Source organism: Ktedonobacterales bacterium, assembly GCA_036557285.1.
Lineage (GTDB): Bacteria > Chloroflexota > Ktedonobacteria > Ktedonobacterales > DATBGS01 > DATBHW01.
Genome location: DATBHW010000022.1, coordinates 1 through 57,671, shown reverse-complemented (window position 1 = coordinate 57,671; position 57,671 = coordinate 1). Strand labels below are relative to the sequence as shown.

The 57,671-nt window shown below is 59.6% G+C and carries 50 protein-coding genes and 1 riboswitch (1 of these 51 running past the window's edge); of the genes, 24 read left to right on the top strand and 26 right to left on the bottom strand.

The window, feature by feature from the left end; translation table 11 throughout:
- From essC to VH599_07730, 4 genes are all read left to right on the top strand, one after another.
- Window positions 1–1,668: the final stretch of a type VII secretion protein EssC gene (gene essC / locus VH599_07745; GenBank protein HEY7348201.1), read on the top strand. Its footprint begins 2,730 nt before the window's first position; the window shows 1,668 of its 4,398 coding nt (coding positions 2,731–4,398); its start codon lies off the left edge, out of view; its stop codon occupies window positions 1,666–1,668.
- Between the two features lie 17 nt (window positions 1,669–1,685).
- Window positions 1,686–3,008 carry a thymidine phosphorylase gene (locus tag VH599_07740; GenBank protein HEY7348200.1) on the top strand — a complete coding sequence of 441 codons (1,323 nt, stop codon included), beginning with the start codon at window positions 1,686–1,688 and terminating at the stop codon, window positions 3,006–3,008.
- A gap of 262 nt (window positions 3,009–3,270) precedes the next feature.
- Window positions 3,271–4,758 carry a sensor domain-containing protein gene (locus VH599_07735; protein HEY7348199.1) on the top strand — a complete coding sequence of 496 codons (1,488 nt, stop codon included), beginning with the start codon at window positions 3,271–3,273 and terminating at the stop codon, window positions 4,756–4,758.
- 29 nt (window positions 4,759–4,787) lie between these two features.
- Complete coding sequence (locus VH599_07730; protein HEY7348198.1) at window positions 4,788–5,510, top strand: response regulator transcription factor; 723 nt, start codon at window positions 4,788–4,790, stop codon at window positions 5,508–5,510.
- Window positions 5,511–5,606: 96 nt separating this feature from the next.
- Here VH599_07730 and rpoN read toward each other — a convergent pair whose 3' ends face one another.
- The 4 genes from rpoN to VH599_07710 all read right to left on the bottom strand — a co-directional run bounded on the left by rpoN (window position 5,607) and on the right by VH599_07710 (window position 10,057).
- Window positions 5,607–7,016, bottom strand: a complete 1,410-nt coding sequence (rpoN, locus tag VH599_07725; protein HEY7348197.1) for an RNA polymerase factor sigma-54 — start codon at window positions 7,014–7,016, stop codon at window positions 5,607–5,609.
- Between the two features lie 309 nt (window positions 7,017–7,325).
- Window positions 7,326–8,117, bottom strand: a complete 792-nt coding sequence (gene rnc, locus VH599_07720; protein HEY7348196.1) for a ribonuclease III — start codon at window positions 8,115–8,117, stop codon at window positions 7,326–7,328.
- A gap of 58 nt (window positions 8,118–8,175) precedes the next feature.
- Complete coding sequence (selD, locus tag VH599_07715; GenBank protein ID HEY7348195.1) at window positions 8,176–9,222, bottom strand: selenide, water dikinase SelD; 1,047 nt, start codon at window positions 9,220–9,222, stop codon at window positions 8,176–8,178.
- Between the two features lie 280 nt (window positions 9,223–9,502).
- Window positions 9,503–10,057, bottom strand: a complete 555-nt coding sequence (locus tag VH599_07710; GenBank protein ID HEY7348194.1) for an HIT family protein — start codon at window positions 10,055–10,057, stop codon at window positions 9,503–9,505.
- Between the two features lie 254 nt (window positions 10,058–10,311).
- Here VH599_07710 and VH599_07705 point away from each other — a divergent pair, with 254 nt between their 5' ends.
- From VH599_07705 to VH599_07685, 5 genes are all read left to right on the top strand, one after another.
- Window positions 10,312–11,373: a DUF1611 domain-containing protein gene (locus VH599_07705; protein ID HEY7348193.1), complete on the top strand. Its 1,062-nt coding sequence runs from the start codon at window positions 10,312–10,314 to the stop codon at window positions 11,371–11,373.
- Entirely contained in the window at window positions 11,370–12,431 is a 1,062-nt protein-coding gene (locus VH599_07700; protein ID HEY7348192.1) for a dipeptide epimerase, read from the top strand. The genes VH599_07705 and VH599_07700 overlap by 4 nt, the downstream gene beginning before the upstream one ends.
- Window positions 12,432–12,617: 186 nt before the next feature.
- Window positions 12,618–13,331 (top strand): phosphatase PAP2 family protein, encoded by a 714-nt coding sequence (locus VH599_07695; GenBank protein ID HEY7348191.1) that lies wholly within the window; start codon window positions 12,618–12,620, stop codon window positions 13,329–13,331.
- Between the two features lie 172 nt (window positions 13,332–13,503).
- Window positions 13,504–15,996, top strand: coding sequence for a mannose-1-phosphate guanyltransferase (locus tag VH599_07690; GenBank protein HEY7348190.1), 2,493 nt, complete (start codon window positions 13,504–13,506; stop codon window positions 15,994–15,996).
- A 251-nt stretch (window positions 15,997–16,247) separates the two neighbouring features.
- The gene (locus tag VH599_07685) at window positions 16,248–17,615 is read left to right on the top strand and encodes a PKD domain-containing protein (GenBank protein ID HEY7348189.1); all 1,368 of its coding nucleotides are present in this window, start codon (window positions 16,248–16,250) and stop codon (window positions 17,613–17,615) included.
- 6 nt (window positions 17,616–17,621) lie between these two features.
- Here the strand turns inward: VH599_07685 and VH599_07680 are convergent, their stop codons facing one another.
- Window positions 17,622–19,499, bottom strand: a complete 1,878-nt coding sequence (locus tag VH599_07680; protein ID HEY7348188.1) for an NFACT RNA binding domain-containing protein — start codon at window positions 19,497–19,499, stop codon at window positions 17,622–17,624.
- Window positions 19,500–19,551: 52 nt separating this feature from the next.
- Between VH599_07680 and gmk the strand changes: the two genes are divergently transcribed.
- The gene (gene gmk, locus VH599_07675; GenBank protein ID HEY7348187.1) at window positions 19,552–20,163 is read left to right on the top strand and encodes a guanylate kinase; all 612 of its coding nucleotides are present in this window, start codon (window positions 19,552–19,554) and stop codon (window positions 20,161–20,163) included.
- Window positions 20,164–20,178: 15 nt separating this feature from the next.
- On the opposite strand, the gene VH599_07670 is transcribed toward gmk, so the two are convergent.
- On the bottom strand, window positions 20,179–21,264 hold the full coding sequence (locus VH599_07670) for an isocitrate/isopropylmalate dehydrogenase family protein (GenBank protein ID HEY7348186.1): 1,086 nt from the start codon (window positions 21,262–21,264) through the stop codon (window positions 20,179–20,181).
- Between the two features lie 305 nt (window positions 21,265–21,569).
- A complete protein-coding gene (locus tag VH599_07665) occupies window positions 21,570–23,270 on the bottom strand; it encodes a hypothetical protein (GenBank protein HEY7348185.1) in 1,701 nt (566 codons plus the stop codon).
- A gap of 295 nt (window positions 23,271–23,565) precedes the next feature.
- Here VH599_07665 and rpsP point away from each other — a divergent pair, with 295 nt between their 5' ends.
- The 3 genes from rpsP to rimM all read left to right on the top strand — a co-directional run bounded on the left by rpsP (window position 23,566) and on the right by rimM (window position 24,752).
- A complete protein-coding gene (rpsP, locus tag VH599_07660) occupies window positions 23,566–23,838 on the top strand; it encodes a 30S ribosomal protein S16 (GenBank protein HEY7348184.1) in 273 nt (90 codons plus the stop codon).
- Window positions 23,839–23,905: 67 nt separating this feature from the next.
- The gene (locus VH599_07655) at window positions 23,906–24,160 is read left to right on the top strand and encodes a KH domain-containing protein (protein HEY7348183.1); all 255 of its coding nucleotides are present in this window, start codon (window positions 23,906–23,908) and stop codon (window positions 24,158–24,160) included.
- The gene (rimM, locus tag VH599_07650; protein HEY7348182.1) at window positions 24,132–24,752 is read left to right on the top strand and encodes a ribosome maturation factor RimM; all 621 of its coding nucleotides are present in this window, start codon (window positions 24,132–24,134) and stop codon (window positions 24,750–24,752) included. The genes VH599_07655 and rimM overlap by 29 nt, the downstream gene beginning before the upstream one ends.
- On the opposite strand, the gene VH599_07645 is transcribed toward rimM, so the two are convergent.
- The 4 genes from VH599_07645 to VH599_07630 all read right to left on the bottom strand — a co-directional run bounded on the left by VH599_07645 (window position 24,749) and on the right by VH599_07630 (window position 28,954).
- Window positions 24,749–26,044, bottom strand: a complete 1,296-nt coding sequence (locus VH599_07645; protein HEY7348181.1) for a DUF790 family protein — start codon at window positions 26,042–26,044, stop codon at window positions 24,749–24,751. The two genes, rimM and VH599_07645, sit on opposite strands and share 4 nt — an antisense overlap.
- A gap of 41 nt (window positions 26,045–26,085) precedes the next feature.
- Window positions 26,086–27,054, bottom strand: a complete 969-nt coding sequence (locus VH599_07640) for an SMP-30/gluconolactonase/LRE family protein (protein ID HEY7348180.1) — start codon at window positions 27,052–27,054, stop codon at window positions 26,086–26,088.
- 35 nt (window positions 27,055–27,089) lie between these two features.
- Window positions 27,090–28,769, bottom strand: a complete 1,680-nt coding sequence (locus VH599_07635) for a DEAD/DEAH box helicase family protein (protein HEY7348179.1) — start codon at window positions 28,767–28,769, stop codon at window positions 27,090–27,092.
- A gap of 62 nt (window positions 28,770–28,831) precedes the next feature.
- Entirely contained in the window at window positions 28,832–28,954 is a 123-nt protein-coding gene (locus tag VH599_07630; protein HEY7348178.1) for a hypothetical protein, read from the bottom strand.
- Between the two features lie 412 nt (window positions 28,955–29,366).
- On the opposite strand from VH599_07630, the gene VH599_07625 reads away from it, so the two are divergent.
- From VH599_07625 to VH599_07615, 3 genes are read left to right on the top strand one after another with little or no spacing between them, the layout of a single operon-like run.
- On the top strand, window positions 29,367–29,663 hold the full coding sequence (locus VH599_07625) for a hypothetical protein (protein ID HEY7348177.1): 297 nt from the start codon (window positions 29,367–29,369) through the stop codon (window positions 29,661–29,663).
- Window positions 29,664–29,685: 22 nt separating this feature from the next.
- Window positions 29,686–30,951 (top strand): radical SAM protein, encoded by a 1,266-nt coding sequence (locus VH599_07620; protein HEY7348176.1) that lies wholly within the window; start codon window positions 29,686–29,688, stop codon window positions 30,949–30,951.
- Between the two features lie 26 nt (window positions 30,952–30,977).
- Window positions 30,978–31,754, top strand: a complete 777-nt coding sequence (locus VH599_07615) for a hypothetical protein (GenBank protein HEY7348175.1) — start codon at window positions 30,978–30,980, stop codon at window positions 31,752–31,754.
- Here the strand turns inward: VH599_07615 and VH599_07610 are convergent.
- The 9 genes from VH599_07610 to ispE form a co-directional block, all read right to left on the bottom strand.
- Window positions 31,741–32,901, bottom strand: a complete 1,161-nt coding sequence (locus VH599_07610) for a glycosyltransferase family 1 protein (GenBank protein ID HEY7348174.1) — start codon at window positions 32,899–32,901, stop codon at window positions 31,741–31,743. The two genes, VH599_07615 and VH599_07610, sit on opposite strands and share 14 nt — an antisense overlap.
- Before the next feature lie 21 nt (window positions 32,902–32,922).
- Window positions 32,923–34,212, bottom strand: a complete 1,290-nt coding sequence (gene waaF, locus VH599_07605) for a lipopolysaccharide heptosyltransferase II (protein HEY7348173.1) — start codon at window positions 34,210–34,212, stop codon at window positions 32,923–32,925.
- A 16-nt stretch (window positions 34,213–34,228) separates the two neighbouring features.
- A complete protein-coding gene (locus VH599_07600) occupies window positions 34,229–35,638 on the bottom strand; it encodes a glycosyltransferase family 9 protein (GenBank protein ID HEY7348172.1) in 1,410 nt (469 codons plus the stop codon).
- A gap of 5 nt (window positions 35,639–35,643) precedes the next feature.
- Window positions 35,644–36,132 (bottom strand): 3-hydroxyacyl-ACP dehydratase FabZ, encoded by a 489-nt coding sequence (fabZ, locus tag VH599_07595; GenBank protein HEY7348171.1) that lies wholly within the window; start codon window positions 36,130–36,132, stop codon window positions 35,644–35,646.
- A 117-nt stretch (window positions 36,133–36,249) separates the two neighbouring features.
- Window positions 36,250–36,945: an ABC transporter ATP-binding protein gene (locus tag VH599_07590; protein ID HEY7348170.1), complete on the bottom strand. Its 696-nt coding sequence runs from the start codon at window positions 36,943–36,945 to the stop codon at window positions 36,250–36,252.
- Window positions 36,946–37,023: 78 nt separating this feature from the next.
- A complete protein-coding gene (locus VH599_07585) occupies window positions 37,024–38,001 on the bottom strand; it encodes an ABC transporter ATP-binding protein (protein ID HEY7348169.1) in 978 nt (325 codons plus the stop codon).
- A gap of 25 nt (window positions 38,002–38,026) precedes the next feature.
- Window positions 38,027–41,047, bottom strand: coding sequence for an FtsX-like permease family protein (locus VH599_07580; protein ID HEY7348168.1), 3,021 nt, complete (start codon window positions 41,045–41,047; stop codon window positions 38,027–38,029).
- A gap of 186 nt (window positions 41,048–41,233) precedes the next feature.
- A complete protein-coding gene (locus VH599_07575; GenBank protein HEY7348167.1) occupies window positions 41,234–41,725 on the bottom strand; it encodes a hypothetical protein in 492 nt (163 codons plus the stop codon).
- Window positions 41,726–41,754: 29 nt separating this feature from the next.
- A complete protein-coding gene (gene ispE / locus VH599_07570; protein HEY7348166.1) occupies window positions 41,755–42,654 on the bottom strand; it encodes a 4-(cytidine 5'-diphospho)-2-C-methyl-D-erythritol kinase in 900 nt (299 codons plus the stop codon).
- Between the two features lie 136 nt (window positions 42,655–42,790).
- Here ispE and VH599_07565 point away from each other — a divergent pair, with 136 nt between their 5' ends.
- Window positions 42,791–43,513, top strand: a complete 723-nt coding sequence (locus tag VH599_07565) for a PIG-L deacetylase family protein (protein HEY7348165.1) — start codon at window positions 42,791–42,793, stop codon at window positions 43,511–43,513.
- A 116-nt stretch (window positions 43,514–43,629) separates the two neighbouring features.
- Here the strand turns inward: VH599_07565 and VH599_07560 are convergent, their stop codons facing one another.
- Window positions 43,630–44,004: a nucleotide pyrophosphohydrolase gene (locus tag VH599_07560; protein ID HEY7348164.1), complete on the bottom strand. Its 375-nt coding sequence runs from the start codon at window positions 44,002–44,004 to the stop codon at window positions 43,630–43,632.
- Window positions 44,005–44,227: 223 nt separating this feature from the next.
- Here VH599_07560 and ffh point away from each other — a divergent pair, with 223 nt between their 5' ends.
- Window positions 44,228–45,598, top strand: coding sequence for a signal recognition particle protein (ffh, locus tag VH599_07555; GenBank protein HEY7348163.1), 1,371 nt, complete (start codon window positions 44,228–44,230; stop codon window positions 45,596–45,598).
- A gap of 29 nt (window positions 45,599–45,627) precedes the next feature.
- Here ffh and VH599_07550 read toward each other — a convergent pair whose 3' ends face one another.
- The gene (locus tag VH599_07550) at window positions 45,628–45,879 is read right to left on the bottom strand and encodes a zinc ribbon domain-containing protein (GenBank protein HEY7348162.1); all 252 of its coding nucleotides are present in this window, start codon (window positions 45,877–45,879) and stop codon (window positions 45,628–45,630) included.
- A gap of 165 nt (window positions 45,880–46,044) precedes the next feature.
- On the opposite strand from VH599_07550, the gene VH599_07545 reads away from it, so the two are divergent.
- Complete coding sequence (locus tag VH599_07545; protein HEY7348161.1) at window positions 46,045–46,956, top strand: hypothetical protein; 912 nt, start codon at window positions 46,045–46,047, stop codon at window positions 46,954–46,956.
- Window positions 46,957–47,098: 142 nt separating this feature from the next.
- On the opposite strand, the gene VH599_07540 is transcribed toward VH599_07545, so the two are convergent.
- Complete coding sequence (locus tag VH599_07540) at window positions 47,099–47,314, bottom strand: hypothetical protein (GenBank protein HEY7348160.1); 216 nt, start codon at window positions 47,312–47,314, stop codon at window positions 47,099–47,101.
- 625 nt (window positions 47,315–47,939) lie between these two features.
- Window positions 47,940–48,332: a plastocyanin/azurin family copper-binding protein gene (locus tag VH599_07535; protein HEY7348159.1), complete on the bottom strand. Its 393-nt coding sequence runs from the start codon at window positions 48,330–48,332 to the stop codon at window positions 47,940–47,942.
- Window positions 48,333–48,664: 332 nt separating this feature from the next.
- On the opposite strand from VH599_07535, the gene VH599_07530 reads away from it, so the two are divergent.
- The 3 genes from VH599_07530 (at window position 48,665) to VH599_07520 (ending at window position 52,884) form a co-directional block, all read left to right on the top strand.
- Window positions 48,665–49,906, top strand: coding sequence for a tetratricopeptide repeat protein (locus VH599_07530; GenBank protein HEY7348158.1), 1,242 nt, complete (start codon window positions 48,665–48,667; stop codon window positions 49,904–49,906).
- A 142-nt stretch (window positions 49,907–50,048) separates the two neighbouring features.
- Window positions 50,049–51,125 carry a hypothetical protein gene (locus tag VH599_07525; protein ID HEY7348157.1) on the top strand — a complete coding sequence of 359 codons (1,077 nt, stop codon included), beginning with the start codon at window positions 50,049–50,051 and terminating at the stop codon, window positions 51,123–51,125.
- 97 nt (window positions 51,126–51,222) lie between these two features.
- On the top strand, window positions 51,223–52,884 hold the full coding sequence (locus VH599_07520; protein ID HEY7348156.1) for a L,D-transpeptidase family protein: 1,662 nt from the start codon (window positions 51,223–51,225) through the stop codon (window positions 52,882–52,884).
- 84 nt (window positions 52,885–52,968) lie between these two features.
- Here the strand turns inward: VH599_07520 and VH599_07515 are convergent, their stop codons facing one another.
- Entirely contained in the window at window positions 52,969–53,589 is a 621-nt protein-coding gene (locus tag VH599_07515; protein HEY7348155.1) for a sulfite oxidase-like oxidoreductase, read from the bottom strand.
- Window positions 53,590–54,221: 632 nt separating this feature from the next.
- Here VH599_07515 and VH599_07510 point away from each other — a divergent pair.
- Window positions 54,222–55,424 (top strand): LysM peptidoglycan-binding domain-containing protein, encoded by a 1,203-nt coding sequence (locus VH599_07510; protein ID HEY7348154.1) that lies wholly within the window; start codon window positions 54,222–54,224, stop codon window positions 55,422–55,424.
- A 111-nt stretch (window positions 55,425–55,535) separates the two neighbouring features.
- Here VH599_07510 and VH599_07505 read toward each other — a convergent pair whose 3' ends face one another.
- Complete coding sequence (locus VH599_07505) at window positions 55,536–55,901, bottom strand: roadblock/LC7 domain-containing protein (GenBank protein ID HEY7348153.1); 366 nt, start codon at window positions 55,899–55,901, stop codon at window positions 55,536–55,538.
- A gap of 325 nt (window positions 55,902–56,226) precedes the next feature.
- Window positions 56,227–56,446: riboswitch (cobalamin riboswitch) on the top strand.
- A gap of 138 nt (window positions 56,447–56,584) precedes the next feature.
- Here VH599_07505 and VH599_07500 point away from each other — a divergent pair.
- Window positions 56,585–57,535, top strand: coding sequence for an ABC transporter substrate-binding protein (locus VH599_07500; protein ID HEY7348152.1), 951 nt, complete (start codon window positions 56,585–56,587; stop codon window positions 57,533–57,535).
- Window positions 57,536–57,671 lie beyond the last annotated feature (136 nt).

Genomic DNA, 57,671 nt, shown 5'->3' with positions numbered 1-57,671 from the left:
GCCCTCAATGGGACGCGCTGGGAGGCGCGCCCGGCGTTTGGCTGGCTGAACGCGCCTATTGGCTTGCTCGACCTGCCCGCTGAGCAGAAACAAGATGTCTTTATGCTGGACCTGCTGCGCTTTGGCGGCCACGCGCTGATTGCCGGTTCGGCTGGAGTTGGCAAGAGTTTCTTGCTGCGCACCATTACTACTGCGCTGGCGATGACGCATTCGCCCACCGATCTCAATCTCTATCTGATTGATTTCGGTGGGCAGACGTTACGGGTCTTCGAGAAACTGCCCCATGTGGGCGGCGTCTTTAATTCCGCTGATTCGGATCGCATCCGTCGGCTCTTCCGCAAGCTGCGCGGCATCATCGAAGAGCGTAAAGTCCTCTTCCGCGAGCAGCGCGTTGACAGCTTCCTGGCATATCACAATCGCCCCAGCGCGGCCAATCAGCCGCAAAAGCCGCTGCCCGCCATTGTCGTGGTTATTGATAGGTTTGCGGAGTTCCGCGCCGTCCACGAGACCGAGATGCCCGATCTGGTTGCCATCGCCCGCGAGGGCCGAGGTTACGGCATCCATCTGGTCATTGCCGTTGATCGCCCTGGCATCGTACCGAACAATCTGGCCGGAAATCTGGAACTGCGCTATAGCTTGCGACTGGCTGACCCCAACGATTCGCTCATCTTACTTGGTAAAGGCGATGCTACCACGCTCGATCCCAATACACCAGGACGCGGCTTGCGGCGCGGGCGTCGCCTGGAAGAATTCCAGACCGCCCTGCCGGTGGTGGGTGATGGTGATGATGAACAAAGCCAGCAGCTTGAGACGCTGTCGGCGCGGGCGGCCCAGGCATGGAAAGGCACAACGGCAGAATCTATTCAACTGTTGCCCGAATACGTTTCGCTGCCCGACCTGCTTACCCAGGCGCCAACGAATGGGCAGACTCCCAAGACCGAAGGATTGCGCGTTCCCCTTGGCCTGGATGATCTGACGCTCCGGCCCGTGTGGGGCGAACTCAACCCGGACGCCCAGCATTTCCTGATTGCCGGGAGCGCGGGCAGTGGCAAGACCGCTCTGCTGCGCACCTGGCTGCTGGGGCTGGCGCAACGCTATTCGCCCGCCGAGGCGCAGATCATTCTGGTTGACTTGCGCCGCACATCGCGCGCGCTGCGATCTCTGCCACATATGAAGGGATATGTGGAGAATGAGGTGAAGCTGAATGAGGTTCTGGAGGGGTTGAAGAAAGAGTTGACCGAGCGCGCCCAGCGGCTGAGTAGCGGGTCATCCTCGAAGACATCGCCGACGCCCATCGTCCTCGTGATTGATGATTTTGAGTTGGTGGCCGCTTTGCCCAAAAATCCTGGCACAGAATTGAAAGATGTCGCCCGCCAGGCGCGCGACCTTGGCCTGCACGTCATTATCGCAGGCAACAACAACGATATTAGCAAGTCCTTTGATCCGCTGACACAGCAGGCCAAAGCCGTTCGATCAGGCATTGTGCTGAGCGCCGACCCCCAGGAGACCCCCCTTCTGGGCGTGCGGCTGGCCGATTTGCCACCAGGACGGGGCGTCTTCGTCCAGCGCAACAGCCGCAACCTGATGCAAACAGCCTTTCTGGAGCCGGAAGCGGTGGGGGTCTGGCTGGCGCAGATTCGCGGCGGCGGTGTCAGTATCAAAGGGTAAGATTGAAACAAGGGACTATGCAAACCGTTGAGCTTATCAAGCGCAAGCGCGATGGTCACGCGCTCAGCGCGGAAGAGATTGAGCGGCTTGTCCGAGGCTTCACTCAGGGCGAGATTCCCGACTATCAATTCTCCGCGCTGCTCATGGCAATTCTCTGGCGCGGCATGAACGCCCAGGAAACCGCCGACCTGACGCTGGCAATGGCGCGGTCCGGCGAACAGTTGGAGGTTCGCCGGACTATCTCGCCAGTGGTTGATAAGCACAGCACCGGCGGCGTGGGCGATAAAGTCACGCTGGCCGTCGCGCCGCTGGTGGCCGCCTGCGGTTTACCTGTTGCCAAGATGACCGGGCGCGGCCTGGGCCATACTGGCGGCACCGTTGATAAGCTGGAGTCGATCAGTGGCTTTCGGGCGGCGCTCTCGCGCGAGGAGTTCTGGTCCATCCTGCGCGCCCATCAGCTGGTCCTTGCCGGACAGTCGAACGACCTGGTGCCTGCCGATGGCAAGATATACGCGCTGCGCGATGTCACCGGAACGGTTGACAGCATCCCTTTAATCGCTTCCAGCATCATGAGCAAGAAGCTCGCTATTGGCGCTTCGCATCTGCTGTTGGATGTCAAGGTTGGTTCGGGCGCGTTTATGAAGACGATCCCAGACGCAGAGGCGCTGGCGCAGACGATGGTAGAGATCGGCACGCGCGCAGGCGTGCAGACGGCTGCGGTGATCTCGGCGATGGACCAGCCCCTGGGGCAAGCCGTCGGCAACGCCCTGGAACTGAGGGAGGCGATCCACATCCTCCAGGGCAAGGGGCCAGCAGATGTAACTGCCCTCTGCCATCACGAGGTGGCGAGCCTGCTGGAGATGACGGGACTCGCTGCCAACCGAGAAGAGGCCGAGGCCAGCGTGCGTCAGGCCATCAGCACTGGCGCCGCGCTTGATAAACTGGCAGCAGTGATAGAGGCGCAAGGTGGCGACGCGCGTCAGGCGCAAGAACCGGCTTTGCTGCCAGCCGCGCCGATACGGATACCGCTGCCAGCCTCGCGCGCAGGCTATATCGCGGGGATTGATGCCGAGCGCGTCGGGCTGGCAGCCATGAAGCTGGGCGCCGGACGTTTCAAGAAGGGCGATCCTATCGATCACGCCACCGGCCTGCTTCTTTTCGCCAGGATTGGCGATCAGGTGGAGGCTGGACAGCCGCTGCTTGAGATTCACGCGCGCACCGAAGCCCAGGCGCAGGCGATTCAGGCCGAACTTCTCAGCGCCTATGGCTGGAGCGATGAGCCGGTTTCGCCTGGCCCATTGATTTACGGCGAAATCTCCAGCGGGGCAGGCGCTTTTTAGCCAGCCGCTTGTTACGCTGCTCTCAGCCACACGTCGGGCATTTCTGCGAGAGAAATGCCCGACGTGCTTTGCTTCTCGGCAGGTGATGCTGACCGGCAAAATGGCGCTATTTTGTTACAGAGCATTGCTGGTTATGACACAATTCTGACATACATAAAGGCTATACTCAAAGCAAGGCTTTACTCAAGGAGCCGCAACGGAAGAGAGAACGGGAGTGAACTCTCACCATTTGATCATCCATATTCGACACAGAGAGGCGCACATGACTTATCCAGGCAGCAATCAGCAGCTTCTGGCGGCGGGGGGATTCTTTAGCGTTGCTCGCCAGAAGCAGACCTATCTCAACATCCTGTATTTGCTGAGCGCCTTTCCGCTTGGCATCGTGTACTTTGTTCTGCTCATTACCGGGCTATCCATTGGTGTTGGCACACTCATCATCTGGATCGGCATCCCCATCCTGCTGCTGACGATCATCTTGTGGCAAGGTCTCGCCAGTTTCGAGCGCCTGCTGGTCAGGGGCTGGCTCCATGTGCCCATCCCATTTATGAAGGACGCGCGCCTGGCTGGCATGCCCTGGACCAGGCAGTTCATGGCCCGCCTGCGATCCCCAGTGACCTGGACGAGCCTCTTCTATCTTTTCGTGGAGTTCCCTTTTGGTATCTGCTCATTCACCCTGGTCGTCGCGCTGCTGACGGCCTCGCTCAGCCTCATGTTCGGTTGGCTCGCCTATCTGATCAATACCATGATTTATAATGCCATTGGCGGCGGTTACAACTCCTACGAGTTCTTTGTGAAGATCAATGGGCAGATAGAGCCGGGGGCCATCGCCCTGTTCCTGTTCCTGGCGGTGCTGGGCGTCTTTGCCACGCTGGCCTCGCTGCATGTGCTGAACGGCATTGCCTACGCCTGGGGGCTATTCGCCCGTTTGATGCTTGGCCTGCGCAATACCGCCATGCAGCTTGCGGAGGCCAGGGCCATCGCCGCGCAGGAACATGCCAAGGCGGAACGCTCGGAGCAGAGCCGCCGCGAATTAATTGTGAACGTCTCGCATGAACTGCGCACGCCTATCGCCAGCATTCGCGGCCATGTCGAGTCTTTGCTGATGGCACATGAAGATCGGTCTGCCAGCGCATCAACCGGGTCTGGACAACAGGGCTACCTTGAAATCGTTCAGCGGGAAACCGAGCGGTTGAGCGCCCTGGTTGATGACTTACTCTCCCTGGCCCGCGCTGAAGCGGGAGAACTGCGCCTGGACATCACACCCGTTGCTATTGATGAGATTGTCGAGGAGACGTATCAAACGATGGCCCCGCTGGCCCGCCGCGAGCGGCAGGTCACGCTGACGCGCAGCATCCCGCCTGGCCTGCCGCTGGCGCTGGCTGATCGCCAGCGGCTGACGCAGGTGCTGCTCAATCTGGTGCGCAATGCTATCATGTACACGCCCGCAGGCGGCATTGTCTCCATCTCGCTCGAACGGGCCGACAACAACCAGCTTGCGCTGACCGTTGCCGATACCGGCATCGGCATCCCGCCGGAAGACCTGGAACGTGTCTTCGAGCGGTTCTATCGGACCGATGCCTCGCGGGCGCGATCAACCGGCGGCTTTGGCCTGGGGCTGGCAATTGTGCGCGATCTGGTCAACGCGATGGGCGGCTCGATCAGCGCGGAAAGCGCGGTTGGCGAAGGCACCCGTTTTCGCCTGCTGCTGCACGGTGTTCCTTCGGCAGCAGCCCCACAAAGCGAGCGGTAGAGCAGCTTGGGAGAAGCGAGGGCCGTAAGATGGCAACGATTCTGGTCGTTGAGGACGAGCACGACCTCTGTAACTTAATTCGCACCCAGCTTGAGGCCGAGGGCCATACTGTCTATCAGGCGTTCGATGGACTGAACGCCCTGAGTCTGGTGGAAAGACACCCGCCCCAACTGGTGATCCTCGATTGGATGCTTCCCGGCCTGGATGGGCTGGCTGTCTGCCGCCAGATTCGCCAGAACCATCTCATGCCGATTCTGATGCTGACCGCTCGTTCCGAGGAGGTTGATCGCGTGCTGGGGCTGGAGGTCGGCGCTGACGATTACGTCGTCAAGCCCTTTGGTATGCGCGAACTGCTGGCGCGCGTGCGCGCCATCCTGCGCCGTGTGGCCCTGGATAGTCGCATTCACAGCCCGGCGTCGGAGGCGCAGCGCGCCGAAGCAGGCGTCTTACCTCCCGCGCCAGAGCCAATTGTGCATGGCCCCCTCTCTATTGATCTCGCCAGGCACAGCGTCATGATCAACGGCGACGAGGTTGATGTGACGCCGAAAGAGTTTGATCTGCTGGTCCTGCTGGCCTCCCACCCAGGCCGGGCCTTCAGCCGCGAATTTTTACTGGAGCAAATCTGGGGCTACGAGTACGATGGCCTGGACCGCACCGTTGATACGCAGATCACCCGGCTGCGCAAAAAGCTGGGGCCGCTGAGCGAGAAGCTTGTCACCGTCTGGGGAGTCGGCTATCGCTTCATGCTGTAATAGCCTATCCTGGCGCATGCCTGCAACTTAGACTTGCAGCGCCGCCGTCCCTTTGGGAAGGGACGGCGGCGCTGCAAGTGGCTGCTTACTGCAAAGCTACATACGCATCCGCGAGGGCGGAATGCGCATTGATTCGCGGTATTTGGCGACGGTACGACGGGCAACGAACATGCCTCGCTCCTCAAGCAGAGCCGCCAGTTCCTCATCGCTCAGCGGGTGTTTGGGGTCTTCAGAGTCAATCAGTTCGCGCAGCGTATCTTTCGCGCGCAACGAGGCATCAAAGAAATCGTCGAAGGGGATGGTGCGCCCTTCAGGCAGCAAGACAAACTTATTGGCTGTGGCGCGGCTGATGGTTGATTCGTGCAGTTCAACATGCTCCGCCAGTTCCCCGCGAGTCAGGGGGCGCAGAGAGCGAACGCCTTTTTCCAGAAACTCGCGCTGATATTCCACGAGCGCATCGGAGATCTTTTTCAGCGTCTCCCAACGCTGATGAATACATTCGATAAAGAACTGCGCGCGCGAGGTGTACTGGCGGATGTGTTGGCGGTCCTCTTCGCTGCTTTGCGATGGGTCCAGTGTCGTGATCAGATGCCGATACGTCGGGTTCACGCGGAACAAATATTTTTTATTTTCCACCACCTCAGCCTCAAAGCCGGTCTCGGTGCGACGAATGACCACATCTGGACGCACCAGCGTTGTGCGCACACGGCCTCCAGAGAAATTAGCAGCCGAGGGATCGAAGGCGTGCGCCGGATAGGGGTTGAGATTGGTGCGGATAAATTGCCACGCCGTGCGGATATGCGAACTGGGCACATGGGCTTCGCGGGCGATCTCCATAAAATGACGGTCGGCGAGTCGTGGAAGATAATGAGTCACCAGTTGTTCCGCCAGCGGATGCGGCTTGCCCTGCTCGCGGAACCAGCACAACTGAATCAAGAGGCATTCACGTACATCACGCGCGCCGATCCCAATCGGCTCCTGCATCTGGAGCAGGCTCAGCACACGTTGTACGCGCTCAACCTCCACCCGCAGGATACGCGCAACCTCCTCAACGGACGCTCGGATATACCCATGACTATCTAAGCTGCCAATCAGGTATTCAGCGATGGGGAGATCGCCTGGTTCAACAATGGCTTGCATCTGCCAGAGCAGCACTTCTGCAAGCGAGGCCGTATCTTCTACACGAGCCAGCGGATCAAACTCATCTTCGTCACCCCCCACCAGCCCAGGATCAGCGTAGTCATCCCATTCGAGCGCCCCATCAGCCTGGAGGGTACTCACCGTGCCGCCGCAGGTAGGGCAGATGCCGTCTTTCATCTGCGCTCCACAACGCTGGCACTGGCTTAATTCTTCCATCTCAAACGCCGGGTCTTCCAGCATCTCTTGCGCAATTGACTGCTCCAATTCCTCAGCAGAAAGCTGCAAGATTTTGATGGAGGCGATCAGTTTGGCAGAGATATTGAGCGTCGGCTGTTGCGAAGGAGTCTGACTCTGTTCTAGATACATCGGATTCTTCTCCCATCTGATTGCCGTCTTCCGAATCGCGGTTGCAGATACTCACAGAAGCATCATGAGAGATTGTCCCCGTTTCCAGAATGAGAGATCGCCCAACTTCGAGTATAGCAAATAAGAGCAGCCCGCGCCAGCCCATCCGAGAAAAGGCGCTGTCTACAATTCTACCATTGCTCCCCATTCAGGCGCACAGGGACAAGCCTGAACACCCCCACTGTTCAGGCATCCTTCCCCATAGAGCAAACAGCGTGCCAAAAAATGGCCGAAGAGAGGAGATTTGAGAGGGCAGATCACTATCTCTGGCTACAGCCAGCCGCTGGCCTGCAACGCGAGCCGGGCGGCTTCCTGTTCGGCGCTTTGTTTGTTGCGGCCCTGCCCTCGACCAGCAACCTCATTGCCAAGCAGTGCTTCAACCGTATATTGGCGGTGATGCGCCGGTCCCTCCTCAGCCACAATGCGATAGCTGGGAGTAATCCCAAGATGCTCCTGCGCCAGTTCTTGCAGCAGCGACTTATCATCTTTCAAGCGTCCGGCAGCAATCACGCGCTCCGCTTCTTGCTCCAGCAGGGGCAGCAAAAACTGACGGACGGCTTCCAGGCCGCCATCCAGATAGAGCGCGCCCAGCAGCGCCTCAAATGCGGCGGCCAGCAGCGGATCGCGGCGGCGGCCTCCGCTGCGCTGCTCGCCCCTGCCCATGCGCAGATGGTCGCCCAGGCGCACGCGGCGGGCGAAATCAGCCAGCGTGGGCGCTTTCACCAGAGCGGCGCGGGCATCGGTGAGTTCGCCTTCGCTGAGGGTCGGATGAGCGCGGAAAAGATACTCCGCGCTGAGAAAGCCCAGGATGGCATCACCCAGAAACTCCAGGCGCTCGTTGGGGGCAAGGCTCTGGTTGGGCGTCTCAAACACATAGGAGCGGTGCGTGAGCGCCTCCAGCAAAAGCTGTCGCTGCTGAAAGCGCCAACCAAGGCTCTGCTCAAGCGGATGCCAATCGGCATGCCCAGGGACAGAGGCACTATCCACAGTGGCCTCAACTGCGGGGCCAGCCTCTGATGCTTCAGGTGTATCAGCAGCTTTGCGCTGCTGGTCGGCAGACATGCAGAGCGTTCCTCTCTCCCAGGTTGATGTCTCTCAGATTGGCAAGCGCCTCCAGCCCTCAGACCACCTCGATACCCGCGCCAGCCGTCACCTCGCCAATCAGCCAGCAGGGCAGGCCAGCTTCCTCAAAGCGTTCGCGCAGCGTCGGCCAGGCGGCTGACTCGATGGCAGCGAGCAAGCCGCCGGAGGTCTGCGGGTCGAAGAGCAGGCTGCGCTCAGGCTCCCCCAGATCATCGGCCAGACGGATATGCTCGTTCAGAAACTCTTCGTTGCGGCCAGTGCCGCCAGGCACACAGCCGGCTTCGGCGCAGCGCCTGGCCCCCGGCAGCCAGGGCAGGCCCGCCCACTCAAAGCGCATGCCACCCTCGCTTTGCAGCGACATTTCCCAGGCGTGGCCCAGCAGCCCAAAGCCGGAAATATCGGTGCAGGCATGGACTTCAGACACACGCAGCAGGCGCGAGGCGTCGCGGTTCAGTCTGGTCATGCTGGCAATGGCCGCCTGAAGGTCGGCGTCATCAACCTGATCGCGCTTGTGAGCCGTCGTAATGACGCCGGTTCCCAGCGGCTTCGTCAAGATCAAGACATCACCAATCCTGGCGTGACCCTTCGTAAGAATATGCTGCGGATGCACTACGCCAGTCACCGCCAGACCATATTTCGGCTCTTTATCCGTGACCGTATGCCCGCCAGCGATGACGCCCCCCGCCTCGGCCACTTTATCACTCCCACCGCGCAATATCTCGCTGAGAATCTCCGGCTCAAGTGTATCGGGAAAAGCCACCAGATTGAGGGCAAACAGCACCTCACCACCCATCGCATAGACATCGCTCATCGCGTTGGCTGCGGCAATCGCGCCAAACGCATAGGGATCATCTACGACGGGTGGGAAAAAGTCAGCCGTACTCACCACCGCCTGCTCATCGTTCAAGCGATAAACCGCCGCATCGTCAATGCTGGCAAGGCCGACGAGCAGATCGGGGTGGTTATGTTCCACCGCCTGGGTGAGTGGACGCAGCACGTGCGCCAGGGCCGAAGGCCCCATCTTAGACGCTCAACCAGCGCAGCTAGCGAGCGACGTAAGGCGAATCTGCCTGCCGGTGCTCATCAAAGCCTCCCAAACTCTTGACCATGCTGAGGGATTCCTCGTATTTCTTCATTGGGCATCTTTGATTGTAGTCTGCACAAACGCGGCGCGTCAACGCAGCGAAAAATAACGGTTCCACCACCTATCGGAGTCACCACTTGTAGCGCCGCCATCTTGGCGGCCACCGCTGCGCCAGAGCCACCGCTTGCCCTTCATGCCAACGTACCGGCAGGCCAGCGTTGAGCCGCCTGGAAGGCGGCGCTACAGGTAGCACGCCTCGCTTGTCAGTATCCCATGTTTACTAGTACCAAAGATCACGGGGCGATAGATAATGATAGACTATGAACTGCTGCTGATCGCCTTTCATCGCCAGCGCCTGACGAATGCGCTCTGCCAGGGCTGCCATCTCTTCATCAGGCAGTTCAAGTATTCCTCTCGAAAGCGTGAGCGCCTCCAATTGCTGCTCCTCATACGGGACACCAGGAGGCAGCGGGGCGATATGCCAGTGAACGTGCCGATTGCCTTGCTGGCTCCCCAACGAAAGCACGTACATCCGCTCGGTTGGGACAACCTGCCTGATCGCTTCGGCAGCGTGGTAGATGACTCGCTGGAGGCCAAGGTACTCATCCAAAGGGAAATCGCCTGTCACCTGCTCTCGATGCGCTTTCGGGGCCACCAGCGTGTAGCCATACAACATAGGGTACTTGTTAAGAAAGGCTACAGCAGCGGCATCCTCGTAAATGATGTGGTGGCGATACTGCGGGTTCCCCGCGAGCATTTCGCAAATAAAACAGGGTCCATTGCGACTACGCTCAACATAGCTGGCTATATCAAAGGGCTGGTAAGGCTGGCGCATCGCATTGCATCTCCTTTACAGAAAACAGCTCAGCAGCTTAGACGGCTTATCCAGGTAGCAGACGGCAAAAAAACGCAGACTCCTCCTCAAGACCAGACCACCTTCCGGGAGAAGACTACCCCATGCTCAAGCAGATCAGCAAACCATGCTATAATGCCAGCGTTGGGGGCAGCGATTGAACGCAGATGCTGCTCCTCTGCAACGCTTCGCTCCTCATCTTTCAGTCCTTTGATACACAGGAGGAATAAGCGGCCATGCGCCGAATCGCAATCCTGGCCGAAGGTCATTTTCACTGGCAGGGCGCTAAAACAGCGGTAGGCATGATTCGTTATGGGCAGGATCAGGTCGTTGCCGTTCTGGACAGCACGAAAGCCGGGCAAGATACCGCGCAGGTGCTGGGTAACGGCGTTGGGGCGGGTATCCCCATCGTGCGGGATGTCGGCGAAGCCCTGAAGTATCGGCCTGATACCCTCTTGATCGGTATCGCCCCCATTGGGGGTCGGCTGCCGGACCCCTGGCGGGGGCAGGTGTTGCAGGCGCTCAACGCTGGCCTGCACATCATCAGCGGCCTGCACGAGTTTCTGGATGACGACCCCGAACTGCACGAAGCAGCCGAGCGGCATCACGCGCATATCTGGGATGTGCGCCGCCCTCCGGCTGATCGCGCCATGCTGATCGCCAGGTACACGCCACACCGCCCAGGGAGCCATACCGTCTATGTGGCCGGAAGCGATTGCAACGTGGGCAAGATGACCACCGCGTTGGAACTGGACCGCGAGGCGCAGCGGCGCGGCCTCTCGTCGGGGTTTGCCGCCACCGGCCAGACGGGTATCATGATTTCTGGCCGGGGCGTGCCGGTGGATCGCTTGATCAGCGACTTCACTGCTGGCGGCGTGGAGGCGCTGACGCTGGAGTTCACCCAGGAATACGAATGGGTCTTCGTCGAGGGCCAGGGTTCTCTGATTCATCCGGCCTATTCGCCGGTCACGCTGGGGCTGCTGCATGGGGCGATGCCCGATATGATGATCCTCTGCTATGAGCCGGGCAGGACGCATATCAAATCTTACAGCGTTCCCATTCCGCCACTGCCGCGCGTGATTGAAATCTACGAACAGGCTATCGGCTGGCTGCGAGCCGCGCCAGTGGTGGGCATCGCGCTGAATACGTATGAACTCGATGAGGCCAGCGCGCTCGACGAGATGCGCCGGGCCGAAGCAGAAACCGGGCTGCCAGCAACCGACTGTGTACGCTTCGGCGCGGGCAAACTGATTGACGCCCTTTTAGAGCGGGCAAAAAACCAGGCAAAAACCTCATGACAAAAAAACTGATGGGGGAAAAGACCATGCTCAAACTCGAAACCGCCCTCATGAGCTTGAAGCTGACCGAGCCGTTTCGCATCTCGCGGGGCGTGCAGCATTTCACGCAGCAGGTCGTCGTACATCTCCATGGTCCGGGCCAGGTCGGGCTTGGCGAAGCCGCCCCTTCGTCTTTCTACGGCGAAAATCAAGAGACCGTTCTTGCCTGTCTGGCTACATATGCGGAGCATCTAGGGGATGATCCATTTGCGCTGGAAGAAATACTCACCGGGCTGGAGAACGTTATCCATCGCAACGCCGCTGCCAGAGCCGCCGTAGATATGGCGCTGTACGATCTGGTCGGCAAGCTGCTGGGCGTGCCGGTCTATAAGCTGCTCGGCGTGAATCCGGCGAAGACACCCTGCACCTCTTTTACGATTGGGCTGGATACACCCGCAGAGATGGCTCGTAAAGCCGAGCAGGCCAAAGATTTCCCGATCCTCAAGGTCAAGCTGGGTTCGCGCCAGGACTTAGATTGCATCAAAGCCATTCGGGATGTCTCAAACGCCACTATTCGCGTTGATGCCAACACAGGCTGGACGTTGAAAGAAGCCATTAAACTGATCGAGGCGTTGGAGCCGTATCAGATTGAGTTCGTTGAACAGCCGTTGCCGCCAAGCGATCTGGAGGGGCTGCGCCTGCTGCGCGAACACAGTCCTCTGCCTATCTTTGCCGATGAAAGCTGCGTGACGCTCGAAGATATTCCGCGCGTGGTGGGCTGCGTTGATGGGATTAACATCAAGCTGATGAAATGCGGCGGCATCAGGCAGGCGCTCAAGATGATTCATGCCGCTCGCGCCCACCATTTGCAGATTATGCTGGGCTGCATGATCGAGAGTTCGCTGGCTATTACCGCTGCTGCGCACCTCAGCCCGCTCGTTGACTACGCCGATCTAGACGGGCATCTCCTGGTTGATAACGACCCCTATCAGGGTGTACAGGTCGAGACGGGCAAGCTGGTATTGCCCGCCGGACCAGGATTGGGAGTCTTACCAACTCCGGCTATACACTCGCTCTAGCGCCGCCCGGAAGGTGGCGCTGCAAGTGGCAACCAGCAACATACCGTTAAAACAATCGGGGCAGTTTCTCGCCTGAGAAGCTGCCCCGGCTTTGTTCAGCAGTGGCATCTGAAGCAGAGACACCTGCTTCCCTCCCATGTTAAAATAAGGTAAACCAATTGTTAAATATTGAGGTAATCGCAATCCATGCAAACCTTCATTCAAGACCTGCTCAGCTTCAACGGCGCTTTGTTCACAACTATCCATGCTCCAGCCGGGCATACCGCGCTGCTGGACACCCTCATGCCGATCCTGGCAAATGATGTGATCTATCTGTTTGGACTCTTGATTATCTTCCTGTGGTGGACTCCCGGCGGCAAAAGTTCCGCCGCCAGGGCTGAGCGCAGCATAAGTCGTGAAGCCGTCGTCTGGACGATAGCAGCCTTCGTGCTGGCGCTCTTGTTGAATATAGCCCTGGGCGCGCTGCTGCCTGAGCCGCGCCCTTTTATCTCCTTTCACTTCACGCCCTTGATTACACACTCGGCAGACGCCTCGTTCCCCAGCGACCACACCGCCGCGAGTTTTGCCATCGCGGGCATCTTGCTCATCCGTTTCTTCATGACCTTTCGTAGAGCCGCGCCGCCAGTTCTGCCACAGTCCATGAACCGCCCACAGGGCGTCGGCGGGCCAGTGGTTTCCGGGCTGCGCTGGAAAACGGGTCTGCTGGCGGCGGTTGGGCTAGCGATGGCAATCGCTATCGGATACGCGCGGGTTTATGTCGGGGTGCATTACCCACTGGACATTATCGGCGGCGCCATTGTCGGGCTGCTGGCTGCTTTGATTGTCACTCTGGCGCGTGGGCTGCTCAGACCAGTGGCGCGAGCAGTAGAGGGCGGAGCGCACCTCGTGCACCTCGCCTGAACACCCCTGGCTTCTCCCTTCTTGCGTCGTCAGGAGAGGCAGTGTACAATACTATTCATAACCTGGCATAGCGCGGCATTGCAGAGTGTGCCGCGCTTACACTTTTCTGCCCTGCTGACGCTCGTAAGTTTACCATGTCCATAGGTTCACTATGTCCAAAGGAGGAAGCGCGATGAAAGCGGTCGTGATGGCCGGCGGCGAGGGATCTCGCCTGCGCCCGTTAACCGTGGCAAGGCCCAAGCCAATGGTGCCGATTGTGGGCAGGCCAGTAATGGAGCATATTCTCCATCTGCTGAAAGCACACGGCATTACGGATGTGGTCGTCACGGTCCAATATCTGGCGAACAATATTGAAGATTATTTTGGGGACGGCTCTCAGTTCGGCATGAATATCGCTTACTCGCGTGAAGAAGTGCCTCTGGGTACAGCGGGCAGCGTCAAAAATGCCGAAGAACTGCTCGACGAGCCGTTCATCGTCATCAGCGGCGATGCGCTGACGGACTTCAACCTCACTGATATTATTGACTACCACCTTGAGAAGAAGGCGCTGGCAACGCTGACCCTGGCGCATGTCTCCAATCCGCTTGAATATGGCGTCATCATCACCAATGATGAAGGACACATCACGCAGTTTCTGGAGAAGCCAAGCTGGGGCGAAGTCTTCAGCGATACCATCAATACGGGCGTCTATGTGCTGGACCCCAAGATTTTCTCGTATTTCGAGAAAGGCAAGCCCTTCGACTTCAGCCAGGAACTTTTCCCTCTGATGCTGAAGAATGGCGATCCCCTCTATGGCTATATTGCACAGGGCTACTGGTGCGATGTTGGCAATCTGGGCGAGTACATGAAAGCCAACGGCGATGTCTTGCAGGGACAGGTGCAGGTCCAGATTCCAGGTAAAGACCTGGGGGGCGGTATCTGGGCCGAAGAAGGCGTCGAAATTGCGCCGGATGCGCAGCTTTATGGCCCGCTTTTCCTGGGCCACGACTGCAAGATCAAAAGCGGCGTCATCATTCACGGCCCCAGCAGCATTGGGCATTACAGCATCATAGATGACCGCGCTCAGGTGGACCGCAGCATCGTCTGGAACAATTCCTATGTTGGCGAGCGGGCTGAATTGCGCGGGGCCATCGTTGGCTCATCCACCAGCGTCAAGAGCAAGGCAGTGATGTTTGAGGGGGCGGTTGTCGGGGATAACTCGGTCATTCAGGAAAGCTCGATCATTCAGCCAGGCGTCAAAATCTGGCCGAACAAAGAGATTGAAACCGGGGCCGTCGTCACGTCGAGCGTGATCTGGGGTTCGCAGGGGCGGCGCGGCCTCTTCGGGCGCTATGGCGTCACCGGCCTGGTGAACGTTGACATTACGCCGGAGTTCGCCGCCAAGCTCGGCGCAGCCTACGGCGCGATTTTGCCCAAGGGTTCCTGGGTCTGCGTGAACCGCGACGCCCATCGCACGCCGCGCATGATCAAGCGTGCGGTCATCTCTGGCTTACCCTCAGCGGGCTGCCACGTAAACGACCTGGAATCAGTGCCGGTGCCAGTCGCGCGCTATTACGTGCGCACCACCAACGCGGCGGGCGGTGTGCATATTCGCCTCTCGCCTTACGACCCGCGTGTACTGGACATCAAATTCTTCGACCAGCATGGGCTGGATATTAACAAGCCCACCGAGCGCAAGATCGAGAATCTCTTTTTCCGCGAGGATTTCCGCCGCGTCTATCTGGATGATATTGGCATCATCCAATACGCGCCAGAGGTCATCAAACGCTACACAACCGGCTTCCTCAATGTCGTCAATGCCGAGACCACCCAAAAGCGTGGCTATCGTATTGTCGTTGATTACGGGCATGGCAGCAGCGTGCTGGTGCTGCCACCCATTTTCAACACGCTGGGCTGCGACGTGATCGCTCTCAACTCCAGCCGCGACGAGGCCAAGTTCTCGCGCACAGCCGAAGAGTTTGAGCGCGATATGACCGTCCTGGCCTCGATCACCTCCACGCTCAATGCCGATCTGGGCGTGCGACTGGATACCGGCGGCGAGCGCATCTATGTCGTTGATAATCGCGGGCGCGTGTTGGACGGCGGCAGGCTGCTGGCCTCCTTTACCGATCTGATGACCCGATCAGAGCAGGGGGGCATCGTCTCTGCCCCGGTGACAGTGCCCAGCGCCATCGAGCAGGTGGCCCAGCGCAACGGCGGGCAGCTATTGCCTACTAAAGTCATGTCGCACGCCCTGATGAGCGCCGCAGCGCGGGATAACGTGGTGCTGGTTGGCGACGGTGATGGCGGCTTTGTCATTCCGGCTCTGCAACCGGCTTTTGACGGCATGCTGGCTGTCGCCAAAATACTGGAACTGCTGGCAACCTATGATGTCAAGCTCTCCGAGGTCGTAGATGACCTGCCGCCCTATTATCTGATTCGCACCAAAGTCGCCTGCCCCTGGGAATACAAGGGCCGGGTGATGCGTATCCTGAGCGAACAATATCGAGAGCGCCGCCAGAAGCCCATTGATGGCATCAAGATCGACCTGGGCGAAGAATGGGTACTGGTCTTGCCCGACGCTGATCGGCCTCTCTTCCACGTTCTGGCCGAGTCGCGCTCGCGCGATTCCGCTCAAGCCCTGGCAGACAAATACGCGCGGGTAGTCAGCGGCTTACAACATTGAGTAATACCATCCGCAAGCCACAGCGCGCCTGACAAACAGGAGGGCGAGCGCGTGCGGCCCTCTTCCCGCACGCGCTCGCCCTCCTGTTTGTTTTCAGGCAGAGAGAGCAGCCCTGAAGTCCTGTGTGTGATGCCAACAGCCGCGCCCTTCGTTATACACAGAGGAGTATTTCGGCGAATCGGTTTCCAGGCTTACTGCGCTGACGGGCGCGGCAGGCGTAGAAACTGTTTATATCAACGGAGGTGGCGCTCATGCCTGAGCAGGTCTATCCGGCATGGCGGCGGCTATTTGCGCCGCTCCTCTCCATAGCTCTCATTCTGAGCATTTCCAGCATCCTGGCCCTGACGCTGGCATTGGGCGCGCCGATGCTTCTCGGAAATACGCCGCTCGCGCGCGCCTGCGGCCTGGCAAACACGCCTACGATGATCGCCAATACTGATCCAGCCATCCCGACACCAATCACCCCAGGCTCCGACCCGAACCAGCCGGTTGGCTTCTTTCCTGGGGCTTATTACCGCGCCCAAAGCATCGCCTTCACCGAAGACCTCTCAAGCGTACCCAACGCTCCAACGAAAAGCAGCATCCAATTCCGCTGGGATTTTGGCGATGGAAGCTCTTTCGCCTCTGGCGCAGAGCCAAAGCATACCTTTCAACGCGCTGGCGCCTTTGCGATTCGCGTCACCACCTATGACAGCGTGACCAAGAGTTGGGTGGATTTCGACAGCGCCACCATCACGGTGCTTGCTCAACCCTTCAGCACGCCACCCATTGCCAAAGCCACCGCAGATAAATCGCTGGTAGCGATCAACGATACCGTCACCTTCGATGCCAGCGGCTCAAAAGCACTGGTCGGCTCAACGCTCTCCTATGAATGGAACTTTGGAGACGCCACGCCAGACGGTCTGGGGCCGCGTGTAACCCACGCCTTCACGATCCCTGGCCGGGCGCTGGTCACGCTGATCGTCACCGACAGCCGCAGCGCGGAAAGCACCGCCGTCGTACCTGTTACCGTCGCGGTCTCGATCCCCCAGGTACACCTTCAAGTCTCAACCACCACAGCCCGGCCTGGGCAGACGATTGCCTTTGACGCATCGCAGGTGCAGGTGAACGCTGGTGATGCGATTACAAAGTATATCTGGGACTTTGGCGACCAGACGCCAAAACAAACAACCACCGCCGGTACCACCACCCACAGTTATGCTAAAGTGGGACAATATCATATGCAGGTCCAGGCCATTGACCTGCAAGACATACCTGGAACGGCAACAGCCGTCCTGACCATTCAGACGGCACAGAGCAACGAAACCGGCAAGGGGTCATCGGTTTCCTTTACCCTCATCGGGTTGGGACTGTTGATCGTGCTGGCGATTGGGGGTCTGTTCATCACGGCGATCTGGCGACGGCGGCCAGCGCCAGCCGTTCAGGGGCGCAGAACTGCCGGGCGAGGCGCGGCCCAGCGGCAAAGGGCCGCCGGAAGAAAGCCCCCAACTGGCCGACGACCACAACCGGGTCGGCCATCGCCAGACCCGCGCCCATCCATGACGGCGCCAGCCCAACGGAGCGAGCGGCCCATGCCTGACCAGGATGGGGACAGCCCCGACCGATTCCTCAGAGACTGAGGGTCATCAGCCATGCGCGTCTGGCGTCTTTTCCTCAACTGGAGGGACGGAGAGGGTGCGTTCGCGCTCATAGATCACCATTCCTGGGCCGCCGCCCTTCATATGGCGGACATAACGCTGCTGGGTATAGTCAACCGGCACAGTGGTGTTCCCGCGCGCCTGGCTATAGTAGGCCGCGAGGCGGGCAGCTTCTTCCAACGTCCGACGAGGCACCTCGCGCCCACCCGATTTAATAATGACATGCGCCCCCGGCACGCCGCGAGCGTGCAGCCACAGGTCATTGCCGCCTGCCTCGCGGAAGGTCACTTCCTCATTCTGGCGGCTGTTCTTGCCCACCAGCAGCAGAAAGCCATCCCCCGATTGCCGCCGCAGCGCCGCGCTCGCGCTATCCTGCCTGCTCCCCTTTTGACCTTTAGCGCCTTTGCCACCCTTGCCCTTGCCCCCCTTCTGATTACCTGTCTGACGCTCGCGTTTGCCGCGCAGATAGCCTGCCGCTGCCACTTCGGCCCGCACTTGGGCAACCTCCGCCGGAGTTTCCGCCAGCAGCAAGTCGGCGCCAAACTGCTCCAACTGCGCCAGTTCCACCCGGTTGCGCACAATCTGCTCAGGAATCTGCTGACCGGCGCGGCGCAGCTTGTGATAGCGAGCAAAACGCTGGTTTGCGTTCTCCACTCCGCTGGCGCGCGGGTCCAGGGCAATCGTCATCATTTCAGGCGTGTCGCTCGGATCGAAGGGATTCTCGATCACCAGGCTGGTCTGCCCTGGTGCAAGCTGCTGCCCAAACGCCAGCAGCGCCTCCCCTTCCAGGCGCAAACGCTCGCCCGCCTGCGTCTCCGCCAGATCATGTTTGAGAAGTTCCGCTTTGCGCAGACAGCGATCTCGATGGGTCTGTAACGCCCGCGCCACATCGGCTTTCGCGCTCTGCAACGCATCGCGCCATTCCGCGCCGCGATACCAGTTATCAAGCAGATCGTTGACGCGCGCAAAAGAACGGCGCGGCCAGCCGCTGTATTGTCGCAAATCATAGACAGCAAACGCCGCTGGCGCGTGGGTATCAGGTCTTTCGACTACTACTGGCTGCCACTGGCGGCTCTCCATCAACGCGGCCAGATCACGGGCCTGCTCGGCAACGCGCTCCCAGGGAATATCGGCCTGCGCAGGCGCTTCGCTCGCTCCCAGCGTTCGATAGACCACCTCGCGCGCCAGCAGCGGGCTGAAGCCCATCACCTGCTCCGTCAAGACCTGCCAGAGACGCGGGGCCGCGTCTCCAGGATTCTTGCTGCCGCCCTCGGCCCCCAGCCGCAGAGCAGCGCCGGTCAATGATCCAGGGTCTAAACGGGGTACGCGCTGGCCGTTGAGCAGACGCTGCTGCGGAGGGGGATACTTATACGGCTCATGCGGCGCAATCACCCGATAGCGATTCACCTCTGGCCCGATCTGTTTCAGGCTGCCCAGGATAACACCGGACGCGTCGCGCAGAAGGATGTTGCTTAATCGTCCCATAACTTCTATAATAAGCCACACTAGAGACGATGGAGCCTCGTGCTGGCCCGCGCTTGAGCGACGACCGAAACCAATCTCAACCAGCCGCTCCCAGCGCGGCTGCTGCACAGCCTCAACGCGACAGCCTTCCAGGTGTTTGCGCAGGAGCATGACAAACGGCGGAGGGTCTGTCACAAGCTTTCTCGGCTTTTCAGAGGTCAGATGCAGCCGGGCAAGCTGGGGATGAGCAGAGAGAGAGAGCCAGGGACTGCGCGAGCCTGTCCAGCATTGAATGGCGATAGAATGGGGTGTCGGCTGAATCACATCTTCAACGCGCGCGCCATTAATAAGCGTCTGAAGCTCATCGGCTATTGCATAGAGCGTCAAAGCATCAACATACATGGTATTCTGACCTCACCGCTGAAGGATAGCACACGCTCACGGAGAAGGATTGATGACCAGCCAGCCTGAAGTTACCCCTGGCCTGCTTTTTGTTCTCTCGGCCCCCTCTGGAACAGGGAAAGATACCGTCATTCGCCGCTTGAGGGAGCAGGGGCTGCCCATCCATGTTATCGTCACCGTGACCACTCGCCCCCCACGACGTGGCGAGATTGACGGCGTTCATTACTCTTTTGTGTCGCGGGATGAATATGACCGCATGCTGGCACATGATGAACTGTTAGAGCATGCGGAGGTGCATGGCAATTGGTACGGCGTGCCGCGCCGACCTGTGCGCAAATGGCTGGCGGCTGGCGAAGATGTTCTCCTCAAGATTGATGTCCAGGGGGCAGCTACGGTGCGCAAGAAAGTCCCCCAGGCTATTTTTATCTTCCTGACCCCCCAAACGATCAGCGAGTTACAGCACCGTTTGCATTCCCGCCGGAGCGAGACAGAAGCCGAGCGCGCCCGGCGTCTGTCCGACGCCTCGTATGAACTGGCCCAGCAGGAATGGTACGATTACCGCGTGGTAAATCGCCAGGGGCATCTCGACGAAGCGGTAGAGAAGGTCAAAGCCATCATCACCGCCGAGCATTGTCGCGTCCATTTGCGCCACACGCAGGTATAGCCCTGCCGATTCAGGTCACTGAGCCTTCATTCGGGCAATAACCGCATCGGCCACCTGCGATGTTCCCACAGCGGTAGAATCATCCGGGCGCGGCTTCAGGTCATAGGTAACAGATTTGCCCTCGGCAATGACCCCGGCCATCGCGGCCTCCAGGCGATTGGCAGCATCCTTCTCGCCCAGATAGCGCAGCATCAGCACACCGGAGAACATCATCGCCATCGGATTGACTTTGTTCTGCCCAGCATACTTGGGTGCGCTGCCATGCACCGGCTCAAAGACCGCGTAATCAATCCCGATATTTGCGCCGGGGGCCACACCCAGGCCGCCAATCAGCCCAGCCGAAAGGTCCGAAAGAATATCACCATAGAGATTGGGCAGCACCACCACATCATAGAGTTCCGGCTTCTGCACAAGCTGCATGCACATATTATCCACGATCCGGTCCTCAAACTGGATGTCGGGATAATCCTTCGCCACCTCCTGCGCAACGGACAGGAAGAGACCATCCGAGAACTTCATAATGTTGGCCTTATGGACTGCCGTCACCTTCCTGCGATTATTGGCGCGGGCATAGTCAAAGGCAAACTTCACAATGCGGCGGCTGGCAGGCACCGAGATGAACTTGATGCTGATGGCCGACTCCTCGCTCAAATGCGCCTTGGTCGTGCGCTCGATAAATGCGAGCAGTTCAGCCATCTCTGGCGAGCCTTTTTGATACTCAATGCCGGCGTACAGATCCTCGGTGTTTTCGCGCACAATGATGAGATCAACGTTCTCATAGCGCGAACGCAGCCCCTGATAGGACTTCGCCGGACGCAGGTTAGCATACAGGTCCAGGCTCTTACGCAGGGCCACATTGGCGCTGCGAAAGCCCTTACCAACTGGCGTGGTGATCGGCCCCTTCAGCCCGACCTTGGTCTTCTTAATTGAAGCGATCACCTCATCTGGCAGCACAGTGCCTTGCTTCTCAAAGACTTCCAGCCCGGCCTGATGCACATGCCAGGTAAACTGAACCCCTGTAGCCTCCAACACGCGCCGGGTGGCCTCGGTAATTTCCGGCCCGGTGCCATCGCCGGGGATGAGCGTTACATCGTACGGCATCCAATCCTCCCTATGAAAATCAAAGCGTTTACTAGGGCGGGCGCTGCTACTGGGCTGATAGGCTCGGTAACGCGATCTCACGCGCCCGTCGTCACACCATTGGGCGACGGCGGAACGGTCAACAAGAACGGAGCCGCCATGCTCAGAGTGTATCACTGAGGGATTATAGCATAATCCTCTTTGCGTTGCGTCTCGCCAATTACGCGCATGCAGCGAGTGATCGCTGGCAAGCCATGCGCCCTCAATGGCGAAAAGCCCTGATCGCCCAGATAGACACAAGGGAAGCGAAAAGATGAAGCGACCATTTACAGCGGATAGACCGTGAAGTCGCTGAAATTCGCCAAATCGAGAACATATCCGTCCCCCACAAAGACCCCAACGTGGCCGACGCCTGGAGTAGTTGCGTGATAGACAGCTACGAACGTGTCATTGACATAGCAGATATACTGGTTGCCTCGCATCAACACCGTCAGGCGATTGGGCGCGCCTGGCCTGGTATCCGGGGTATCGGTGCGTATCAAAATACCTGGATCGGCGTCGTTTGGTCCCAGCGCGCAATAGCCATCCAGATCGATCCTGAATACCACCTGTGCCCTGGCAGAGAAATCTGTATGCAGGATCAGCCCGAAGTCAGCATACCGCTCGCCATTCGGGAAACGCGCGGTGACTTCCACGGCTGCGTCCCCATACACGGCAGGGGTCGTGGCTTCGAGGGGGATGTCGCTCGCAAGCTGACCAGACAGGCCAATCCGCTCATGGAAGCTGTCTGGAGCGATGACAGCGGCATAGTAGAGGGGCCGGTGGGAGCGCGCCTGCGCGAGCAAGGAGGCGTACTGGTGTGAGCGATATGCCTGGACGCCCCAGGCTGCAAAAGGAAGCAGGGCCAGCAGCGCCAGTGGGGGAATGGCGAGAGACCAGCGGCGTAACCATCCAGAGAGGCGCTGAGGTGGCCGTTCGTTGAGATCAGCCAGCGTGGCGCGCGCCGTCTCAGCCGTGATAACTTGCCTGCTGAATTGGTCGGCTATACGCTCGATTGGGTTCCTGGCGCGTTCCTCAGCCGCTGCTGAAAGCGTTCGCAGCGGGAGTCCGGTGCGCGTCACGATCAGGCGCACCAGACGTTCATGGGCGATTTGCTCGGCGGACCTTACCTGTTGTGCAAACCTGGGAGGCACGACCACGCCCCAAGCGAGCGTGGCCTCTGGCGCATCGAGGACAAAGATGCGCCAGTCCTGCCAGAAGAGCGAAGACCGCCGCTCGTAGTCGAAGGTATAAAAGGCGCGAGCGTCCTGCCAGGCCAGATACCTCGTGCGGCGAGGACCGCGCCAGTGCAGCGGCTTCCATTGTAGCCCTTGCTCATCCACCGTGATCGTGATCTTCTTGAGCACCCGCTGCCGTGTCCAGGCAATCAGAAACCCACCAATAGCAAGAGGCACGAGCATAAGAGTGAGAAGGTCCACGAGCAGAAGTTGGTTGAGAGCAGCAAGGGCAAAGATCACCAGAAATACGGTGGGGGCGCCACCGTCGATGGCGATCTCAGCGGAGAGAGGGCTGGCCTGCATCATCTCTTTCAGTCTGCGAAGCGGACCCAGGCGGGTAGGACTGGTGGGGAGGTCTCCGCTTTCCAGGAGCGTTGGCTGCGGCGCTACCAAAGGGGCAATAGCCTCTTCCCCAGCCCGCGCTGCCTGGCGCAAAGCCAGTGCTCTTGTTATCTCCTCCCGCAATGTGGCGCGCTTGTGGAAAGGGGCAAGACCGGAGAGGATAAGCGTTGCGGGGATGAAGCCCAACATCAGGAGGATGAGCAACGACTCAACGTTCCAGTAGCCCTGCCATTGGCCCGTCTCCTTCCACGTCCAAAGGGTAAAGCATCCAACCATGCCCGATACCAGAGAGGCCAGGAGACTATACACGAATAAGCAGCGGCGCATGCCTGTGTTCAGTCTGTTGACCTGCTCCAGATCAGGGAGACCTGGGATGGTCAGCCCCTTGAAGAGAGCGGTATTGTTCATAGTACCCCTTCTATGCAGCGGCTCGCACTGGATTGTCCTGTGCCTGGGAACGGATGGAGTCTCAGGCGCGCATTTGTAACGGCGGGTATGTGATAGTTTAGGGCGCATAGGGCGCCTGCTGGTGCAGATTGTAGCTCATCGAGTAAGAATGTGAAAAGATCAGCCACAGATCAACATTGACAGCGCAGCGGCGGCGTGCTATCCTACCAGGGCATTGCCTGATTCGGGAAAGCAACTCTGAGACCGCGTCTATTTCGATAGATCGCTCAATCTGAGGAGAGGAGGTGAAGGGTATATGGTGAAAATCCGCCTCATGCGCACTGGCATGAAGAAGGCTCCATCGTATCGAGTGGTCGTGGCTGATGCACGCTCGCCGCGCGATGGCCGCATCGTTGAAAATATTGGTTGGTATAATCCGCGCACCGAGCCATCAACGATTGTTATTGATGAAGAGAAAGCACTGAAATGGCTGTCGGTTGGCGCACAGCCGACAGATTCTGTTCGCTCGCTCCTTGAACGCACTGGTATTAACGCCAAGTTCCAGCAGAAAAAGAGCGCCAGGGCATAAATGATGCGCTCCGGTTCTTCAGAGGGCCAGAGCCTCGGCCTGGCCCAGAGCAGAAAGCTTCAAGACCATGCGTAAGCTGATCGAATACATTGCCCGATCATTGGTTGATCACCCCGAAGCCGTCCAGGTGCGCGAAGTTCGCAATGACCGCGCGGTGCTGGCGCTTGAACTGCGCGTCGCGCAAGAAGACTTCGGCAAGGTCATTGGCCGCCAGGGACGTGTCGCCAAAGCCATGCGCAGCCTGCTGCGCTCCGCTGGCGCCAAGCAGGGCAAACATACATCGCTTGAGATTGATGAGCGGCCACCCCTCCACGCCCCCTGAACCCGCGCCTGCTGCCGGACACCGACGCCAGCGCCAGGAGCCAGCAGAGGCAGAGGAAGCAAGCGAAGAATGGGTCACAATCGGGCGCATTGTGGCCCTTTTTGGCCTGCGCGGCGACGTGAAGGTGCTTCCCCAGACCGACATCCCGAATCGCTTCAACCAGCTACGCGAGGTCTACCTCGGCCCTGAGCATCAGCGCCGCCGCATCAGCAAAGCCAGCCCCTACAAGGAAAATATGGTCTTGCTGCGTCTGGCTGGCATTGACAGCGCCAACGCCGCCGAAGCGCTCATCGGCCAGGTGATTAGCATTCCACTCGCGCACCTCCCCACGCTTCCGGCAGACCAATACTATATTCACGACCTGATCGGCCTGCGTGTCGAGTCCCTCAGCGGCCAGCAGTTGGGCGTGATTACTGACATCCTGACAACCGGAGCCAATGATGTCTATGTCGTGCGCGAAGCAGGCACCGGGCGGGAAGTGCTGGTACCTGCGGTCAAGGAAATGGTCAGGCGCGTAGATATTGCGGCAGGGGTCATCGTCATCACCCCCATTCCTGGCCTCTTCGATGATCGCTTCGAGGAAGCCCGCTAATCACCAGAACTATCGTCGGAAACGTCTCCCACAGTGGCTGAAGCGGCGGGAATCTGTTCTAACGCTTCCAGTACCGCCTTGGGGTCCAGCGCCTGCTTAAAGAAGACGACCGGCCCAGGCAGCGCATCCAGCCGCTCACGCTCGCGCGCGCCCACATGCAGTTCTGCGTTCAGCGCCACGATCAGATCGCTGCGCCCTGCCGCCGCCAGTTTGGCAAACTTGCGCCGCAGATACTCTGGCCGCCAGTAGCCGACAATCTCCAGCAGCGCCGTGCGCCTATCCTCTCGATGCCGGAAGCGAAAATCAGGGATCAGCACCATCTGTCCCAGGTGAATAATTTCTGTCTCGCGCTCAAGCCGCCAGGGGCTATCCAACCGCTCAAAACGCTCCGCAAACGTGCGCTCCAGCGCCGAATCATAGAGCGGCTGATCTTTGTAGTGCGAAACCAGCGTCGTCGTGGCGCTGGACAGCGCCAGCCAGCGCGTTTTGCCGCCCGGCTCCTGGAGTTCGGCCTTCATGCGCCACTTCGTACACCACAGCAGCGCGGGCAGAAAGACGGCCATATCCAGGCCGTAGCGCGTGGTGCAGTGCAGCACGCTGGCCGGACCATCCAGTTCGATCTCGTAGCCACGATCAGGGTCGCCGGTAATCTGGTGAATCAGCCGGTGAAACTTGATCAACCGGAAAAGCTGTTGATAGCGCGCCGGGATATTGCGCTCAGCCACCAACTGCATGCGGATGCAGCGATAGAGCGTTCCCTGCGCCTGCGCCAGATTGTAGCGTTCCAGCAGCCAGCGGGGGGTCGGCGCATCGAACGAAAGCAGGCGCTGCTGATCGCGCCGGTCAGCGAAGAGTCCGGCGGCAATCTCCTCTGCCTGCACGTCGCGCTCCAGTTCAGCCGAGAGCGCGGCTGCCACTTCAGCATGAATATCCAGCGCCGTTATTGGCGTCAGCATGCTGGGCGCCAGGCTCAGCGGATGCTGCTCAGCCGCAGCGAGGAAGACGCGCCGCCGCAGTTCCAACGATGGCAGCGGCGTTGGCGGCGGCGCAAACTCGGCGCGCTCATCTCCAAGCAGCTTGACCAATCCGCGTGGGATGCGGAAGGCTGGCGAGACGCCCACAAAATCGGCCAGCGCCGCGTTCAGGACTTCGCGCGGCTGTCCAACGTGCCGGGTGAAAAGTTCGATCAGCGCCTCCGCCAGCCGTACATTGGCCTGGTCTTCCGGGTCCAATCGAAAGGGCGATACATGATCGCCCTCACGCTTTGCCAGCACGAGATCAGAGGTCAGCATACTGCCCGTTCTTTCTACAGGCTACATGAAAGGCCAGCGCCCTACTTCCAGTGACGCATGGGCAACCCCGGAACGGGAGAGCGAAAGGTCGGTAGTTGGCTCAGCGCCAGCGAACCGACATAGACGGTTCGCAGGTCGGGGCCGCCGAAGTTGACGCTCGTCACCAGTTGCAGCGTCTGCCCAACGGTGGCCGCCATATCCGCCGGACTGGCCTCCCCGGCGGCAACTTTGTCCTCGAAGCTGGACAGCAGCGGCTCGTTCGCCTCCTCGAAGACCACATGATAATCGCCGTCGGGCGTGATAATCCCGACGCCATTGCGCAGCACCGTCGTCACCCAGATATTGCCATCCTGGTCAAAGGCGAAGCCATCTACCGCCGCGCCAAGGCCCAGACTCGGCGGGCCAACGATCTCTTTATCCGTCAGGCTGCCATCTGGCTGCACGCGGAAGCGGATGATATGGTTTTTCATCGTCTCGGCCACATAGAGGTATGCTTCGCTGGCATCGAGGCGAATCTCGTTGGTAAAGAAAATATCATCGCGCACGATGCGCGGCCCCTTCTCATCGAGCAGCGCGATGTAGCCATCGGGTCGCGGGCTGGCGGCGGCAGGCCACCAGTGGGATTCGCGCGTGGAGAAAGCCATCCACAGCCGGTTTTTGCTATCGAGGAACACATAGTTGGCGCACGTCACCGGAACGCCATCAATCTCCGTCAAAAACTCTTCGGTCCGGCCATCGGGATACAGTTTTTGGATGGTACCCGTACCAATGTTGGCGATCAAGAGCGAGCCATCATCTGCCATCGCCAACCCATTCGGCTCACCGCCTAGCCCGCCAAAAAACTGCTGCTCTCCGCTGGGAGCGATGCGCGTCACGCCGCCGCGCCCATCCGACACCCAGAGCGTGCCGTTGGGCTGAGCCAGCACTGACTCCGGGCGAACCAGATCATGACCCGTAAAAGTGAGATCACTGAGTTCGACGCGAAATTCCTTGATCGGGACGGTACTCATCGTTTGCCCTTTCTGCGCTGCTAAAGATAGCTCTCTTACTCCGACTCCGGTTCTTTCTGCTGTGGTTCTGGTTCAGGATCTGCTGTTGTCGGCTGTCCGTCCAGACTCCAGATGTCCGTTTCGTAAGACACGCCCGACTCGGCAACCTTTTTTGAGCGGCGGACATCAATGCCAAGCTGGTCCCAGCGTCGGCGGCCCTTGAAGGGCTTCACCTTCCCCTCGTCAGGTGGTTCATGGCCTGTGCGTTTATGCCCGGCCTGATACGCCGGATTACGCCCGCGCCGCCGCGCCGTCCCTTCCTCGCTGGTCTGCCGCGCCACGACTTCATACAACACTGCCTGGCGCTTTTCAGGGCTGCGGCGCAGAATCCGCCCCAACCGCTGCACCGCCTCACGCACCGAGCCGCTCCCCGATAGCAAGATGCCCACAGCAGCGGCAGGCACATCAATCCCCTCATCCAACACATGCGAAGCTACCAGCGCCCGCAGCTTGCCGGTGCGAAACAGCGTCATCCACTCGGTCCGCTCGCGGGCAGGCGTCTCATGAGTGATGACCGGCAAGAGAAAGCGGGCCGAAGCCTCATACGCCGTCGCGGTATCATCGGTGAAAACCAACACCTGCTCGCGCGGATGCTGTTGGAGCAGTTCCGCCAGCACCGCCAGCTTTGTCTCAGCGCCGCGAGCCAGCAAGCGACGCTCGTGATGCGCCAGCAGTGCCCGGCGTCCCTCGGCGCTGCCCGCGCTGGCCCGCAAGAACATCTCCCAGCCGCCCGGAGCGCCCAGCTTGATGCCGCGCCCTCTTAAAAAGGCGTCGCGTTCTACCGTCAGTTCCTCGTAGCGCACACGCTCCTCATCCGTCAGATCAACCGCAATCCGCCGAATCTCATAGGGGGCCAGGGTATCGCCCTGCAATTCATCAGCCGTCCGGCGATAAACAATTGACCCGACCACTTCCGTCAGGCTGGGCGGCAGTTCTCCATCGCTGCCCTCCGGTGTCGCTGACAGGCCCAGGCGCAGGGGCGCCAGCAAAAACTGCGCAGCCTGCGTATAGGTACTGGCCGACAGCCGGTGGCACTCATCAAAAATGACCAGCCCCCAGCGGTTGCCCCAATGGTCGAAGTGACGAAAGGCCGAATCATACGTCGCTACAACCAGATCGTGATCGGCGTCCAGCAGACCATCGCCCATGATCCCGACTGGCAGAGCAAAGGTCGCCGTCAGGACTGAGTGCCACTGGCGCAGGAGTTCGCGTGTATAGACCAGGACGATTGCCGGACGTCCGGCAGCCGCCAGCGCCAGCGCCCCCACATGCGTCTTGCCCGCGCCCGTCGGCAACACTACCACACCGCGCATCCCGCTCTGCTTCCAGGCTTTGAGCGCCTCGGTCTGATGGGCATAGGGACGCTCAGGAGCGGCGACCAGACGAAATGAAGTTGGCGCGTAGAGCGGCGCCTGATCGAACAGCGGTATATCTGCCCGGCGCAGCGCCAGCACGACCTCACGATAGTGGTAGGCAAACGCGCGATACGCGCCAACGCGGCCATCAAAGACGCAGCTTGCCGGAAGCCAGGCTGGTCTCCCGCCAGGATGTTTGTCAGCAGGTGTGGGGAGACCTTCGATCAGCAGCGTGCCACGCTCGAAGCGCAGGCGCACCGGCTGATCGACGGGTGGAGCAGATGGCAGGGAAGCAAGCCGTTCAGATGTTGTCTGGTCCATGCGAACATTCTGCGCTATTCAAGCAAGCCTATTGGTTTCTTGCCCTTACAACATCGGCAAAATCAGGTACCTTCATTGTACCCCTGCCCAAACATTTGTACAAGAGCCAGCATCATCGCGCAATAGAGTCCGGCCAGCACGCGCACCAGATCAAGCACAGGCGCCTCTTCAAGTGGCTCGATCAATCTTCACCTTCCCTCATTTGTGTGACGCTCCCACTCCACATGGTTCTGCCAAAAAGCGGGGCCGCCTGTAGCGCCGCCGTCCCGGCGGCAGGGGGCTGCGAGGCGGTGTACCTGTAGCGCCGCCGTCCCGGCGGCCAGCGTTGGCCTGCTGGCGCCGTGGCCCGGAGGGCAAGCGTTCGCCCTGGCGCAGCGTCCAGCCGCCGGGACGGCGGCGCTACAGGTGGCGAGCCGCCGGGACGGCGGCGCTACAGGTGGCAACCCCCGATAATTGGTGGAACCACTCTACATCACACTCTGGCACGCGCAGAGCAGACGTGATACAATGCCCCTACTATTCTGATTGCGACACCGACGGGAGGCGGCCTGGAGCGGCGCCGACAGCAATCCTCTGGCAAGAGAGGAGCATGGCAGCATGTATCGTTTCAAAACATTCCATAGTGGGGATTGCAATGGCGACTTCCAATTGCTCGAAGCCACGATCAACGCCTGGATCGAGACGGACCACCCACGCATCCGCTTGATGAGTCAGACGCCCATCGGCAATCAGATCCTATTCAGTTTTGTGTTTGAGATCATTTCAGAGGTTGATGATCAGCCGGCCATTGCAATCGCCGCCGTTCCAGAAATCTTTCAGGACCGGCTGGAGGATACGCCGCTTGACCCCAATGACCCACCACCAATCTCAGGCGATCCCCAAAAGGCGAAATAATCACGCTCCCCAGAATCCAACGATGAGTACAGCACACACCGTCTACAGCACTCCCGACGGAGGGATAGCCGAAGAAGCCCGCCTGCGCGCCATTGATTATACTGGCCGCCCGCTGGAACGCAGCGACCTGATCCCCCTGCCCGCTGGCGCGACACTCTCTATGCTGCCACAGCGGCTTGCCTGCGGCCTGACGAGTGACGGTCGGCGAGCGAGCATTCCCGCAAAAAAAGGCTGGGCGCTGGCCGCGCTCCTGCCCATCGGCTATACGCGCACGCATCTTCCTGCCTATACGAAAACCCTCGAAACCGAGCCGCTGCCGTTCTTTGGCTATACCGCCGTCGCCGCCATGAACGGCCAGATGTACGTCGCCGCGCTCGCCACCGATGACCCGCGCAAATGGCATCCCGATGCCTATAACCGCAAAACGCTTCAACGCCTGGTAGGGCAGCGCCTGGCCGCCGATCCTGAAAATCGCGTGCTGGCGCATCACGCGCACTGCGCGCTGGATTACGCCTGCCCCACCGCCAGTAACCTCTTCTTCGGGCGCTGGGAAGGCGCTGTGGCCGTCTCGCCTGGCTGCAACGCACGCTGCATCGGCTGCATCTCCAAACAGGATGAGGAAAATCTCGTTTCGCCACAAGATCGCCTGACCTTCATCCCAACCGTTGAGGAGATCGTCGCTGTGGCCGTCGCCCATCTGGAACACGCGCCGGACGCCATCTTGAGCTTTGGGCAAGGCTGTGAGGGTGAGCCGCTGCTTCAGGCGCGGCGCATCGAGCAGGCCATCCGCGCCATCCGCGCCCGCACCGCGCGCGGCACGCTGAACATCAACACCAACGCCAGCAATCCGCGCGCGCTTGGACGCCTCTACGATGCCGGATTGGACAGCCTGCGCGCCAGCACTATTTCCGCCGTCCCTGAAACCTACGACGCTTATTATCGCCCCATCGGCTATGGCTTGCAGGAGGTCAGGCGCTCGTTGATCCTGGCCCGCGAGGCTGGCGTCTATAGCGCGATCAATTTCCTGCTCTTCCCTGGACTGGCCGATGCTGAAGATGAGGTTGAGGCCATGATCGCCTTCCTGCGCGAGACAGGCGTGCGTCTTGCGCAGCTACGCAACCTGAATATTGACCCGGAGGTCTTGCTGCCACGCCTGCCTGCCCCGCGTGGCCGCCCTCTTGGCATGGCGGCCATGATCGAGACGCTGCGCCGTGAACTCCCCGATCTGCGCATCGGCAACTTCAGCATTCCCATTCAGCGCGCACAAGGGCCAGCGCATTTTGCCTGAGCAGAGGCGCAGGGCAGAGGTGAGACATGCCAGACCCAACGGATCGCAATGGGAACCAGGGAGAAACCGGACCGGATGGGGCGCCGCAGCGGTCAGGCGCACCCAGCCTGGCAAGACTGCTGCGCCCGCTGCAACACCCGATGCGGCGCATCGCTGTGGCCGCCTGCCTCTTGCTTCTGCTCCTGCTCGCGCTGGTGACTGGCGCGCTGCCGCCGTTCCAACGCAGCGCGCGCTCACTCGCCTCCCCTACAGCGCCTGCACGCCCGTCTGAGACGCCGACACAACCGACAGTCACGCCAGGACCGGAGGTGTGGGCCTCTCTGGAGCAGCGCCCGTTCCATCTGCCCACCCTGGCTCCGGGCGCGGCGTGTCCCCTCATACCGGCCCGGCACATCTCACCGCAATACGGTCTGGCGCTTGGCGCTGGACCCATGTATGCGGTGGGCTTTGACCCAGATGGCACGCTGTCGGCAGCGAATGCAGCGCAGTTCGGCGCGGGAACCAGCGCGTGGGGGGGAGCGAACCTATTGTGGGTGATAACTTCTGGGAATAGTGGGCCGGTCGTGATACGTGGCCGCCAGATTGATGGCCCCAACGGGCTGCGCTTCAACGGCGGCCTGGATCAGGACTATGAAGACTGGAACGCCGCGCCCCTCCTGCCCGAACTGCGCCTGCTCTGGTCGGACCAGGCAGGCTCTTGGGGTTCTTATGTCCGTCTACAAGCGCCAGGCTGCTATGCCATGCAGATTGATGGCGTGTCCTTCAGCGAAGTGATCGTGTTTCAAGCGGTTATGGATGCGTGAATGAGCGATCTTGTTTCGCTCGCTGGCCTGCCACCTGCTCATAGACCGCGAGCATCTGCCCCGCGCATACCTCCGGGCGGAACTGCGCCGCCCGCTGGAAGCCACGCGCGACCAACTCTCGCCTCAGCGGCTCATCTTCAACCGCGCGACGCAGCGCCGCCGCGAACGCTTCGGTATCATCGGCATCCACCAGCAGTGCCGCATCTCCGGCGACTTCCGGCAGGCAGCTTGCATTGTTGGCGACCACCGGCGTCCCACAGGCCATCGCCTCGATCATTGTCAGGCCAAAGCCCTCATGTTTGGATGGCAGGGCAAATACCCGCGCCCCGGCATAGAGCGCCGGAAGGTCTTCATCGGCTACTCTTCCCGTCATGCGAATGCGCGCGGCAGCAGGCGATTGCTCGGCGTCACGCACAATTTCCGCAGAGGCTCCGCTGATGCCACCGACTAACACAAGCTGGAAGTCCGGTAGCTCCGACGCCAGCCGCCCAAAAGCGCGGATCAGCGCGCTCACATTCTTGCGCGCGTGCAGCGTACTCACAAAGAGGATGTATTGCTCACTCAGATGATAGCGTTCTCGTGCCTGGACAATCCGCTCAGGCGCAACGGAAGCCTTGAATTGATCGTCAATGCTGTTATAGACCATCTCGATGCGCTCAAGCGGCAGATGCAGTTCTCGAGCAATCTCCTGGCGGGCATGCTGTGAGACGGTCACGATGCGCGCTGCTCGTCGGGCGCTGGGCAAGGCTACATAGCGCCAGTAATAGAGGCTGGCCCGCGACATCTGCTCCGGCAGAGCGAGAAAAGCCACATCATGCAGCGTCAGCACTACCGGCCCACGCCAGAGCAGCGGGCTTGCCAGGCCAGGGCTATGCAGCACATCCGGGCGCAAACGCCGCAGCGTCAGCGGCTCCAACACCTGATGCTCCAGCAAGACCGCGTCGCGCTGTAAGATCGGGATGGGCGCGTGGACGATCTCAAAGCGCTTATCCCTGGCAAAGTGCGCATAGCGCCCCGGACGGCCCGTCAGCAGCAGATAGCGGTGATCGGTAGGCACTTTTTGCAGACCCTGTAAGAGCGCCAGGCTCGCTGTATACATGCCATCATCCAGCCGCTCAACTGCCACCAGATCAAAGGCGATATTCATCGCGTGTCCTCAGTCGAAGGTCTATGTTTGCTGCGTTATAGCAGCCTGATCGTTTGTTCGGGCTGATCGCCCCAGGCGAGCGCGCGCCGCTGCCAGCGCCTGATCGGGCGTAATCGCCTTCATACAGACAGGGTTGAAGAAGCGACACTCCGCCCAATAGCTGGCGTCGTAGCAGGGGCTGCACCAGATGCCCAACCGCAGCACCGTCGCTTCTTTGCCCGCTGGCCCGCTGAGAACGGGGTCCGTCGGGCCATGAATGGCAACTACCGGCGATCCCACCGCTCCAGCCATATGCAAGGGGCCGCTGTCGCCGCTGATCACCAGATCACAGCGCGCCAGCAGCGCGGCAAGCTGCGGGATCGTCGTCTTGCCGGTGAGATCCAGCGGTGCCTGCTGCATGCGCGCCGCTATGGCTGCGGTAATCTCGGCGTCGCTGGCGGCTCCCGTCAGGACCACCTTCGCCCCAAGCTGTGTCATCAGTTGGTCGGCCAGCGTCGCCCAGTGGGGAATCGGCCAGCGTTTCGCCAGCCCATTCGTCGCCCCGGCATGCGCGGCGATGAGCAGATCGCCCTCCTGCACGCCGTTGGCCGCCAGGAGCGCCTTGACATCCGCTCTGGCCTGCTCGCTGACCACCAGCGCGGGCGCGCGCTGCCCTTCCTCAATGACGGCGCCTGCTGCCCGCGCCAGCCCGGCGATATACTCCACCTCATGCTGGCGAACGCGATAGCGCCCCCCCGGCACAGGATCGGTCATGAAGAAGGGGTACGCCTCATCTCGATAGCCCAAGCGCCGCCGCGCCTTGCTGAAAAAGGCGAAGACGCTCGCCCAATCTCCGGCCAGGCTCAGACACAAATCATACTGCGCGGCGCGCAGATCGCGCAGCAAGCCCAGGAACGCGCGATAACTGCCAGCAGTCAGGAATGCGTTGGGGCGACGCCAGATATTAGGATCATAGGTCACGATACGCGCAATGGCCGGATCATACTTGATCACCCCGATATTCGGCGGCAGGATCAGCATATCAATCTGCGCCGCCGGATAAGCGCGGCGCAGCGCGTGCGCCGCTGGCAGCGAGAGAATCACGTCGCCCATCAGGTCTGTGCGAATCAGCAAAATCCGTTTGGGGGCAAACGTCGCAGGCGTCAGCGGCGGCATCACCCGTCCCAGGCGGCCCAGGCGCGAGACCAGGCCAACCGTCCCCAGACCATAATAGATCGCTCGCTGAAGCGCGGGCTTGATGAGACGATGAATCAGCAGTGTCCGTGTTCGCCGCAGAAACGAGGGCCGTATATCATACCCAACCATACCCATAGAGAGCGACTCCAGATCAGGCTTTTTCTTCTTGCTTTGCCATGCGTTGATTCAACAGCGCCTCAGCCGCCGCTAAGACCTCTTCAACAGAGAGAGAACGGACACAGGGATGCGCGGGTAACTCTTCTGGCGACCAATCAAGACGCCCGCAGGGAATAGCCGCGCATCCGGCGCAGGGCTGCTGCGCCTGCACGATCTTATGCAGCCTGGGTTCGCCCCAGGGCGCAAAGACGCGCGGGTCCGTCGGGCCATAGAGGCGCACCGTCGGTGTGCCCTGCGCCGTCGCCAGATGCAGCGGCCCGTTATCCACGCCCAGAGCCAGGTCGGCCCGCGCCAGCAGCGCCGCGAGCCTGCCAACATCGGTCTCGCCGATCAACGTCAGCGCGGGCTGCCTCATCTGCGCCCTGATGCCCTCCACCTGCTCGCGCTCGCCTGCGCTGCCTGTCAGCACAATACGAAGGCCATGCGCGCGGGCCAGGGCATCGGCCACACGCGCCCAGGAAGTTGTCCCCCAGAGCTTTACCGGCGCGCCCGTCCCTGGATGAATGACTACCAACCTGTCGCGCCCGCTCATATCTGCCTGCGCCAGCCGCTTCTGTACCCAGGCGCGCTCCTCATCGGTGGGCGCAAACTCCAGCGGCGGCTGCCCCTGAACGGGGGCCACGTTATCTAATTGATCTAATTGGGCTACCTGCTCAGCCGATAATTTCCTTGTCGTCGTGCTGCTGCCAGACCCATCTTTTGCCAGGAGCGCCGCTGCCCGAACCAGCCGCAGATTTTGCCTGACGGCATGTTCGCCAGCGCGCAGCGGCAGCGCCCAGGTCAGGAAGGGCGTTTGCAAATCAGCGGCATAGCCCAGGCGCAGCGGAATCCCTGCCAGATAGATCAGCCAGACGCCCCACCAGAAATCGGGACGCAGGACTATTGCCAGGTCATAGCGCCCTCTACGCAACTCTCGCGCCAGCCGCCACAGCAGCCGGTATGGCTCCAGCGCGCCCTGCGTCTCGCGGCGAAAGCCCGGAAAAGCGCAGGTCTGTATCTCATCGAGAGAGGGGTTACGCGCCACAATCTCACGAAACCAGGGACCAATCAGATAGGTAATATGCGCGTCCGGCAAAGCGCGCCGCAGTTCGGACAGGGCGGGCGTCGTAAAGAGCATATCGCCCAGGTGATCGGGGCGTATCAACACTACTCGCCGAACCTCGCGCACCCGCGCCTGCGGCGGCGGGCGCTTGCGGTCCCCTGCGGGGGGCAGCCCTTGCGGAAACTGGGTTTCCGCATTCTCGCTCGCTGCGCTCGCTCGCGGGCTGCCACCGGATTCCCGCACTCTCGCTCCCCTTGGTCGCTCGCGCACCCGCGCCGACCTGAACCCGTTGCGCGCGAAGCCGATAGCCAGCGCCAGCAGCAGCAGGCATCTGCGCGCCAATCGCCTCACGCCTCGCGCTCCGTTCCTGCTGCGTCGTCGCTCGCAGCGGCGCTCGCGCTGTCCTGGGTTGGCGCTGGTCCGATAGCGAAGAGCAGGTCTCCCTCGGCGGCAACGTTCCCTTCCACCGACACGCGCGCATGTCCCTTGCCGATGCCGCGTCGGATAGCCGCCAGCGTCACCTCAATGGTGAGGGTATCGCCAGGCGTTACCTGGCGCTTAAAGCGCCAGCCATCCAATCCCGCCAGGAAAGCCAGACGCCCCTGATATGCTGGCTGGCTCAGCACAGCTACCGCGCCCACCTGGGCCGCCGCCTCCGCAATCAGCACGCCCGGCATAACCGCGTACTCAGGAAAATGCCCCTGAAAAAACGGCTCATTGTTGGTCACATGCTTGAGGCCCACAGCGCGGTCTGCGCTGAGTTCAAGCACGCGATCAACCAGCAAAAACGGATAGCGGTGGGGAATAATCCGCCGAATTTCTTCAGAGCTTAGCACAGATGGCTCCTGCTTCGCAGAGATCAAAGCGCCGCCAGAATGCAGCGCGCCAATGGCATCATTATAGCATGCGCTGGCGCTGCATGAGCAATCCATTGTTTACCAGCGCCTGCTCCGCTAGCCCTCGACGATTCGGCCATCCTGAATAACCAGAACGCGATCAACAGCCTCTACAATCGTCACGTCATGAGTGGCGACGAGCAAACCGATCTGCTGCTCGTGGGCGGTGCGGCGCAGGAGGGCGGCGATAGTGCGCCCGGTCATCGAGTCGAGGTTGCCGGTGGGTTCATCGGCGACGATGAAGCTGGGTTTATGCACCAGGGCGCGCGCCAGGGCCACGCGCTGCTGCTCACCTCCCGAAAGCTCCAGGCCGCGATGATGGGCGCGCGGAGTCAATCCGACGAGTTCAAGCGCCTCGCGGGCCTGCTTGTCGCGTTGGTCCGAAGGGACCAACGCCAGGCGCAGCGGTATCTCAACATTTTCTTGCGCTGTCAGCGAGGGAAACAGGTGAGCATTCTGGAACATCATGCCGATCTTGTCGCGGCGCAATTTTGCGCGGGCCACTTCACCCAGCTTACCGAGGTCTTTGTCCAGAACCAGTACCTGCCCCTCTGTCGGATCATCCAATCCGGCCAGAATACTGAGCAGCGTCGTCTTGCCCGATCCAGAGCGTCCGCGCAGCGCCACAAGCTCCCCCGGCTGAATGCGCAGGTCTATGCCCCGCAGGGCGTGGACAAGGCCGCTGCCGGTGCGAAATACACGGGTCACACCGCGCGCCTCGGCAATGGTGGTAGTGATTGCTGCTGCTTCCATAATGGCTGGTTACTCCCCTTCTTGTAGATGATCATTGCGCTGCTGAGTTGGCGCCTACCGCTCTTCTTGCTGATGCAGCTACTGCGAATGGCCCTCGCGCTTTGCCTGGGTAGCCGCTGATGGAATGGAGGGGCTGTCTCTACCCGGCAGTTCCGCGCCGGGCGGCCAGAGTTCCACATGGTCGCCCACAATGCGGACAAGCGCGCGCCCGTTGAAGGGGAGGGTGTCAATCGCTTCTTTGGGAAGCTGAAGCCGACCGACGCGATCAATCAGGATGGATTCCACATGGGTCTCGCCGGGCAGGCCAATAATCGTGCTGCCATTAGCGAAGTGAAAACTCGTGTCAGTGAGCGGAGCCTCGCGGCGAACGGTTTCGGTGCTGGTGCGCCCGTCGCGGATGGCAATGGTGCGATCTGCTGCGGCGGCAATGGCTACGTCATGGGTGACGATGATGATCGTCAGGTCGAGTTCCTGGTTCAGTTTGTGCAGCAGGGTCATCACTTCGCTGGCGGTGACGGAATCGAGTTCGCCGGTTGGCTCATCAGCCAGCAGGAGTGTAGGCTCGTTGGCAAGCGCGACCGCAATGGCGACGCGCTGCTGCTCTCCGCCGGAGAGTTGATCGGGCTTTTTCTTGCCCATGCCGCCCAGACCCACTAACTCCAGTAATTCTTGCGCCCGGAGCGAGCGCCGCGCCTGGCTGACGCCGACCAGCACCTGTGGTAGTTCGATATTGGCGGCGGCAGTCAATTCAGGCAGCAGATTGCGCCCGCTCTGTTGCCAGATGTGGCCCACAACGAACTGGCGGTACTTGACACGCTCTGCTTCGCTCAGGTGTGTGAGCGCGCGTCCGGCAACGACACAGGCTCCGGCGGTGGGGCTGTCCAGCCCGCCTAGAATATTGAGCAGCGTACTTTTGCCAGAGCCGGATGCGCCAACAATTGCCAGCATTTCTCCTGCTGCGACTTCCAGGTCCAGTCCTTGCAACGCCACGACTTCGAGATCGGCCACCTTATAAATCCTGACCAGATTTTCACAGATGACCAGCGGTTTCGACATAGCAGCTTCCTCGTTTACCTTCATGTTAATCCTCATTGAGACGGAGTGTCTGGCTGATCGATGGCTTCGAGACGATGCGCGCCATCATCCCCAGGGCAGTAATGCACAGCAGAACCAGCAAAGCCAGCGCGATGATAAGGGACGGAGGAATCACCATCTGGACGGGCAGTACCCGCTGGATGACGTAAAACTCACCACTGGTGATCCCCAACGCTTGCGTTGCGCTGGTGAAAACCAGCGCGGGGATGGCCGTCACTGCTAGCAAGGCGCCAAAAATGACACCAAGACCTATTGCTATACTATATACGACACTTTGCTCACACAGCAGTACCCTGGCAACCTGGCCCGGCGTGCTTCCCAGCGCGCGGAGCAAGGCAAAGTTCATCAGACGGTTCCTGGCGCTGAGCCAGGAGCTAATCAGATTACCCACCAGAGCCAGCAGCAGAGCGATGGCTGCGCCCAGCGCCAGATCACCGATGAGATTGACATAGAGCGGGTCGCTTTGTGACCGGGCAATCATCGCTCGCCGGTCATAGAACGGAACAAGCGCCAGCGGGCCACTGCTCAAGGCGCGGCGCACGCTGGCAAGCATGGCCGGTTCATCCGAGGTTCGCAGCCAGACCTCGTTCCGCTGAATAGGCGAATCGGTGGCTCTTCCAAAGATGGTAGCAAAGGTCTGGTAATCAATCAAGATACCGCCAGGCGGGCTGTAATCGCCAGTGCCGCCGGAAACCAGGCTATCGTTGACGGTGGGAATGTGCTGCACTTCTTCAATGGCGATAAATGGGAGAAACGCCCCTGAGTTAGAGAGCGCCAGGGAAAACGTAGCCCCTTTGGAAAGATCAAGCGCATTCCAGGCAAGGGCATCAACAATAGCCGGAATCTGTGACCCGCCGGACGCGCTTTGTCTGGCAAGTTCCTGCATAAGGGCGGGAAGCGGTTGGGAAGCGTCCTGATCGGTCCAGATGGCTGTCCGGGCATAGGTACTGGTATCCACCGCGCGGATTTCGAGCGCGATGCTCTGATTGTTGCCTTCGGGGACAGCCTGGGTGCTGTAGCCCAGGGCAGCGGAAAGTACGCCTGGAATACGGCGATACGCGGCTGTTTGCTGCGCCAGGGGAGGTTGCTCAAAGATGCCGGGGGGAATGGTCCCGCTAAAGTCAGCGCCCACCTGATAGGCGCTGACTTTGCGGGCTTGCTGCGCTTGAGTAGCCTGAAAGACCAGCGTGAAAACGCCGAAACCGCTCGCCAGCGCCAGCAGCAAGATCATGCGCGTGGCCTGGCGGGGAGCGCGCGCCATCTGGGCTATCGCCAGCAGCATTGGCGCACCCGGACGCCTGGCGCTAAGCCAGGCTCCTAGCTGTAAGAGCAGGGGAAAGAGGCGCAGGAACAGCAGAATGCCCGCAACTATGAGCAGCATCGGCGCGACCAGCGCCAGCGGAGTAGAGATCAGCAGATTGGTTCGCGCGTCCAGCGCCCCGGTATGGGTAACATAGAGCGAGAGGCCAAAGCCGGTCAGGGCGATAATGACGAAGAACACGTCAAGGTTGAGACGACGCCAGAGCGGGTGTCGCGTGGAGCGGGCAGCTTCGCGGCGCAGGGCCAGCACATCCTGGCTGGTTGAACCACGCACCGAAAGAATCATAGCGATAACGGCACAGGCTGCCGCCGCCAGGGCAAACCAGCGCAGCGTGAGCGCGATCTGCAAGGGGCTGCCATCGATCACATTAAGCGCATTCTGATCGGCTGGAGCCAGCAAGCGCAGCCCAAGAATGCGCGCCAGGGGAATGGCGAGCAGCGGCCCAACAGCCAGGGCAATCAAGCCCAAGCCGATGCTCTGAGTGACAAACGAGCCGAAAATGTGATGGCGGCTGGCCCCCCGGCTCCGCAGAAGCGCGATGACCCCAGCCTGGCGATCAATGATGAGATCAGCAATCATGCTGGCGAAGAAGAGGGTCAGCGCCAGCACTTGAATCAGGAGGATGTCGGCGGGAATGCTGGCAACAGCAGCGCGATCACGATAGCGTTCAAGGGTGCTGGGCGCGCCGTATAACTCCAGCGGCGGGCCAAAGAGCTGCGGATCAGAAAAGTAAGGCGTTTGTCCATAGTCGTGGACGATTTGCGTCTGCGCCGAAAAGAGCCGGGCAATGAGGTCGTCAAGGGTACCCATTGAGATGCGGTTCACATCTAACGTGTAATACCAATCGAGAAATGGCTGCTGGTTCGGGACGAAATACACCACCCCATCATCCTCATGGGCATGTCCAATCGTGGTGAGCAGGGCCAGATACGTATCGGTAGACATCAGGGCTTTATAGCTGATAAATGTCCCCAACGGGGATGGGTCGAAGTCGTATCCCTGCCAGAAAGGGTCATCACGCTCTGGCGCGAAAATACCTACCACGCGCAGCTGGAGCGTCTGGGTGGCTACCTGCAAGTGCGACACCTGGCGCAGATAAAAGGAGAAGGAGAGAGGGATTGTCGCGCCAACGCTGACGCGCAGCGCGTCGGCGGTTTTCTGGGTGATGACGCCCTCAAGTTCAGCGCCTCTCTGCTCAGGCAGCCGCCCCTGGAGCAGTTCGGCGTGAGCCGCAGCCTGCTGCATATCAAAGCCCAGCAGCGCCATTTGATTACCACTCTCGCCTGGGTCGGAAGAAATGATGTCTATCCCCTGAGTCTGAAGAATAAACTCCGGGCGCTTTTTGATCGCGGTTCCCAGGTGTTCTTGCATGAAGGATCGGAGCGGCTGATCGATCTCTTCGGCAAAGACCTGTTGATTGAGGCTAATCGCTTGGGTCGAAAGAATGGCTTCTGAATCCTGGGGAGTGGCGTTGAGGACGGCACGCAATCCGGCAGTCAGCGAGACTCGTGAGAAAAGGGGGACTGCGCAAACAAGCACGACCGCCACCATCACGCCCAGAGTCGCCACCAGGAGCAAGCGCCAGGTTTCACGCACACGCCAGAAGGCTAAAGTCACCATTGGAGGAATAACGGCGCCTCTTTCGCGTCGGGGCAGCGTTACTGTTGGGCGCGGCTTTGTAAGCACGTCTGGCTCAAGCTCCCTTCCAGTTGGCCGGTACAGTAGGGAGATATACAGCGCGTAGCGCCGTTGAAAAGAGGGTGGCTTCGGCTTGTAACCGGTTCCGTAACCGATTTTGACATCGGTTGCTCCTAAGTATACTGCTGAGGCGCTGTTTTGTCAACCTACCATACGAGCGGTGATAATGGAGGATCAGAAATCATCTCGCGCGCCGTCCTGAGCGGCGCGACGCCGCAGGCGCTGCGCTTTGATGTCACCGCGCAGACACCACCGGCAGAGGCAGGGTTTGCGCTGATGCGAGTGAGGAAAATATCGCCAGCCCAGTCCTTGGGGAACCGCGCGCACTCGATGCAACTCCGCCCGCCCAATGGAGCGCGGCACAATCACCTCAAACCCTTCAGGGTCAGGCGACTCGGTAATGACCTTGATAGCTGCGCCAGCACTGATATACTGATGGGGCTGATTATAGCGGCCAACCTCGACTGGCTCATCCGGTGAGAGAGAAAAATAGATCGCCACCATAGTGCGCTGCCCACTCCGCTTGAGTTCGCGCACCCATTGATGGGAGATGTAATAATTGGGCAGGACTGGCATACAGAAGACTCCCCGGCCTTTTTTCTTGATGCCAGAGCGTCTGATGCGATTCACCTGCCCGGCTGAGGTAAGATGCACAAACAGTGACATGATCGTTCGCTCCTGCCCAAGATGAACCCTTAAACGCCAGCTATGCCAGGCGTCGCCAGAGCCGTTGCGCGCGAGACGGTGCGCGTCAGCCAGACCTGTCTGCCTTCACTCCGTAGCGCCTGATAGACTGGCCGGGCCTCCTCCAGCGAGTGAAACAACGCGAAAAGCGTGGGGCCGCTCCCGCTCATCCGCGTCAGGGATGCCCCCGCCTGTATCAAAGCGGCGCGGCCCTCAGATACAGCGGGATATTCCTGGCAGACACGCGCCTCCAACGCATTGACCAACCTGTCCAGCGGCAGCGGAGCGCCTGCACCTAGAGCCTCGACCAGCTTCTTTGTCGCCTGCCCATCGGTATACGCATCGGGTGTCAGCACCCGAAACACCGCCGGAGTCGAGACAGCGACAGGAGGCTTGAGCAGCACGGCCCACATACCGGGGAGATCGGGCAGAGGCGTCACATGCTCGCCGCGACCCTCCACCAGCGCAGTACCCCCCAGCACAAAAAAAGGCACATCCGACCCCAGGCCCGCCGCCAGTTCCAGCAGGCGCGCCTGGCTCAAACCCAACGACCACCAGGCGTTCAGCGCCAGCAAGACGCTGGCGGCATCGCTGCTGCCGCCGCCCAGGCCCCCCTGCGTCGGCGTCTGTTTCTGCAATTCGATGCGCGCCCCGCGCTGGCAGCCCGTCGCCTCGCGCAGCGCCTGAACCGCGCGACACACCAGATTATCTGGCCCATTCAAGGCTGGCGCATCGCAAAAAAACGCTGTCGCGCCATCGGCCAGCGCCCGAAACGCCAGCGTATCCGCCAGCGCGACCGTCTGCATCACCGACGCCAGTTCATGATAGCCATCCGCCCGCCGACCCAGCACATCCAGCGTCAGATTGATTTTGGCATACGCTCGCGCAAAGAACCATCCTTCTGTGCGCATCGCATTCATGGCGCAAAAGCCCTCAGCTAGAAACCCCAATTGTTGAAACGATAGAAACCCCAGGCTTATAATACACAATACCCTACCGGGCCGAATGCGCGTTAATCTCCGCATGCGAAAGGATAACACAGAGCCGATGTCCACATCTCAGCCAACTACTGCTCAGCTACGAGTCATGGTTATTATGGCCCATCCCGACGACGCCGAGTTTACCTGCGGGGGGACCGTTGCCAGCTACACCGCCGCAGGCGCGCGAGCCGAGTACGTGCTGGCAACCAGCGGCAACCGGGGCAGCCACGAGCCGGGCATGACGCCAGAAAAACTGGCCGCCATCCGCGAAGCAGAACAACGCGCCGCTGCCGAAGTCCTGGGAGTCGCCGAAGTCACCTTCCTCCGCTATAACGACGGCGAGGTCGAGCCTTCCATCGCCCTGCGCCGCGAACTGGCGCTCGTGCTGCGCAAGGGCCGACCTGATATTGTGCTGACCTTTGACCCCTGGCAGCACTATCAGGTCCACCCCGATCATCGCGCCATTGGACAATCAACCCTCGACGCCATCGCCGATGCCCGCATGCCTATGTATTATCCCGAACAAATCAGCGGCGACGTGCGCGACCATCGCGTGCTCGACGTGTATTTCTTCGCCACCGATCACCCCAACCACTGGGTAGACATCACCGAAACGATAGACAAAAAAATCGCCGCGCTGCGCTGTCATGTCAGTCAGGTTGGCGACCGTGATATGGACCCATTCATGCGCGCGCGGGGACGCGCTGTTGGTCAGGAACGTGGGATGCTCTATGCCGAGGCGTTCAGACACCTGCCCATGATTCATCCAACCATCCCCGGCCCGCGCTAAGCGGGTTCCGGGCAGCCAGATCAGCAGCAGATATGGGCCTGGAGGGGAAACCTTCTCCTCTCCGGGTCTGCTGGCGCTTTATGTCCTCAAAAACAACGTTCCAACACAGCGAGCAGTCACCCTGCGGGCAATCTACTGAGCTTTCCTGTCTGCCCTCGCGCCAGATAGACTGGCACGCGCTGCTCGGTCTGATCCATCTTTTCTAAGAATGTCTGGCTGATGTCTATACCAAGCTTCGATGAGAGCGCCAGCAGGTAATACAAGACATCAGCAATCTCATAGCCTATCGCGCGTCGTTTCCGCGCGTCGTCTAGCTCACGCTCAATCTCCTCATCATCCTTGAAGTGAAAATGCTCAGCGATTTCCGCAACCTCTATCTCCAACCCCATCGTCAAGTCTTTGGGCTGTAATCGCCCGTTCCATTCGCGTTCTTCTACAAATTGTTCAACCACGCCCTTGAGGTATTGTACCGTTGTGAGTTCATCGGACATACCAGATCCCCCGATCTCAGTGTCGGAAAAAGATTAGAACAGGTGTTCACCGCTCTACTATAAATGATAACATGACTCGCCCGCTTGTGCAAGTGCTTTTTCCACACGATTTTTTACACCGTTTGGGCTTGCTGTTGTCTTTCCCCCACCACTGATGATGGTATAATATGAGCCTGTGCTATCAGATAGCACAATCTGCCGGGCCAGATGGAGGGTATGAGCAATGTTTGAAAGTTTGACCACGCGGCTCGATGCCGTGTTTGAGCGCCTGCGCGGCAAGGGTCGGCTCAGCGAAAATGATGTCAACGAGGCTATGCGCGAGGTGCGCCAGGCGCTCCTCGAAGCCGATGTCAGCTTCAAAGTGGTCAAGCAGTTTGTCGCTCGCGTGCAGGAGCGCGCCATTGGCAGCGAAGTGCTGGAAAGCCTGTCTCCGGCCCAGCAGGTCATTAAAATTGTTCACGAGCAGCTCGTTGAAATGCTCGGCGGCACAGACGGCAAAACGAAACTGAATTATGCGGGTACACCGCCCACCATCATCATGCTGGTGGGTCTTCAGGGTTCCGGCAAAACCACCACCGTCGCCAAGCTCGCCAATTATCTGCGCAAGCAAGGCCAGCATCCCTTGATGGTTGCCGCCGACATGCAGCGTCCCGCTGCTGTGCTGCAACTTCAGCAGCTTGGCAAGCAACTGAATCTACCAGTCTATGCTGAAGAACCCGGCGCCAGGCCGCCCGACATCTGCGTGCGCGCCATCAAATACGCGCGCGAGAACGGTGCTACCACCGCCATTCTCGATACCGCTGGCCGTCTGCACATTGACAGCGAACTCATGCAAGAGGTCGCCACCATCCGCGAGCGCGTTCACCCGCAAGAGGTGCTGCTCATCGCCGACGCCATGACCGGCCAGGATGCAGTGCGCGTCGCCGACGATTTCAACAAGGCTGTTGGGCTGACCGGGCTGATTATGACTAAAATGGACGGTGACGCGCGCGGCGGCGCGTCCTTGTCCATCCGCGAAGTGACTGGCGTCCCGATCAAATTCCTGGCGACCGGCGAAAAAGCGGATGCGCTGGAAGCCTTCTATCCCGACCGGCTGGCCTCGCGTATTCTAGGCATGGGCGATGTTCTGACCCTGATCGAACGCGCGCAGGAGCAGATCGACCAGAAGCAGGCTCAGAAACTCGAAAAGAAACTGCGCGAAGCCTCATTTGATCTGGAAGATTTTCTCCAGCAGATGCGCCATCTACGCAAGATGGGGCCGCTCACCCAGCTTCTGGATATGCTCCCCGGCTTCAACAAGATCGCAGGATCAGAGATCGGCAAAGCACTCCAGAACGAAGACCAGATTAAGCCCATCGAGGCGATGATCCTCTCGATGACCTTGCAGGAGCGTCGGCATCCAGAAATTATCAACGGCAGCCGCAAGCGGCGCATAGCCAGAGGCAGCGGCAAGACGGTTCAGGATGTCAACCAGCTTCTAAAGAGCTTCGAGCAGATTCGCCAGATGATGAAGCAAGTGGCCGCCATGCAGAAAGGCGGCAGGGGCCGCCAGAACCTCTTTGGCGGAGGGCGCGGCTTCCCCTTTAGTTTGTAGCGCGCTAAAGAGCCAGCCCGCGCTGAAGGTTAGTGGCAGCCGCAGTTTCCGCCGCAGCCGCAGTTTCCGCCGCCAGCATCGGCATCGCCCCAATCGCTGTCACTTCCAAAATCATTCCCGGCGCTATCGCCTTTACGTGTTCTGGCGACCACCGAAAGCATCCGGCGCACGCGAGGGCTATGGCACTCCTGGCAGATGATGCCAGCATCAGCATGCTGGTAGCTCGTCAGCAGCTCAAAATGTGCGCTACAATCATGGCAATAATACTCATAGAGAGGCATTGGTCCTCTACCTACCTTTCTTCGCTGTGCTGCGCAGGGCGCCATCACTCATCTGTCGGCGGACAGACCAGACCAACCAGCAAAAGAGATATACTGGTGGGAAATAACCGCCCTCATGCAGATGCTATCATGCTATGAGCAACGTTGCAAGGGGAGAGCAAGGAGATGGAGATACGTTTTACAGACCTGCGGCGATTAATCGAACTCTGGACAGCCTGGTACTGCATCGGCGTTGATGGCTGGCTGGCAAGTGACGAAAGCACCCATACCTGTTCGCTGGACCTGCCAAACCCGACTGACGCCAGGGGCAGCGCCAGCCCTCACCCCCCTTATCCACCAGACCCGGCGCTGGATGCGCTCTTCTTGCGCGCCCTCAACGAGAGCGGCCTGCAATGCAACCGTCTGGGCAGCATCAGCTTTAGCCGCGCCAGTACCGGTGCGGAGATTGCCAACGCTGGCAGGCCGGTCGTCGCGCTGCTGGAAAGAGAGCAATCGTTCTTTTCCGGCAAGCGCCTGAGCATGTTCAGCGAACTGCGCCGCGACTACGGCGATTTTGGCAGCCACACCCTGGCGCTGGACCTCGCCGTCAAGAATGGGCGCGTTATGATTTATCACGCCTCGTTAGAGATGAACAATCGGCGGCGCGGCCTCAAACTTGAACTCTGGGAACCCCTTACCAATGCGCTTGCCGCTTACGAAGAGCTTTTTGAGCAGGGGGCTGCCCTGGGGTACAGCTTCAGCGATCATCCGGCTGGCCTGACAGATACCAATGAAGAGCCTGTGGATATATCGGACGAAGAGCGCGAAATGGGGGATGAAGAGTCTATGAGCGTGGAAGAAAACGAGCAGGCTTTACAAGAACGATCTGCGCAGCAGCGGTCTGCTGGTCTGCCATTTCCGTGTCTCAGCCAGGCCGAGGCTACTCATCTTGCCCGCCTCTCTAATCACGTTGCGCCCATGCGCCAGGCCGCTGCCGATGGCGCCATCCTGATCTCCACCCATCCCCTGCGCGAACTGGCTGCGCTCATCACCTTTTCCCGCTTCTGCGAGCCGCTTGGCGTGATGCAGCGCGTCTAAGGTCAGCGCCGAAATAAGAAAAGACTCACCCGAACAGCGGGTAGTCTTCTATCAGATGTCTGAAGCGAGAAAAACGCGCCTGAGCGCAGAGGTGCGCAAGGAACTGAGAGCGTTGGCTGCTCTCAGTTCTTAACAGCGGCCCTCAGTTCTTACACGGCGTAGACTTTTCAACGACCCGTTCGCCCACCAACTGCTCAATTTCGCGTAGACGCCGCTCAGCTACCTCAACATTCTCAAGAGCCTGGGCTAAAATGCGTTCTTCAAGGCACTCATAGGAGTCTTCAATATCCGGGTCGATCTTGCCGCCCACTAATTGGAGCGCGCGCTCAATCTTTGCGTCTAACACGAGTGCTGCCATCGTTTCCTCCCCCCAAGCAGTGAAATGGGATCTCGATGTTCACGATAACCAGAGATGGGTTTACCTGTCTTTATCAAGGGCCGCGTAAAACCCCTCGCTTTAGCTGTGAGGGAGAAGCGGCCTTGACACGCTGAAGCAAACGTGCGATACTGTCGCTAACGTGTTGCGCACGGACAACAGAATAGTGTTTGCGCGTTCCAAGGTAAGCTCCCTTGGGTAAAAGCACGAGCGCGTTGCGCGGACGCCATTCAATACCATTGGTTTCTTTGAGGTCACACTCGCCAGTGGTGAATGCAGCCACGTTACCGGGCCTGGAAGAGGCCCACGACTCTACGGGGTCGTAGAAGCCCCTGGCTTTAGCTATAGGGTACTTCACCCACACTTACGGGTCAGATGGCCCGCAGGTTGCACACTCGTCGCGCCTGCATCTTCCCTGACGCCCAACAGCGCATCATCTCCTCTAAACCAGTAATGCAAGGCACATGCCATGATGGCCGTCGTGTTAGTAGAAACGTTTCAAGCCCTCAGAAATAACGTCCAGTTTGCCTGGTACTATGCCACCTGATTCCTGATGGGGCAGCGCGCTCATGCTCAATGGCTGCTGCCCCTCTCACCGCAAAACAGCCTACGCTGTCACTGTCACCGTCAGATTCATCGTCGTCGGGTGAACTGTACAGGTCACATGATACGTACCAGGGGTCATCCAGGGTGACGTCGTTTTGCTCTCGCCAGCCTGGAAGGACATCCCATTTGTGCCAAAATCTGGCGCACCAGCCTCTAACTTTTTCGCGCCGTCCACCCCGATCACAAGAATATGAGGAGATCCGTTGTTCTTATCATCGGTAAAGGTGATCGTCTCACCTTTCTTGATCGTAATGGTATTCCCGGAAGTGTAGGTCGTTGCCCCCATCGTGACCGTGTTGCCCCCCGATCCGGTTGGGGCGCTTTGCACCTGGCAGCCTGCCAGTAATCCCAGCAGCACTGCCAGGGAGAACACCGCTACAAGTTTCTTCACCATAAGCCCATCCTTTTAACGTTTCGCTGCAAGAAAATGTTCAATTCTAATATGCACAAATAGCCAGCAAGATCAGGAAAGCCGACTACACAAAGGGATACTATCATCTTCTGACAGAGAAGCAGCGGGAAGACTATCGCTTCACGCCGCCTATTCTGCCATCAATAGTATACAAAACAAAAGCAACCTTCATCATCAGGTACTAACCGGATTTCAAGTCAGGTGAATACCTGACCACTGCGCCGACTTTCAGGAATGAGACGAACATGCTACAATAGCTCAGCAGAGCATTGAGACACCGACATTCCTACAACAATTCTAGAGGAAGGATTATCATGGCTGCCCGACACCTGTTGGAGTATAGCATCGTCTCCGCCCATACAATGCCTCCGACACGTCAACAGGTAGAGCGCGCCCTGGAAGCAGCAGGTTTAGGAAGGGTTGATCTCTGGGAGCCGAGCGGCCCCGGTGACCCACCAGGCATGCTGGCGCGGTTTCTGGCCCACGAACGGGACGGAGTCGCCACCGCCAGAGTAGAAATCAGCTTCCAGGGTGAGCGCGTTGTCGGGGAAGTGAATCGCGCGATGTTCCTGGTGCTGGCGCGCAGCCTGGGCAGGACCGACGCGCGCATTCTGAAAACCGGCCAGCTCTCTCTGGAAGTCGAGGTCAACGTCAAAGATACGGCTCATCTCACTTACCTGAATTGGACCATCTGGCTCATTGATGTCCTGCTCAATATCACCGAGGGGGTCGTTATCGATCCGGCGGCGCAATGCTGCCGGGGCCGCGCCGAATGGGAAAAATGCGCCGGTCCTTTTGACATTTCGCGCCATGTCGCCCTGCATGTCACCGAATGGGACCGTGAAACACGCTGGGTTCACTCTCACGGCATGGAAAAGTTCGCCCAACCTGATCTGGAACTGGTAGAAGTCCCTCCTTCCCTGGTCCACGAAGCCATTCTGCTGGTCAATCAAATCGCCGCTTCGCTGGCGAAGGGAACCCCACTGCGCGCCGGGCAGACCCTTCCTCTTGGCCCCATTGGCGAAGCGCGGCTCATCACCAGCGTCAGCCCTGAAGACCACCAGGGACCGTTTGGCCGCCTGCGCCTGGTCGAAGTGGGGCGCCAGGGCAGCCTGCGCGCCAATCAGGCCACAACGCTCCTTGGCGCCGGGGCTTATCTGGAGGGATGCCATCTTGCCGAAACAGGGCAGGTCGAAGAGGCGCTTGCCTGCTTTGACCGCGTCCTGGCCGCCGACCCCAACGCAGAAGCTGCGCTTGGCGCTAAAGCCTCGACACTCCTGGTAGCCCAGCGCCCAGAGGAAGCAGCGAAAGTGGCAGAACACCTGCAAAGCCTGAGCCAGACGAACCCTGATGGCCCCTACATTGCCGGTCAGGCGTTCGTGGCTCTTGGCCGCTATAATGAAGCGGCTCTCCATTTCACCGCAGCAATCCAACGCAACTCCGACGATCCCGGCCTCTTTCAAGCGCGCGCGCGCTGCTATCTGGCGCTGGGCCGCCACCAGGAGGCGGCTGCCGACCAGGGCCGCGCGGCCTTCCTGGCGTTGGAGCCACGCTGAGGCGCTTCAAGAGCTTACTCCTGGTACAAGAGTCCCCCATGAACTCATCTGGACACCCTTTCCGGGTCGTCATGCGTCTTATCACTATGAAAGGCGCTAGACGACAGCGCCTATCCCCTCAGTTGCTCAAGTGAGGAGTTGGATGCGCACAGGCCGAGTTGGCAGCAGATGGCAGCAGGCATCTGGCTGGTTTATCATCTTCTCGATCACCAGCACAGCCGTAATGATCGGCCTGCTGCCAGCCCCCACAGCGCACGCCCTGGGGGCAGCGGCCAATCTCCCCAGCGCGCACCCGGCCCTTCGTCCGGCCAGCGCGCACCCGGCCCTTCGTCCGGCCAGCACGCCCGTGTCTCCTCCCCCCACCACCATTACCCCCACGCCCAATCAAGGACCAGTGGGAACACTGGTCACGCTCCAGGGAACAGGCTGGTCGGCAGGAAGCCAGGTTCTCATTTCATACGACAACGATCCTGGCTGCGCTAGCCCAAACCTCACCGAACTCTCCCCTGACCCCAAGCCAACCGTGAGTGACGCAGGGACATTCAGCGTTCGCTTTTCCTGGCCTGCGGTTTCTGCGACAGGTTTCTGGTACATCTGCGCCGCTACCAGCGATGCGACCGCCAGTGGCGCCGCAGTGTTCACGGTCCTTTCTCTTTCGGCTCCATCGCTGACCATCCTCACCAAAGGCCCCTTCTTGCCCGGCCATAGGATCACGGTTCAGGGGAAAAACTGGTTTCCTGGCGGCTGGAGTATCTCTTTCGCGCTTCAGCAGGTGCGCAGCACTGGCTCATTTTTTCTCGAAGAAAGCGTCATATCGCGCTTCAACGGAACGTTTGATCCTACCAGCATCACCATCCCGCCCTATCTGCCACCAGGCAGCTATTTCCTGATCGCCACTATGGAGCAGCAGGCGCTTGTAGCGCGATCTGGCCCCATCACCATTGCCGCCACGCCAACGCCAACACCAACCGCCACGCCCAGCCCCAGCCCCACTCCGCTCATCACCCTGACCCCTACCCCGACCATCAGCCTCCCCCAGCCCCCGTCCACACCCCATCGGCTCAGCGGACCCTTGCTGGCGCTGGTCATCATCAGCGGCGGCATGACGCTCTTCTTTGCCCTGATCGGAACGGCGCTCTTCATCTATCTGCGACGCAGCCGCCCTGTCCCTTCAACCGCATTGGCCTTGGAGCGACGCGACGAAACCAGGCAGATATAGACAACAGGAATGGCGAGTTACTGACCGCCAACCCATTCGTGTATGGTAATAGAGGAGTCGAACGGTATGTATTCCTCGTAGTAGCTGAGGAAAGATCATGGAACGTGGATTCTTGCAACGGCGATGCTGGTGGTTCTTCTCTCTCTTTTGCCTGGGCATGCTGCTCTTTCTGAGCGCCTGCGGTTCGGTGAGTCCCGTCGGCCAGCAAGCGCAGCAGTATAAAGCCGCGCTGGATAAAGAGCTGGCTCACGCGCTCCAGATTGGCGTGCCTCAGACCATGCTGACGCCAATCCAGCAGCAGGAAAAGCGCATGGCGCAGGGCGCCACGCCAACGGGACTCTTCGGCGATACCACTCCCGATAGCGCCTATAAAAATGCCAGCGTCAGCTATCAACTGCTGCTGGCGGAAACCCTGAATGTAGAGATTCAGGCGACACAACTCACGCAGCATGATACAGAGGTTGGCATTGGCAATTTCGCCGATGCGCTGCAATTGCGCCAGAACGAACAATATCCCCAGGTCGCCGTTTTTCAACAGCGGCTAACCCAGGCTGAAACCAACTATAGCCAGGCGCAAATACCCAATGAATACACCAAAATTAGCGCCTTCGTCAGCACCCAGTCACAGGCTCTTTATTTGCTGGGTACAACCAGGGATCAGCTTGATCAACTCAAAAGCGTGCTGGCCCAGATGAAAAAAGCTGGCCTGAATACCGCCCTCGGCCAACAAGAATATCAGGACGATCTGGATAACTTCCAACTATCTAACCAACCCGATCAGTTGACCAAACTTCAGGGCATCGTGAATACACAGATTCAGCAACTCGTGGCCGACCAGACCGCCGCGATCCCCTATGTGGGCGCCGCGATGCTTCAGAGCTTTCAAGACCTCATCGATCAGGCCAAAAAATATGGCGAAAATGTCACCCAGTTTCAACAGCAGCACGACCAGGATATGTCTGATCTAGAGGACGCCCACTCGCTTCAGCAGTACCTCCAGCTTTCCGCGCGGATTCAGTCACAGAGCGCCTCCATGAACTTCATCCTGGTGCGCGGCAAAGCGCGCTATGACCTGAAAGCTCTCAAAACCCTGATCGGGAAGACAAAATACGACAACGACTATGAGTACCTGAATGGTACCGACGCCTATAACGACGAGGCGGCCCGTCTCACATACGCCAGAACCGTGAGCGATTATCAGCAGATTGACAATCAGCTTACCATCCTGCTCAACAATATTAATGCTTTGCTCACCAACCTGAAAGACCCCAACTACAATAACCACGATCAGCCCCATCAGGTTGATATGCAGCTCATGCAGCAGTACCACCTGACCAAAGGCAAGGTCATGATCGTCTCGCTTACCGAACAAACCGCGCGCGAATATGAAAACGGCAAGCTTGTTCACTGGAACTACGTTGTCACTGGCCGACGGGAACTCCCTTCACCACCAGGACTCTGGCCGATCATCTTCAAAGAAAGCCACATCATCTTCAAGTCTAGTGAACCCAAAGACTCTGCATTCTGGTATCCCGACACACCGATCAACTACGCGGCGGAATTCCACGTTGGCGGCTTCTTCTTTCACGACGCCACCTGGCGCGCGCAGTTTGGGCCTGGTACCAACCTGCCGCATGCCGACTATAGTTCAGGGGATTTTTCCAGCAACGGCACGCATGGCTGCATCAATTTACGGCTTTCCCAGGCGCAGTGGCTCTATGGCTGGCTTCAAGTCGGTACGCCAACCATCATCTTCTAACCTGGCGCCAACGCCCTCACAACAAGAGGCAGGCTCCTTGAACAGGAACCTGCCCCTCGATCATATCCCCGGCCTCTTCCTGGCCTACCAGTAGCGTTCTTCTTTCCAGGGATCGGCGCGATTATGATAGCCGCGTACCTCCCAGAAGCCCGGCTTATCCTTCGCCAGAAACTCCAGGCCATCCAGCCACTTCGCGCTCTTATACGCATAGAGCTTCGGCACAATCAGCCGTACCGGCCCGCCATGCTCTGAAGGCAGATCAGCGCCATCGTGCTTGAGCGCAATCAAAACATCATCATCATTGAGATCGGCCAGCGGCAGATTGGTGGTATAGCCAGTCCAGGAATGCACGCTCACAAAGCTGGCCTCTGGTTTGGGCCTGGCCCGCTCCAGAATGGTACGAATATGGACACCTTCCCAGGTATTATCGTAGCGGCTCCAGGTCGTCACGCAATGAAAATCTGCCGTCAGCGTGACGCGCGGCAGCGCGAGAAATTCATCCCAACTCAGCGTGAAAGGCTCCTCTACCAGCCCTGTCACCGTAAACTGCCATTTTTCCGGGTGAAATTTCGGTGTTGATTCGTAGCTTAGCACCGGCCATTTCTTCGTCAGATATTGCCCTGGCGGAAGACGTGGGTGTTCTGCATCCTCGCCCTCCTGCCCCTCTGGCGCGCCTTTGCGGGTCAACAATTTCGACAAATCCATCAGCAACCTCCTGGTCAGCTACCTCACAAGTGCTGTCAGTAGCCTCTATCGCTCACGCCTGGCGTTCGGCCTTCACCAGCGCATGAGTCCTGTTTATCTATTTCTTAGTCTTTTTCACCCTCAAAATGTTACGGCCCTGCGGGGAACGCAAAAAGCGACGGGAATAGCCCTGGGGCAAGGCTTTGCAAACTCGTCCCCGACAAGCGCCAGAAGCAGCGCATACCTCTCAAATTATAGCGCGGAGCGTCACAGCCGGTCAAGGAGCAAGCCACCGCTTTTCTATAGCAAAGAGACAGGCGGGCAATGAGTAAGCGCCTTTTGACCAATTTCTCTCCATGCGCCCGTTCGACTGCTAAAGAGGCATGCTTTTTGCGGCCAACTTCTGGCGAGTTCAGTAACATTCCAGGGGCATTAAGCGTTTACAATAGTAGAGCTTGATAGGCTGCTCTATCCCTATTTCTCCAGCGCGGCGATCTCATCACTTAGCCAGAACCAGTCACAGGATACGCGCATCAGGTCTGACCCCTGGCCTATCGGCGGAAATCTGGGCGCGATCTTATCTAAGACGCCCGTTTCTATACCTATCTGCTATCTCTGGCAAATATCTATTGCTTACTTAACCAAGGAGGCGTATGATGGAGAGCGCCACCACCAATCCATTCCCATTCTCACCGCCGCCTGAAGGGCCGCTTCCAACGACGATCAATGTCTTCCCATCGCAGCACCTTGATCAACTTCCTGTTGCCGCCTTGCTGGCCTTTGTTCCCCGCCTGCGAACCACCCATCGTGTATTGAACGGAAACGTGGGAGCGGGGGTCGCTACCGGACGCACTCACTACCGGCTCAGGCTGGGAGCAGGGCAAACCCTCTATATCTCCGATAACCTGCTTGATCTGGTGCGTTTGATTGATGGCCGCCGGAGCATCCAGGCCCTGAGCGACACGCTGGCAGAGGAGCAGGGGCGGCCTGTCCACCCCGCCGAGATCGTCTATCTACTGCGACGCCAGCTTGTACCCGGTGGACTGGTGGAACTTTCATTGCCGCTGGCCCTCCCTGAACCTAAGTCAGCCAAACATGCGGCTGATTCAGCCGAGACCGCCCTTGTTCCACACAGCGCCGGCGTGGCAGTGGCGCTGTCATCGAATGGAACCTCTGTCGGCGCTGCCTTCCAGCCCCGTCGTGTGACGACTCGGCCACTGACCGCAGAGGATGAGGCGCAGTGGATACCGCCTGGCCGTCGGGCGGAGCGGCTGCGCGCCACACGCCATCCTCCGCTGCGCCAGCAGCGGCTGCGGCGCGCCTCCTATAGAAACCTGGTCGCCACATTCCTGGTCATCCTGGCAGCAGGCGCAGCGTTTGCTTTTGCCCACTCAGGCTTCAGCCGCGCCAACTTCACGTCTTTCGATCTGGGTACCACACTCTTTGGCGGCCCGACTCCTACTGCTACACTCTCAGCGCATCAACTCACGCCGACCCCAACACCGATACCACAACCGCGACTCTATATCGTGCAGGCTGGCGACACACTTGCCAAGATTGCCGGATATTTCAACGTGACCGAGCAGTCGCTGCTTCTGGTCAATACCATGCAGAGTCCCAATGAACTCAAAGTGGGGCGAGTTCTTATCATTCCAACCGTCTATCACAAGGGCGCGAACCTGGCGAAGCTGGCATATCCTATCTTTTATGTCGTTCAGCAGGGCGACACGCTCTATGACATTGCCCAACGCTTCGGCACAAGCGCAGATGCGCTGATTCGATTCAACCGGATCAGCAATCCATCGCTCATCAAACCAGGCGATTCGCTCGTCATCCCCGCAAAGACGCAGAAATAGCGGGCGCCGACACCCCTTGGAAACCAGACATCGCCAGAAACCGAACAGCGCATCCTGTCAGGGCAACCAGCGAGACAGGGTGCGCTGTTCATTTTCAGAACGCGGCTGAACTTATGAGGCATCCAGTGCTTCGAGCAGCAGCGTTCGCGTCTTCTTGACAGTATAGCGCACATGGCCCAGGCTATTCGGGGTATCGGAAAGCGTCACGATGAAGGCGAAATCGCCGAGCGGGTCAACACTCACCAGCCCACCCTCGTACTCCATCAACGTACCCACCACGCTGCCCCGGCCAATCTCCTGCCCAAGCGCCTCCGCCGTCCCCAGCCCCGAAGACCCCATCGCTCCCAGCGCCTCCAGCTTTTCCAGGCTATCATGGCCCACCCCCTCAATCATCAGCCCATCGCGGCCCACCAGCGCCGCCAGGCGCACGCCAGGAATGGTCAGAAACTTTGAGAGCGTCTCCTTTAACTCACTCATAGCGGTTCCTCTTCTCGTGACAGATACACAGGCACAGCCGTCGCCTGGCGACGGCTGCCCTGGAATCCCCAACCAATTTGCTCTCTCTGGCTTATACGCCCGAATGCTCCAGGCCACGCTTTGTGGACGCTGCATCCACCGGCAGCGGAGAGTGGCCGGGAAAGCCGCCAGGGCTGAGCGCAGGTTTCGGGGTAGGCGCGCCTCATTTTACACTACCGCTCACAGCGGCGCAATCTGAGTAGGAAGAAGGTATACTGCCTGCTGCTTGCTTTTCAGCCACATTGACACCGCCTGCCAAATCGGGTATAGTATGGGATGCCAACTGAATACTAGTGTGTCGCAGGGTGGCTCGTCACGAGCAGAATAGGGAAATCGGTGCAATGCCGATGCGGACGCGCCACTGTAACCGGCCAGCTTTCCTCGTCAACCGCCTCGTCTGGAGACCCCAGCGGGCAAGCCACTGCCATAGCTAGATGGTGGGAAGGCGACGAAGAGCGCGCGAGGAGCCGGAAGCCAGGAGACCTGCCCTGCGGCTCTGCTCGCCATCCTTCGCGCCAGAGGAAAGAGCAAGCGCCAGGCCAGCGTGTCTGGCCCAGTATCCTCTTTTCCAAATTGGATGGAAGAGAGGGTTTTTTATATGCTGGCGCCACACTCACTGCTTGAAGCCAGATGGAGGTGCTTCTATGCAACGGCGCTTTTTCGCCATGATCACCCTGCTGTTTGTGCTGACTGTCCTGCTGACCGCCTGTGGCAGCACAGCATCCAGCCCGCAGACATCCTGCCCAACGCTCAAAGCTCAAGATTTCTTCGGGAACGACATCGCGTTTTCCTGCACCGCGCCCAAGAAGATCGTCACGCTCATCCCTGCCGAAAGCGAGATCGTCGCCGCCCTGGGACTGGACGCGAAGGTCATCGCCGTTGACTACTACACCGACTACCCGGCTGGCCTTGCCAGCAAAGAGAAAATCAGCAACGCTAGCGGCGTCTATAACATCGAGGAGATTGTCGCCCTCAAACCCGATCTGGTTCTGAGCGACAGCGGCATCACCGAAAGAAGCTTCAGCGGCCATGTTGACAGCAAGCTTGTCAGCCTGGGCCTGCATGTCGTTGACCTGCCCTTTACCCACACGCTCAGCGATGTGCTGCATAATATCTCTATCGTCGGCGCGCTTACTTTGACGCAGACTAAAGCCCAGCAAGTGGTAGCGAACCTGCAACAACGCATCAACGCCGTCAAAAATAAGGTGGCAGGCCAATCTCAGCATCCAACCGTCTATCTGGAAGAAGATTACAGCACCCCTGGCTCGCCCTTTACAGTAGGCGCTGGCTCAAAGGAGGATGACCTCATTCAGGAGGCCGGAGGGGTGAATATCTTCGCAGACAATACCACCAACGGCGGGTATCCGCAGGTCAGCGATGAAGCCGTGATTAAAGACAATCCCCAGGTTATCATCCTGGGCGATGGCATCGCCCCGCAGCAAGTCGTCACGCGCACCGGCTGGAGCGTTATTGACGCAGTGCAGCATCAGCGTGTCTACCTCATTGATGTCAACCTGCTCTCGCGGCCTGCCCCGCGCCTTGTGGATGGCTTCGAGGCGCTGGCAAAAGACCTGTATCCCAGCCTGTTCAGTTGACACTCCCCAGCCCTAAAGGCCGGGGATGCTCGGTTCAGCGCCACGCTTCCGTGGAGTGGCTCCCCGACGGGTCTGCCCGACCCGTTGGATGTTCAGGGCGGCGTTGTGGTCCCGGTGCAGGCTCGCCCCACAATCA

Excerpts from the sequence above, each read along its gene's own strand:
- VH599_07740 (HEY7348200.1), top strand. The coding sequence starts at position 1,686 with ATGCAAACCGTTGAGCTTATCAAGCGCAAGCGCGATGGTCACGCGCTC.
- VH599_07735 (HEY7348199.1), top strand. The coding sequence starts at position 3,271 with ATGACTTATCCAGGCAGCAATCAGCAGCTTCTGGCGGCGGGGGGATTC.
- VH599_07730 (HEY7348198.1), top strand. The coding sequence starts at position 4,788 with ATGGCAACGATTCTGGTCGTTGAGGACGAGCACGACCTCTGTAACTTA.
- rpoN (HEY7348197.1), bottom strand. The coding sequence starts at position 7,016 with ATGTATCTAGAACAGAGTCAGACTCCTTCGCAACAGCCGACGCTCAAT.
- rnc (HEY7348196.1), bottom strand. The coding sequence starts at position 8,117 with ATGTCTGCCGACCAGCAGCGCAAAGCTGCTGATACACCTGAAGCATCA.
- VH599_07710 (HEY7348194.1), bottom strand. The coding sequence starts at position 10,057 with ATGCGCCAGCCTTACCAGCCCTTTGATATAGCCAGCTATGTTGAGCGT.
- VH599_07705 (HEY7348193.1), top strand. The coding sequence starts at position 10,312 with ATGCGCCGAATCGCAATCCTGGCCGAAGGTCATTTTCACTGGCAGGGC.
- VH599_07700 (HEY7348192.1), top strand. The coding sequence starts at position 11,370 with ATGACAAAAAAACTGATGGGGGAAAAGACCATGCTCAAACTCGAAACC.
- VH599_07695 (HEY7348191.1), top strand. The coding sequence starts at position 12,618 with ATGCAAACCTTCATTCAAGACCTGCTCAGCTTCAACGGCGCTTTGTTC.
- VH599_07690 (HEY7348190.1), top strand. The coding sequence starts at position 13,504 with ATGAAAGCGGTCGTGATGGCCGGCGGCGAGGGATCTCGCCTGCGCCCG.
- VH599_07685 (HEY7348189.1), top strand. The coding sequence starts at position 16,248 with ATGCCTGAGCAGGTCTATCCGGCATGGCGGCGGCTATTTGCGCCGCTC.
- VH599_07680 (HEY7348188.1), bottom strand. The coding sequence starts at position 19,499 with ATGTATGTTGATGCTTTGACGCTCTATGCAATAGCCGATGAGCTTCAG.
- gmk (HEY7348187.1), top strand. The coding sequence starts at position 19,552 with ATGACCAGCCAGCCTGAAGTTACCCCTGGCCTGCTTTTTGTTCTCTCG.
- VH599_07670 (HEY7348186.1), bottom strand. The coding sequence starts at position 21,264 with ATGCCGTACGATGTAACGCTCATCCCCGGCGATGGCACCGGGCCGGAA.
- VH599_07665 (HEY7348185.1), bottom strand. The coding sequence starts at position 23,270 with ATGAACAATACCGCTCTCTTCAAGGGGCTGACCATCCCAGGTCTCCCT.
- rpsP (HEY7348184.1), top strand. The coding sequence starts at position 23,566 with ATGGTGAAAATCCGCCTCATGCGCACTGGCATGAAGAAGGCTCCATCG.
- VH599_07655 (HEY7348183.1), top strand. The coding sequence starts at position 23,906 with ATGCGTAAGCTGATCGAATACATTGCCCGATCATTGGTTGATCACCCC.
- rimM (HEY7348182.1), top strand. The coding sequence starts at position 24,132 with ATGAGCGGCCACCCCTCCACGCCCCCTGAACCCGCGCCTGCTGCCGGA.
- VH599_07645 (HEY7348181.1), bottom strand. The coding sequence starts at position 26,044 with ATGCTGACCTCTGATCTCGTGCTGGCAAAGCGTGAGGGCGATCATGTA.
- VH599_07640 (HEY7348180.1), bottom strand. The coding sequence starts at position 27,054 with ATGAGTACCGTCCCGATCAAGGAATTTCGCGTCGAACTCAGTGATCTC.
- VH599_07635 (HEY7348179.1), bottom strand. The coding sequence starts at position 28,769 with ATGGACCAGACAACATCTGAACGGCTTGCTTCCCTGCCATCTGCTCCA.
- VH599_07625 (HEY7348177.1), top strand. The coding sequence starts at position 29,367 with ATGTATCGTTTCAAAACATTCCATAGTGGGGATTGCAATGGCGACTTC.
- VH599_07620 (HEY7348176.1), top strand. The coding sequence starts at position 29,686 with ATGAGTACAGCACACACCGTCTACAGCACTCCCGACGGAGGGATAGCC.
- VH599_07615 (HEY7348175.1), top strand. The coding sequence starts at position 30,978 with ATGCCAGACCCAACGGATCGCAATGGGAACCAGGGAGAAACCGGACCG.
- VH599_07610 (HEY7348174.1), bottom strand. The coding sequence starts at position 32,901 with ATGAATATCGCCTTTGATCTGGTGGCAGTTGAGCGGCTGGATGATGGC.
- waaF (HEY7348173.1), bottom strand. The coding sequence starts at position 34,212 with ATGGGTATGGTTGGGTATGATATACGGCCCTCGTTTCTGCGGCGAACA.
- VH599_07590 (HEY7348170.1), bottom strand. The coding sequence starts at position 36,945 with ATGGAAGCAGCAGCAATCACTACCACCATTGCCGAGGCGCGCGGTGTG.
- VH599_07585 (HEY7348169.1), bottom strand. The coding sequence starts at position 38,001 with ATGTCGAAACCGCTGGTCATCTGTGAAAATCTGGTCAGGATTTATAAG.
- VH599_07575 (HEY7348167.1), bottom strand. The coding sequence starts at position 41,725 with ATGTCACTGTTTGTGCATCTTACCTCAGCCGGGCAGGTGAATCGCATC.
- ispE (HEY7348166.1), bottom strand. The coding sequence starts at position 42,654 with ATGCGCACAGAAGGATGGTTCTTTGCGCGAGCGTATGCCAAAATCAAT.
- VH599_07565 (HEY7348165.1), top strand. The coding sequence starts at position 42,791 with ATGTCCACATCTCAGCCAACTACTGCTCAGCTACGAGTCATGGTTATT.
- VH599_07560 (HEY7348164.1), bottom strand. The coding sequence starts at position 44,004 with ATGTCCGATGAACTCACAACGGTACAATACCTCAAGGGCGTGGTTGAA.
- ffh (HEY7348163.1), top strand. The coding sequence starts at position 44,228 with ATGTTTGAAAGTTTGACCACGCGGCTCGATGCCGTGTTTGAGCGCCTG.
- VH599_07550 (HEY7348162.1), bottom strand. The coding sequence starts at position 45,879 with ATGCCTCTCTATGAGTATTATTGCCATGATTGTAGCGCACATTTTGAG.
- VH599_07545 (HEY7348161.1), top strand. The coding sequence starts at position 46,045 with ATGGAGATACGTTTTACAGACCTGCGGCGATTAATCGAACTCTGGACA.
- VH599_07540 (HEY7348160.1), bottom strand. The coding sequence starts at position 47,314 with ATGGCAGCACTCGTGTTAGACGCAAAGATTGAGCGCGCGCTCCAATTA.
- VH599_07535 (HEY7348159.1), bottom strand. The coding sequence starts at position 48,332 with ATGGTGAAGAAACTTGTAGCGGTGTTCTCCCTGGCAGTGCTGCTGGGA.
- VH599_07530 (HEY7348158.1), top strand. The coding sequence starts at position 48,665 with ATGGCTGCCCGACACCTGTTGGAGTATAGCATCGTCTCCGCCCATACA.
- VH599_07525 (HEY7348157.1), top strand. The coding sequence starts at position 50,049 with ATGCGCACAGGCCGAGTTGGCAGCAGATGGCAGCAGGCATCTGGCTGG.
- VH599_07520 (HEY7348156.1), top strand. The coding sequence starts at position 51,223 with ATGGAACGTGGATTCTTGCAACGGCGATGCTGGTGGTTCTTCTCTCTC.
- VH599_07515 (HEY7348155.1), bottom strand. The coding sequence starts at position 53,589 with ATGGATTTGTCGAAATTGTTGACCCGCAAAGGCGCGCCAGAGGGGCAG.
- VH599_07510 (HEY7348154.1), top strand. The coding sequence starts at position 54,222 with ATGATGGAGAGCGCCACCACCAATCCATTCCCATTCTCACCGCCGCCT.
- VH599_07505 (HEY7348153.1), bottom strand. The coding sequence starts at position 55,901 with ATGAGTGAGTTAAAGGAGACGCTCTCAAAGTTTCTGACCATTCCTGGC.
- VH599_07500 (HEY7348152.1), top strand. The coding sequence starts at position 56,585 with ATGCAACGGCGCTTTTTCGCCATGATCACCCTGCTGTTTGTGCTGACT.